Origin of the sequence: Variovorax sp. CAN15, assembly GCF_030462475.1 — a bacterium.
Taxonomy (GTDB): domain Bacteria; phylum Pseudomonadota; class Gammaproteobacteria; order Burkholderiales; family Burkholderiaceae_C; genus Variovorax.
Genome location: NZ_JASMRZ010000043.1, coordinates 1 through 43,231 on the forward strand (window position 1 = coordinate 1; position 43,231 = coordinate 43,231).

Genomic DNA, 43,231 nt, shown 5'->3' on the forward strand with positions numbered 1-43,231 from the left:
GGAGACCGAACGCACGATGACCCTGCTGGGGGCCTCGCGCGTCGACGAACTCGGACGCAGGCACGTCGAATTGCATGCACCGCGTTCGCACACCGAACAGACTGCCCCTGCACCTGTGCATGCGCACGGGAAAGCCTCCATTTACCCCGCGCACGCGGCTGCCTAGATTGCGTATTCGCTCGTAGAGACACACAACACAACGAAGGAGACCATGAAAGCCACTCGCCAATCCCGTCCGTCCCGCCGCACGCCCCTGGGCCTTGCAGCGGCCGCCGCAGCCATCGCGCTGGCCGTTCCCGCCGCCCAGGCGCAGGACAAGCCGGTGCAGCTCAAGCTGTCGAGCTGGGTGYCCGCGCAGCACCCGCTCAACCCCGCGCTGCAGGCGTGGGCCGACGACATCAAGAAGGAGTCGGGCGGCACCATCACCGCGATCCTCTTTCCGTCGGAGCAGCTCGGCAAGGCATTCGACCACTACGACATGGCACGCGACGGCATCGCCGATTTCTCGTACGTGAACCCCGGCTACCAGCCGGGTCGCTTCCCGGTGATGGCGGGTGCCTCGCTGCCTTTCCTCTTCGCCAACGGCAAGGAAGGCTCGGCCGCCATCGACGCCTGGTACCGCAACTACGCGGCCAAGGAAATGAAGGACGTGAAGTACTGCTTCGCCTTCGTGCACGACCCCGGCACCTTCCACTCGCGCAAGAAGATCACCGTGCCCGGCGACGTGAAGGGCATGAAGGTGCGTCCGGCCACCAGCACCGTGGGCCAGCTCATCACCTCGCTGGGCGGCACCAACGTGCAGGCCTCGGCGCCCGAGTCGCGCGACATGCTGGAGCGCGGCGTGGCCGACGCCATCACCTTCCCGTGGGGCTCCATCGGCCTGTTCGGCATCGACAAGGTCGTGAAGTACCACATGGACGTGCCGCTGTACGTCACGCCCTTCGTGTGGGTGATGAACAAGGGCAAGTACGACGCGATGTCCACCGCGCAGAAGAAGGTGATAGACGACCACTGCACCAGCGAGTGGGCGCAGAAGGTGGCCGGGCCGTGGGCCGACTTCGAGTTCGCGGGGCACGCCAAGATGGCGGCGCTGCCGGGCCACGAGATCTACAAGCTCACGCCCGAACAGCTCGATGCATGGCGCAAGGCGGCTGCGCCTTCGGAGGCGCAGTGGGCCGAGAGCGTGAAAAAGGTTGGCGAAGACCCGAAGGCAGTGATGGACGCGCTCAAGGCCAGCCTCGCCAAATACAAGTCCGCCCTGTAACTGTTGCTCGCCCCCAGGCTGCGCGCACTTCGTGTCGCTTCGCCCCCCTACCGGGGGCGGGCCGGCCGCCTCGGGCGGCCGTGCGCGGCGGCCCCTTGAAAAAGAATGGAGACAAATGGCTCAACGCTCAGCCAACCTCATGGACCGCGCGATCAACACGATTGAGTGGCTTGCCGCCATCTTTGTGGGAATCGTCGCGCTCAACATCTTCGTGGCCGTGGTGCTGCGCAAGTTCTTCGACACCTCGATCCCCGACGCCTACGACTTCGGCCGCATGCTGCTGGGCATCCTGATCTTCTGGGGCATCGCGGCCACCAGCTACCGGGGCGGCCACATCACGGTCGACCTGGTGTGGACGGCGGCAGGACCGCGCATGAAGCGCGCCATCGACGTGTTCGCCACGCTGGTGCTGCTCTTCGTGGTGGCGGTGCAGACCATCATGCTGTTCGACAAGGTGCGCGGCACCTACGTCGACAACGTGCAGACCTACGACCTCAACATCCCGACCTGGCCTTTCTATGCCGTGGCCTGGGCCGGCGACGTGTGCGCCGTGCTGCTGATCGCCATCCGCACCTACAGGCTCATCTTCCATCCCGAACAACTCGAAGAAGTTCACGCAGAACAGAAGGCCGACGAATGAGCCCCGATGCAGTCGCAGTGTTGGGCTTCGTCGCCCTTTTCGTATTGATGCTGTTGCGCGTGCCGGTGGGCATGGCGATGGGCCTGGTCGGCGTGGTGGGCTACAGCTACCTCGTGGGCCCCGGCCCCGCGCTGAAGCTGGTGGGCCAGACCTCCATGCGCACCGTGACCGACTACACCTTCGGCGTGATACCGATGTTCATGCTGATGGGCGCGCTGGTGTCGGTCTCGGGCGTGAGCCGCGAGCTCTTCAAGGCCGCCAACTCGATGATCGGCCACCTGCGCGGCGGCCTCGGCGTGGCCACCGTGGTGGCCTGCGGCGGCTTCGCGGCGATCTGCGGGTCTTCGGTGGCCACGGCCGCGACCTTCTCGGCGGTGGCGTACCCGGAGATGCGGCGCTTCAACTACCCGCAGTCGTTCTCCACCGGCGTGATCGCCGCGGGCGGCACGCTGGGCGCGATATTGCCGCCCTCGACCGTGCTCGCGGTGTACGCCATCCTCACGCAGCAGGACATCGGCAAGCTCTTCATGGCGGGCATCGTGCCCGGCATCCTCGCGATGGCCATGTACGTGCTGACCATCGCGGTCATCGTGAAGACGCGGCCCGGCTGGCTGCCCGGCGGCGAGGTCAAGCCCTGGTCGGAGCGCCTGAAGGACCTGAAGAACGTGTGGGCGCCGCTGGTGCTGTTCGTGTTCGTCATCGGCGGCCTGTACGGCGGCTTCTTCACGCCGACCGAGGCGGGCGGCGTGGGCGCGAGCGGCGCCTTCATTCTCGGGCTGGTGCGGCGCAAGCTCGACGGCCCGAAGATCCGCGAGGCGCTGCTGTCGGCCACGCGCACGGCGGCCGCGGTGTTCACGGTGCTGATCGGCGCGCTGCTGTTCGGCTACTTCCTCACCATCACCCAGAGCCCGCAGAAGCTCACCGAATTCCTCACCGGGCTGGGCATCGGGCGCTACGGCGTGCTCGCGCTCATCATGCTCATGTACCTGGTGCTGGGCTGCCTGATGGATGCGATGGCGATGATCATCCTGACAGTGCCCATCATCTACCCGGTGATCGTGCACCTGGGCTTCGACCCCATCTGGTTCGGCGTGATCATCGTGATGACGGTGGAACTGGGGCTGATCCATCCACCGGTGGGCATGAACGTCTTCGTCATCAAGAGCGTGGTGAAGGACGTGAGCTTCACCACCATCTTCAAGGGCGTGCTGCCGTTCATCTTGACCGACATCCTGCGGCTGGTGATCCTGATCGCCTTTCCCATCATCGCCTTGTGGCTGCCGACGAAAATGGGCTGATGAGCAATAGCAACATCAAGGAAATCGTCTACACCGTGCGCGTGGAGTTCGGCGACTGCGACCCCGCCGGCATCGTCTGGTTTCCGAACTTCTTCCGCTGGATCGACGCGGCCTCGCGCCACTTCTTCGCCGAATGCGGCGTGCCCCGCTGGGAGGAAACCACGCAGACGCTGGGCGTGATCGGCACGCCGCTGGTCGACACGCACACGCGATTCGTGAAGTCCGCGAGCTACGGCGACACGCTGAGCGTCGCCGTGCGCATCATCGAGTGGCGTGAGAAGAGCTTCGTGCAGATCTACCGCGTGACGCGCGGGGACGACCTGATCCTCGAGTGCGAGGAGGTACGCATCTTCGCGGCGAAGCGCGAGGGCGGCGGGATACGGGCCGTGGCGATTCCGCCTTCGATACGAGCGCTCTGCGAATAGGCTTCAGCGCGCCTCGGCCTGAAGCTTCGCGAGCAGGCCGTCGACGCCATGGTCGATCAGGTCGAAGACTTCGATGAAGTCCTTCTGCCCGCCGTACCACGGGTCGGGCACGTCGCCGTCGATGTCCTCGGCGTACTCGGTGAACAGGTGGATCTTGTCTTCTGTTCCAGCAGGAGCCAGCCTGCGCAGCGCGGCGCAATGCTGGGCGGCCATGCCGATGATCAGGTCGAAGCGATTGAAGTCGGATCTTTTCACCTGCCGCGCGACGTGCGCGTGCATCTCGATGCCGCGCCGCTTGGCCTCGGCCACCGAACGCCGGTCGGGCGGGTTGCCGCGCTCCTCGTCGGAGATGGCGGCGCTGTCGACTTCAACGGTGAAGCCCGTGGCGCGGGCCTTGTACATGAGCAGGGTGTGGGCCGTGGGCGAGCGGCAGATGTTGCCGGTGCAGATGAACAAAACTGACGGTGTCTTCATCGGAACGAATGCTGATTGAAAGGTTCGCTTCACATGCCCTGCTGCAATCGCAACACTGAGGCAACAAGCCCTCGAACCGCATCGTAGAACACCCTCTCGCGGGTTGACGCACCCGTGATGCGGTGCAACAATCCGGAAATCTTCATTTCGGAGCCCGTGCGTGGACAGTGCCAGTTGGATCAGTGACAAGACGCGTGCCTCGGCAGGCGTGACACATCCGGCCCTCTAGCGCAGGCTTCTCCCGCGCTGCGTGCCGGTCGTTGCACACAGCGTGACCCGTTTGCCATTCCGGCGAGCGGCTCCCCTCCTCCCGATTCCCGTCGTTCTCGTCACTGACTATTTCAGTCAGCTTGCGTGCGTCCGTGCGCGAGGCCCTTCTGTGCGAAGGAGCCTTGTCATGCGTCACTTTCATCTTCGTCGTCAGCCGCGCGAGCAGCAGCGTGCTCGCCCGTCGGCGCACGTGCCTGCGCACGCTGCCCCAGTGGCGGCGGAATCAGCACCGGCCGTGGATGCCACGCTCGACCAGGCCGCGGCCCTCTGGACCACGCGCCGCATCCGCAGCTATCTGCTGCTGCAGCCGATCTGCGTGCCCCGGCGCTGATCCGCGCTTCGAGCCTCTTCCTTTCGAGCAAATCTCAAGCAACCCAGGAGCACACCATGGACCCCGCCTCTTGTCGGCGCCATAGCGCGCCCCCTTCGCCAAGACCTATTCCAACAACGACGCGGCCCGCTGCCGCGCCTCGCAGAGGGTTGCGCCCGGCCGGCTGATCGGCGCCGGGGTTCTCCTTCGGCGGGCGCCAGTGGCGGCCGCTCCGAAGGAGAACATCATGAAGAACGTACTCAAGTCCTTTTTCGAAAGCTTCCTGCGCAGCCGCCACATGCTGCACCACTTCGAGCGCTGGCAGACGCTGCTGGGCTCGAAGCCTGTCGGAACCGGCTCCATCAGCATGCCGCCCGACATCGCGAAGGCCCTGAACGCGGCCTCGCGCACCGATGCCGGCGAGATGCTGGTCAAGCTCGGCAGCTCGCCGCGCGGCCTCAGCGAGGGCCACGCGCAGGTACTGCGCAAGCGCCTGGGCAGCAACGAGGTTCGTCACGAGCAGCCGCTGCGCTGGTGGCAGCACCTGTGGCAGTGCTACCGCAACCCGTTCAACCTGCTGCTGACGGTGCTGGCGCTGGTCTCCTACGTCACCGAGGACATGAAGGCCACGCTGGTGATCGGCAGCATGGTGGTGCTGTCGACGGTGCTGCGTTTCCTGCAGGAGTCGCGCTCCAACAAGGCCGCCGACCGGCTCAAGGCGATGGTGAGCAACACCTCCACCGTGCTGCGCCCCGCGCCGGGCCACAAGGAAGGCACGGCCGGCGACGAGGGCTTCGACACCACGCATGCCGGCACGGTGCGCGTCGAAGTGCCGATGCGCGACCTGGTACCGGGCGAAGTGATCGCACTGTCTGCCGGCGACATGATCCCGGCCGACTGCCGCCTGCTCACGGCCAAGGACCTGTTCATCAGCCAGTCCGCGCTGACGGGTGAGGCCATGCCGGTCGAGAAGTTCGTGGTCGACCGCGGCAACCACGCTGCTGGCGTCCTCGAACGCGAGAACCTGCTCTTCATGGGCACCAACGTGATCAGCGGCACCGCCACCGCGCTGATCGTGCACACCGGCGACCGCACCTTCTTCGGCGCGCTGGCCCAGCGCGTGACGGCCACCGACCGCGGCACCAGCGCCTTCGAGGCGGGCATCAACCGCGTGAGCTGGGTGCTGATCCGCTTCATGCTGGTGATGGCGCCGCTGGTGCTGGTGATCAACGGCGTGGCCAAGGGCGACTGGTGGGAGGCGGCGCTGTTCGCGCTATCGATCGCGGTCGGCCTCACGCCCGAGATGCTGCCGATGATCGTGACCGCCACGCTGGCCAAGGGAGCGGTCGTGATGTCGCGCCAGAAGGTGATCGTCAAAAGGCTCGAAGCCATCCACAACTTCGGCGCCATGGACGTGCTGTGCACCGACAAGACCGGCACGCTGACGCAGGACCGCATCGTGCTCGAGCGCCACACCAACGCATGGGGCGAGCAGTCCGACCACGTGCTGCAGCTGGCCTACCTCAACAGCTTCCACCAGACGGGGCTGAAGAACCTGCTCGACAAGGCCGTGCTGAGCCACGCCGAGATGCAGCTCGAGACCCGCCTGCAGACGGCCTACCGCAAGATCGACGAAGTGCCCTTCGACTTCTCGCGCCGCCGCATGTCGGTGGTGGTGGCCAACGGCGGCAGCGAGCACCTGCTGATCTGCAAGGGCGCACTCGAAGAGATCCTCTCGGTGTGCACCTCGGTCGAACGCGGTGCTGAAGTGCTGGCACTCGACGCCGACGTGCTCGCGCGCATCCACAGCGTGGCATCGGAGCTCAACGCCCAGGGCCTGCGCGTGGTGGCCGTGGCCAGCCGCTCGCTGAAGCTCGAGGAGCAGAAGCCGGCCTACGGCGTGGCCGACGAGTCGGGGCTCACGCTGCTCGGATACGTGGCCTTCCTCGATCCGCCGAAGGAATCGACCGCACCCGCGCTGCGAGCGCTGGCCGATCACGGCGTGGCGGTGAAGGTGCTGACGGGCGACAACGAGCTGGTCACGCGCAAGGTCTGCGCCGACGTGGGCCTCGAAGTCGGCCGCATCGTTCTCGGTGGCGAGATCGAGGAGATGGCCGACGCCGACCTGAAGCTGGTCGTCGAGGCGCACCAGGTCTTCGCCAAGCTCACGCCCGCGCACAAGGAGCGCATCGTGCACGCGCTGCATGCCAACGGGCACGTGGTGGGCTTCATGGGCGACGGCATCAACGATGCGCCCGCGCTGCGAGCCGCGGACATCGGCATCTCGGTGGACAGCGCGGTGGACGTGGCCAAGGAATCGGCCGACATCATCCTGCTGGAGAAGAGCCTGATGGTGCTGGAGCAAGGCGTCGTCCAGGGCCGCCGCACCTTCGCGAACATGCTCAAGTACATCAAGCTCACCGCGAGCTCGAACTTCGGCAACGTGTTCTCGGTGCTGGTGGCCAGCGCCTTCCTGCCCTTTTTGCCGATGCTGCCCCTGCACCTGCTGGTGCAGAACCTGCTGTACGACGTGTCGCAGATCGCGATCCCGTTCGACAACGTGGACGACGAGTTCCTCAAGAGCCCGCAGCGCTGGAACCCGGCCGACCTGGGCCGCTTCATGGTGTTCTTCGGCCCGCTGAGCTCGGTGTTCGACATCCTCACGTTCACCGTGATGTGGTTCGTCTTCGCGGCCAACTCGGTGGACCACCAGACGCTCTTCCAGTCGGGCTGGTTCGTCGAGGGCCTGCTGTCGCAGACGCTGATCGTGCACCTGATCCGCACCCGCAAGATCCCCTTCCTGCAAAGCCGCGCCGCATGGCCGCTGCTGATCATGGGCGCGGCCATCGCCGCCGTGGGCATCTGGCTGCCGATGGGGCCGCTGTCGCACTACTTCAAGCTCCAGGCCCTGCCGCTGGCGTACTTCCCCTGGCTGGTGGCGATGCTGCTGGGCTATGCGCTGCTGACGCAGGCTGTGAAGGGGTGGTATGCGCGCAGGTACGGGTGGCAGTGACCACTTGCGGCCGCGCGGTTTCGTGACATGTTCATGACACCCGGCGGCTGCAAACTGCGGCATCAACAAGACAAGAAGAAGGATTCCATCGATGCAAGCCATCCAGAACATCAACCTGAGCTCGCTGCTCGACACCCTGGTCAGCGTGGCCGCCGCCTTCATCCTCGGCTCGGTGATCGGCCTGGAGCGCCAGATACGGCAGCGCACGGCCGGCTTGCGCACCAACACGCTGGTGGCCATGGGAGCAGCAGTGTTCGTCGACATGGCCTACCGGCTCGACGGCAGCGGCGGTGCCGTGCGCGTGGTGGCCTATGTGGTGTCGGGCATCGGCTTCCTGGGCGCGGGCGCGATCATGAAGGAAGGTGCCAACGTCACGGGGCTGAACACGGCGGCGACGCTGTGGGGGTCGGCGGCGGTGGGCGCCTGCGCGGGCGCGGACCTGCTTGGCGAAGCGCTGATCGCGGCGCTGTTCGTGCTGGCCAGCAACACGCTGCTGCGGCCGGTGGTGAACCGCATCAACCGCCAGCCGATCAGCGAGGAGAGCAGCGAAGCGACGTACGTGGTGCGGGTGATCTGTTCGCGCGCGGCGCGGCCCGACGTGCTCGACCAGTTGCTGGTGCTGCTGGAGGCCGCGAACTACCCGGTGCGCGATGTCGACCAGCACCCGTTCGGGCCGGCCGATACCGAGATCGGTGCAACGCTCTATGCGACGGCGGTCGAGCCCGAGGAACTCGACCGTGTCATCGAGGAACTGGAAGCACTCGACGGCGTGCAGCAGGCCTTCTGGAATGCCACCGCCGAGGAGTGAGGCCCGAGTGAGCCTTAGACGCCCAGGATCGAAACAGCCTTGGTGTTCAGGTAGGCCTCGAGCGCCTCGGGGCCGCCTTCCGAGCCGTAGCCCGAATCCTTCACTCCGCCGAACGGCATTTCCGGCGAGGGCGTTGCGGGCTGGTTGATCCACAGCATGCCCAGCTCGAGCTTCTGGCTCAGCAGGTGGGCGTTCTTGATCGACTGGGTGAAGGCGTAGCCGGCCAGGCCGAAAGGCAGGCGGTTCGCTTCGGCGATCGCTTCTTCGAGCGTGTCGAAGCCGCGGATGGCGGCGATGGGGCCGAAGGGCTCGTTGTTGAACACGTCGGCGTCCAGCGGCACGTCGGTCAGCACGGTGGGGGCGAAGAAGTTGCCGGCATCGCCGACGCGTTCGCCGCCGGTCGCGACCGTGGCGCCCTTCTTGYGGGCGTCTTCCAGCACGTGGGCCATGGCCGTGAGGCGGCGCGCATTGGCCAGCGGGCCGAGGTTGGTGCCTTCGGCGAGGCCGTCGCCGAGCTTCAGGCCTTCGGCGTGCTTGACCAGCAGGCTGGCGAACTCGTTGCGCAGGCTGTTGTGCACCAGGAAGCGGGTCGGCGAGATGCAGACCTGGCCCGCATTGCGGAACTTGGCGGCACCGGCGGCCTTCACGGCCAGCGCCACGTCGGCGTCTTCGGCGACGATGACCGGGGCATGGCCGCCGAGCTCCATCGTCACGCGCTTCATGTGCTGGCCGGCCAGCGCGGCCAGTTGCTTGCCGACCGGGGTCGAGCCAGTGAAGGTGACCTTGCGGATGATCGGGTGGGCGATCAGGTAGTTCGAGATTTCGGCGGGGTTGCCGAACACCAGGCCCACCACGCCGGGCGGGATGCCCGCGTCGACGAAGGCGCGCAGCAGCGCGGCGGGCGAAGCCGGGGTTTCCTCGGGCGCCTTCACCAGGAACGAGCAGCCGGTGGCCAGCGCGGCACCGAGCTTGCGCACGATCTGGTTGATCGGGAAGTTCCAGGGCGTGAAGGCGGCGACGGGGCCCAGGGGCTCCTTGAGCACCAGCTGCTGCGCGGCCAGGTTGCGCGAGGGCACGATGCGGCCGTAGACGCGGCGGCCTTCGTCGGCGAACCATTCGATGATGTCGGCGGCAGCCATGGTCTCGACCTTGGCCTCGCCCAGCGGCTTGCCCTGCTCCTGCGTGAGCAGCTGGGCGATTTCGAGGGAGCGTTCGCGGATCAGGCCCGCGGCGCGGCGCATGACGGCAGCGCGCTCGTTGGCGGGGGTGTTGCGCCAGGTTTCGAAGCCGCGCTGCGCGGCGGCCAGGGCGCGGTCGAGGTCGGCGATGCTGGCATGCGCCACCTTGCCGATGGCCTTGCCGGTGGCGGGGTTCACGACGTCCAGCGTCTTGCCGCCGGTAGCGTCGACCCACTCGTTGTCGATCAGCAGGCGGGTGTCGGTGTAGGTGACGGTCATGGCGAGCTATTCCTTCAGAACTGGATGATGAAAAGAAGAATGGGGAATTCTGGGTGTGCGGCGCGGCCCGGAGGGAGGCGACAGCGGCGGCGGCCATGGGCCGCCGGGGGCATAGATTAACCCGAGTTCACAAACCTCGCCGGCCAGCGGCCACCGGCGTGGGCTCGGAACGGTCATGCGCGCCGAACATAATCGCCGCCCAACCAACACGAAGAGGGATCAGAGGAACCATGCACGCGACACTGCGCAACAACCTGTTTTTCATCAAGGAACACGTCGGCATCTTCAAGGCGGCCAACAACTACGACATCTTCGACCCGCACTCGCAGCAGAAGATTCTGGAATGCCGCGAGCCCGACCTGGGCTTCTTCAGCAAGCTGCTGCGCTTCACCGACTACAAGCGCTTCACGCCCTTCAACGTGGTGGTATCGACGCCCGAGGGGCGGAAGGTGCTGTCGGTCAGGCGAGGCGTTTCCATCTTCCTGTCGAAGGTGGAGGTGCTGGACGAGAACGACCGGCTGGTCGGCTCGTTCAAGCAGAAGCTCTTTTCCATCGGCGGCAAGTTCGACGTGCTCGACGCGCAGGAGCAGGTCGTCTGCACGCTCAGGGGCAAGTGGACCAGCTGGGACTTCCGCTTCGTGCAAGGCAGCACCGAGCTCGCCGCCGTGTCCAAGAAGTGGGCGGGGCTGGGCAAGGAGCTCTTCACCACCGCCGACAACTACATGCTGTCGATCGACCCGGGCGTGCCGGCCAACGACGCCCGCCGCCTGCTGATCATGGCGGCGGTGATGTGCATCGACATGGTGCTGAAGGAGTAGCGGGCGCTTTCCCTCCTCCTTCAGAGAACCAGCAGCGCGCGGAAATCGTTGACGTTGGTGTTCGTGGGGCCCGTCACGAACAGGTCGCCGATGGCGTCGAAGTAGCCATAGGCGTCGTTGCGGTCGAGGTGGTCGGACAGCTTCTTTCCGGCGGCCGCGGCGCGCGCCAGCGTGTCGGGCGTGACGAAGGCACCGGCGTTGTCTTCCACGCCGTCGATGCCGTCGGTGTCGGCGGCCAGCGCCCACACCCGCGACTGGCCCATCAGCGCGCCGGCCAGTCCCATGCTGAACTCGCCGGCCCGCCCGCCCCGGCCCTTGGCCTGGCCCGGCTGGCGCGGGCGGATCGTGACGGTGGTCTCGCCGCCCGAAAGAATCACGCAGGGCCGCGCGAAGGGCTCGCCACGGTGCGCCACGGCACGCGCCAGTGCAGCGTGCACCTTGCCGACCTCGCGCGATTCGCCTTCCATTTCGTCGCTGAGGATGTGCGCCTCGATGCCGACCTCGCGCGCTGCCCGCGCCGCCGCTTCGAGCGACTGCTGGGGCGTGGCGATCATGTGCGTCTCGTGGCCCTTGAAGACGGCGTCGTCCGGCTTGGGCGTTTCGAGTTCGCCGCTTTCGAGCCGGGCACGCACCGGCGCGGGCACCTCGATGCCGTAGCGGTCGAGGATGGCCRGCGCGTCGGCGCAGCTGGTGGCGTCGGGCACCGTCGGGCCGCTGGCGATGACGGCCGGGTCGTCGCCGGGCACGTCGCTGATGGTCAGCGTCACCACGCGGGCCGGGGCGCATGCCGCCGCCAGCCGGCCGCCCTTGATGCGCGACAGGTGCTTGCGCACGCAGTTCATCTCGCCGATGCCGGCGCCGCTTTCGAGCAGTTGCTTGTTGATGCGCTGCTTGTCGGCCAGCGTCAGCCCCTCGGCCGGCAGCACCAGCAGCGACGAGCCGCCGCCGGAGATGAGGCACAGCACGAGGTCGTCGGCCGTGAGGCCCCGCGTCAGCGCAAGGATACGCTCGGCCGCCTGCTGGCCCGCCGCGTCGGGCACGGGGTGCGCGGCCTCGACGATCTCGATGCGCCGCGGCAGCCCCTCGGGGCGCGGCGGAATGTGGTCATAGCGCGTGACGACCAGTCCCGACAGCGGTGCATCAGCCGGCCACAGGGCCTCGAGCGCCTGCACCATCGAACCGCCGGCCTTGCCCGCGCCCAGCACAAGCGTGCGGCCCTTGGGTGGCGGCGGCAGGTGGGCGCCGAGGGTGGACAACGGCAGCGCGCGGTCCACCGCCACGCGGTAGAGATGCTCGAGGAAGGCGCGCGGAGCTTCGCGCGGATCGGGGGCGGGGCCGAAGGCTGGGGTCGATGCGGTCGTCATTGCTGCTTTGTCTCCAATCCGGCGATTGTGCTGCGGACCGCGACCGGTCCCGCTTGCCGCCGGTCAACTTTCCGTCTGATTAGTTGGTCTTCGCGCCGCCCTGGAACCAGCGGCCGATGAGGGCCCGCTCTTCGTCGGTGATGCCCGTGGCGTTGTTCATCGGCATGATCTTGGTGACCACCACCTGCTGGTAGATGGCCTGCGCATGGGCCGCCACCTGCTCGGGCGAATCGACCCGCACGTTCTTCATCTGCACGGCGGGGCCGTGGCACATGAAGCAGCGCTGCTCGAGCACCTTCTGCACGTCCTTGAACGGCACGGCGGGCGCTGCGGCGGCAGCCACGGCGGGCGCCGCCACGGGTTCGGGCTTCATCCAGACGATGGTCAGGCCCAGCACCACGATGCCGACCAACGCATACGGCAGCGGATTGCCCGCGTTGCCCAGCTTGAAGCGGTGCCGCACCACGAAGAACTGCCGGATGGCCGCGCCGCCGAGCATGATCAGCAGCAGCACGATCCAGTTGTACTTGTGCGTGTAGGTGAAGCTGTAGTGGTTGCTCAGCATCGCGAACAGCACCGGCAGCGTGAAGTAGGTGTTGTGCACGCTGCGCTGCTTGCCGCGCTGGCCGTGCACCGGGTCGACCGGCTTGCCTTCGCGCAGCGCCGCCACGTTCTTGCGCTGGCCGGGGATGATCCAGAAGAACACGTTGCCGCTCATGGTCGTGGCCATCATGGCGCCCACCAGCAGGAAGGCCGCGCGGCCCGCGAACCAGTGGCAGGCCAGCCAGGTGGCGAAGGCGATGAAGATGGCAATCAGCACACCGACGATGGTGTCGCCGTGCTTGCGGCGCCCGAAGATCTGGCAGATGCCGTCGTAGACCATCCAGAACACCACGAAGAAGGCCAGCGCCACGGCAATGGCGGCGCCGGGCTGCCAGTCCATCTTCGACTTGTCGATGAGATAGGTGCTCGCGTTCCACAGGTACGACATCGTGAAGAGCGAGAAACCCGTGATCCAGGTGGAGTAGCTCTCCCAGTACGACCAGTGCAGGTGGTCCGGCAGCTTCTTGGGCGCCAGCGCGTACTTCTGCATGTTGTAGAAGCCGCCGCCGTGCACGGCCCACTGCTCGCCGCCCACGCCCTTGTCGAGCGATTCCTGGTCCTGCGGCTTCTCGAGGCTGTTGTCCAGCATCACGAAGTAGAAGGAGGCGCCGATCCAGGCGATGGCGGTGATGACGTGGACCCAGCGCAGCAGCAGGTTGGCCCAGTCGAGGTAGTAGCTTTCCATGTGCTCTCTCTCATCAGACGTGAATGAACCTACTGCGCGTCCCGATCTCGCATCTGCGGTCCTCACCGTACCTGGGTACGGTTCCGGTCCTCGACGCGACCTCGGGCCGCTCGCTACGGTTCCTTCACATCTGCGTAACCCAGCTGGCGCGAGGGGACGCCGGCGAGGGGTTTCAGCCTGCTCACCACCGCGGGCGCTGTAAGCAGAGAAAGTGCCGCGAACGCAGGCTCCATGAAGAAATGGGCCTCGCTCCGCTGCGGCTTGTTGTGGACCGAAAGTGTATACAGTTTTGGCAAGGGGCGGGGTGCTTTTTTGGGGCGCGACCGCCGGGAAAACCCTGTTCAGCCCAGCGATTGCAACAACTGTGCCGCCACCGCCACTGCGATCACCTCGGGCTCCTTGCCCGTGATGCCGGGCACGCCGATCGGGCAGGTGATGCGGGCCAGTTCGTCCGCCGTGAAGCCGCGCGCCGCCAGCCGGTGGCTGAAGGTGGCCCACTTGGTCTTGCTGCCGATCAGGCCGATGTAGGGCAGGTCGCCGCGCTCGCGCAGGCGCTTCAGGCAGGCGATGACGATGTCGAGGTCTTCGGCATGGCTGAAGCTCATGATGAGCACGCGGCTGCCTGGCGCGAGCGCGGCCACGGCGTCCTGCACCGGCTCGGAATGCTCGGTGTCGATCTGCGCCGGCAGCTCTTCGGGGAAGACGCCGTCGCGGCTGTCGATCCAGCGTACCGAGAACGGCAGCGTCGACAGAAGGCGTGCCAGCGCCGCGCCCACGTGGCCGCCGCCGAAGAGGGCCACGGGCTCGAGTTGCGCGAGCAGATCCTGCTGCAGCCTCGGTGCATCGGCGGCCGTGATGCGTTCATAAGAGAGGACCATCACCCCGCCGCAGCACTGCCCCAGGCTGGGCCCGAGCGGATAGCGCTGGATGCCGTCGAAGGGCCTGCGCGTGCCGGCCAGCAGCTCGCGCGCTTCCCTGGTCGCCTGGAACTCCAGTTGCCCGCCGCCGATGGTGGCGGTGAGGCCGTCGGCCCACACGGCCATCCAGGTGCCGGCCTCGCGCGGTGCCGAGCCCTGCGTGGACTCGACGCGCACCAGCACCGCGTCTTCGTGGCGCAGGCGCGCCAGCAATTGATCGACCGCACCGCTCATCGTCATCGATACCTTCGGTTGCCGGGCGCGCGACGACTCACGGTATAAACCCGGCCATGAATCGCCAGCTTACGCCTCGCCGCCTCGCACTTGCAGCTTCTGTTGTTTCGGCCCTGTGGCTCGCAGGCTGCGGTTCCACCGGGTCGGTTCCCGGCCAACTGAGCGGAGCCAGCGCCGATGTCGGGGCCGGGCCGGTACCGCTCGCCTCCAGCGCTTCTTCCCCACGCGCCTATCGCCGCGACGCCGCGCGCCATATCTACGACGCCAACCGCTCGCGCATCTACAAGGGCCAGCTGCCGCCGGTGCTGTACGCGGTCGGCACGCTCGAAGTGAACATCGACGCGGGCGGCAAGGTGCGCTCGATGCACTGGCTGCGCGCGCCCAGGCATGCACCCGAAGTGATCGCCGAGATCGAGCGCACGGTGCTGAAGGCATCGCCCTTTCCTCCGGCAACGCGCCTGGGCTCCGTCACCTGGACGGACACCTGGCTGTGGGACGAAAGCGGCCGCTTCCAACTCGACACCTTGACCGAAGGCCAGCAACAAGGCGACTGAAGCCCCGGCTCAGGAGCCTCGGTACGTGGAATAGCTCCACGGGCTCACGAGCAGCGGCACGTGGTAGTGCTGGTCGGTGTGGGCCACGCCGAAGTCCAGCGACACCTTGTTCAGGAAGTTCGGCTCCGGCAGCTTGACGCCGAGGGCCCTGAAGTAGCCGGCCACGTCGAACACCAGGCGGTAGGTGCCGACCTTCAGCGAGTTGTTGTCGTACAGCGGGCCATCGCTGCGGCCGTCCGAATTCAGCTTGAAGCGCTTCACCAGCGTGGCGGCGTCGCCGTCGGTGGTGTACAGCGCGACCTCCATGCCGGCCGCGGGGCCGCCGTGCATCGTGTCCAGTACGTGAGTGCTCAGGCCCATGGGGCGCTCCTTGAAAGTCCGAAAAGCTCGGATCGGTGGGTGCGGGAAATTCCGGTGGACAAAAGTGTATACAGTTACTGGCTTTGGGTCTATCATGAAAAACATGGAGTCCTCCACCACCCGTTCGATCGTCGATGCCCTCACGAAGGCCATCGTCGAGCACCGGCTTCAGCCCGGCACCAAGCTGGCCGAGCAGAAGCTGGCCGATCACTTCGGCGTCTCGCGCACGCTGGTGCGCCAGGCGCTGTTCCAGCTCTCGCAGAACAAGCTCATCCGCCTGGAACCCGCGCGCGGCGCCTTCGTGGCCGCGCCGGCGGTCGACGAGGCCAAGCAGGTGTTCGCGGTGCGCCGCATGCTTGAGGCCGAGATGACGCGCGAGTTCGTGCGCACCGTCACCCCGGCCAAGATCAAGGCGCTGAAGGAGCACGTGGCGCTCGAGAAGTCCGCCGTGTCGGGCGAGGACATCTCCGGGCGCACCGAGCTGCTGGGCGACTTCCACGTGCGCATGGCCGAGCTCATGGGCAACCAGGTGCTGGCGCAGATCCTCGGCGAGCTCATCTCGCGCTGCGCCCTCATCACGCTGATGTACCAGAGCGCCAGCGCGGCCGAGCACTCCAACGACGAGCACGCCGACATCGTGAAGGCGCTCGCCGCACGCGACGAGGAGCGCGCCGTTCGCCTCATGACCGAACACCTCGAGCACGTCGAGGCCAACCTCACCTTCGACCGCAAGGTCCCGACCAACGACATCTCGCTGGCGCTGTCCTGATCCACACAATGACCGTCTACGACTCCACCCTGCCCTACCCGCGCGACCTGATCGGCTACGGCCGCAACCCGCCCCACGCGCAATGGCCCGGCGGCGCGCGCGTTGCCGTGCAGTTCGTGCTGAACTACGAGGAAGGCGGCGAGAACGCCACGCTGCATGGCGACGCGGGCTCCGAGCAGTTCCTCTCCGAGATGTTCAACCCGGCGAGCTTTCCCGACCGACACATCAGCATGGAAGGCATCTACGAATACGGCTCGCGCGCCGGCGTGTGGCGCATCCTGCGCGAGTTCGAGAAGCGCGGCCTGCCGCTCACCGTGTTCGGCGTGGGCATGGCGCTGCAGCGCTACCCCGAGCTGACCACCGCCTTCAAGGAACTGGGCCACGAGATTGCCTGCCACGGCTGGCGCTGGATCCACTACCAGAACCTCGACGAAGCCACCGAGCGCGAGCACATGCGCCTGGGCATGGAAGCCATCGAGAAGCTCACCGGCGAGCGCGCCGTGGGCTGGTACACCGGCCGCGACAGCCCCCGCACCCGCCGCCTCGTGGCCGACTACGGCGGCTTCGAGTACGACAGCGACTACTACGGCGACGACCTCCCCTTCTGGATGAAGGTTCAGAAGACCGACGGCACCGTGGTGCCGCAGCTCATCGTGCCCTACACGCTCGACTGCAACGACATGCGCTTCGCGCTGCCTCAGGGCTACTCGCACGCCGACCCGTTCTTCCAGTACATGAAGGACACCTTCGACGCCCTCTATGCCGAAGGCGACCCGAACGGCGACGACAGCCCGAAGATGATGAGCATCGGCATGCACTGCCGCCTGCTCGGTCGCCCCGGTCGCATCACCGCGCTGCAGCGCTTCCTCGATCACATCGCCACGCACGACAAGGTGTGGGTCTGCCGCCGCGTCGACATCGCGCGCCATTGGAAGCAAGCGCACCCCTTCGAAGCCGGAGCCGCATCATGAGCCTCACCATCGCCCAACTCAACACCGCGGCGCCGGCCGAAGCCGTCGCGCTGCTCGACGGCATCTACGAGCACTCGCCCTGGATCGCCGAACGCGCGCTCGCCGCACGCCCCTTCCGCTCGCTCGCGCACCTCAAGCACGCGCTGGTGCAGGCACTGGCCGGCTCGTCGGCCGACGAACAGATCGGCCTGATCCGCGCCCACCCGGAGCTGGCGGGCAAGGCGATGGTCAGCAAGACGCTGACGGCCGAGTCCACCAACGAGCAGAGCAAGGCCGGCCTGACCGACTGCACGCCCGATGAGTTCGCGAAGATCCAGCAGCTCAACGCCGACTACAACACCAAGTTCGGCTTTCCGTTCATCCTCGCGGTGCGCGGCCCGCGCGGCACCGGGCTGGCCAAGCGCGAGATCATCGAGACCTTCGCGCGCCGGCTGCACAACCACCCCGACTTCGAACTCGGCGAGGCGCTGCGCAACATCCATCGCATCGCCGAGATCCGCCTGGACGACAAGTTCGCCGCCGACATCACGCTCGGCAACGACGTGTGGGACTGGCACGAGCAGCTCTCGGTGCACACCGACCCCGGCTATGCCGAGAAGGGCCAGCTCACCGTCACCTACCTGACCGATGCGCACCGCGCCTGCGCCGCGCAGATCGGCGCGCTGATGCGCGACGTCGGCTTCGACTCGGTGCACATCGACGCGGTGGGCAACGTGGTGGGCCGCTACGAGGGTACGACGCCCGACGCAAAGACGCTGCTCACCGGCTCCCACTACGACACCGTGCGCAACGGCGGCAAGTACGACGGCCGCCTCGGCATCTTCGTGCCGATGGCCTGCGTGCGCGAACTCAAGCGCCGGAACAGGCGCCTGCCCTTCGCCTTCGAGGTGGTGGGCTTCGCCGAAGAGGAAGGCCAGCGATACAAGGCGACCTTCCTGGGCTCGGGCGCGCTCATCGGCCACTTCGACCAGCGCTGGCTCGACCAGAAGGACGTCGACGGCATCACCATGCGCGAGGCCATGCAGCACGCCGGCCTGAACCTGGAAGACGTTCCGAAGATCCAGCGCGACCCGGCACGCTACCTGGGCTTCGTCGAGGTGCACATCGAGCAGGGCCCGGTGCTCACCGAGCTCGACCTGCCGCTGGGCATCGTCACATCCATCAACGGCAGCGTGCGCTACGTGGGCGAGGTGATCGGCATGGCCAGCCACGCCGGCACCACGCCGATGGACCGCCGCCGCGACGCGGCAGCGGCCGTGGCCGAGCTGATCCTCTACACCGAGCAGCGCGCCGCCAAGGATGGCGACTCGGTCGGCACCGTCGGCATGCTCGAAGTGCCCAGCGGCTCGATCAACGTGGTGCCAGGGCGCTGCAAGTTCAGCCTCGACCTGCGCGCGCCCAACGACGCGCAGCGCGACGCGCTGGCCAACGACGTGGTTGCAGCGCTGAAGGACATCTGCGAGCGCCGCGGCGTGCGCTACGAGCTCGAGGAAACCATGCGCGCGGCCGCCGCTCCGAGCGCCCCCGCCTGGCAGCAGCGCTGGGAGAAGGCCGTCGATGCGCTGGGCATTCCGCTCTTTCGCATGCCCAGCGGCGCCGGCCATGACGCCATGAAGCTGCACGAGGTGATGCCGCAGGCGATGCTGTTCGTGCGCGGCATCAACTCGGGCATCAGCCACAACCCGCTCGAATCGAGCACCAACGACGACATCCAGCTCGCCGTGCAGGCCTTCCAGCTCCTGCTGGACAACCTCGCCGCCGAACAAGCCCACTGAAACACAGAAGAAAAGCCATGACCGACTACGCCAAGCTCGACGCCTGGATCGACGCCCACTTCGACGAGGAAGTGAAGTTCCTGCAGCAACTGGTGCAGGTGCCCACCGACACGCCGCCGGGCAACAACGCGCCGCATGCCGAGCGCACCGCCGAGCTGCTGAACGACTTCGGCTTCACGGCCGAAAAGCACGCCGTGCCCGCGCAGGAAGTGAAGGACTACGGCCTCGAATCGATCACCAACCTCATCGTGCGCCGCAAGTACGGCGACGGCGGCAGGACCGTCGCCCTCAACGCCCACGGCGACGTGGTGCCGCCCGGCGAAGGCTGGACGCACGACCCGTACGGCGGAGAGATCTCGGGCGGCAGCCTCTACGGCCGCGCCGCCGCAGTGAGCAAGAGCGACTTCGCCAGCTTCACCTTCGCGCTGCGCGCGCTCGAGGCGGTGGCCAAGCCGGCCAAGGGCTGCATCGAGCTGCACTTCACCTACGACGAGGAATTCGGCGGCATCCTGGGCCCGGGCTGGCTGCTCGAGAAAGGCCTGACCAAGCCCGACCTGATGATCGCGGCCGGCTTCAGCTACGAAGTGGTCACGGCCCACAACGGCTGCCTGCAGATGGAAGTGACGGTGCACGGCAAGATGGCCCACGCCGCCGTGCCGGCCACCGGCATCGACGCGCTGCAGGGCGCGACGAAGATCCTGAACGCGCTGTACGCGCAGAACGCGCTCTACAAGCAGGTCACGTCGAAGGTCGAGGGCATTACGCACCCGTACCTCAACGTCGGCCGCATCGAGGGCGGCACCAACACCAACGTGGTTCCGGGCAAGGTGGTGTTCAAGCTCGACCGCCGCATGATCCCCGAGGAGAACCCGGCGGAGGTGGAAGCCGCCATCCGCAAGGTGATCGCCGACGCGGCCGCCGAGAGCGAAGGCATCACGGTGGAGATCAAGCGCCTGCTGCTGGCCAATTCGATGAAGCCGCTGGCGGGCAACAAGCCGCTGGTCGACGCGATCCAGAAGCACGGCGGCGAGCTGTTCGGCGAACCGGTCAAGGCCATGGGCACGCCGCTGTACACCGACGTGCGCCTGTATGTGGAAGCCGGCATTCCCGGCGTGATCTACGGCGCCGGCCCGCGTACCGTGCTCGAATCGCACGCCAAGCGCAGCGATGAACGCGTGGTGCTGGAAGACCTGCGCCGCGCCACCAAGGTGATCGCGCGCACGCTCAGCGACCTGCTGGCCTGACCGGGACCGCCCGGGCCGCTCAGCCCGCCTTGGCGGCAGCCGACGCAGAACGCGCGGCATCCCACGCCATCACCTCGGCCAGCGGCGCGGGCCGCGCGAGGTGGTAGCCCTGGACCAGCCCGCAACCCAGGTTGCGCAGCACATCGAGTTCGGCCTGCGTCTCCACGCCCTCGGCGACCACCTGGACGCCCAGCGAGTGGCCGAGCTGCACGATGGCATCCACCAGCACCTCGTTGCCGGGCGAGGACGACAGGTCGAGGATGAAGCTGCGGTCGATCTTGACCTGCCGCACGTACTCGCTGCGCAGCGAAGCCAGCGACGAGAAGCCCACGCCGAAGTCGTCGACCACGATAGCCACGCCTGCAGCCGAGAGCGCATTCAAACGGCCTCGCGTGGCGTGGGTGTCCAGCGCCACCTCTTCAGTGATCTCGATCTGCAGCCGCCGTGGCGCGATGCCGCGCAGTTTCAGCATGCCGAGCACGATGTCGTCCACCGCCAGCTGCGCCATCTCGCGTGGCGAGATATTGATGGCCACCGGCACAGTCGCGAGACTGGAGCCTGCGGCCTCCAGCTTGCGCATGCCCCGGCAGACCTCGTCGACCAGGTGCCGCAGCAGCGGCTCGGCCACGCCGGTGCTCGCCGCCGCATAGATCACGTCTTCCGGCGGGATATGGCCATGGCGCGGATGGTTCCAGCGCATCAGCGCCTCCAGGCTGTGGACCTCGCTGCCGTCGCTGCTCATGATCGGCTGGTACCAGACACCGATGCTGCGCGACTCGATGGCCTGGAGCAGATCGCGCTCCACATCCCGGCGCGTGGCCAGGCGCTGGTTGAGTGCGCCGTCGAAGACCTGGTAGCGGTTGCGCCCGGTGCGCTTGGCCTCGTGCAGGGCTTCGTCGGCGAAGCTGATCATGTCGGCCACCTCGGCGTCGCCCGAGACGGAGATGCCTATGCTCACCCCGAGGTGGCCGCCGTAGTGCGCCGTGGCGAAGGAGATGGAGCGGATCAGCGCCTGCGCGATCTCCGGAGGCGCCTGGCGCTCGTCGCGCAGGCGGTAGAGCAGCGCGAACTCGTCGCCGCCCCAACGGCCCAGAACGGCCTGCATCTCGGCGGTTTCTCGCTGCAGCCAATGGGCCACGTCCTGCAGGACGCGGTCGCCAACCTTGTGGCCGAAGGCGTCGTTCACCGCCTTGAAACCGTCGAGGTCCAGCAGCAGCAGGGCGTGCCGCTGGCCGTCGGGCGCGGCGAGGTGCAGCGTGGCCGCGTCGGTGAAACCTTCGCGGTTGAGAAGGCCTGTGAGCGAATCGTGCGAGGCGCGAAAGGCCAGTTGCTGGGTTGCGTCGATCGACTGCGCGTGAGCCTTGCGCAACTGCACCGCCATGGCGGTGGCTTCGTTGCGGATGCGACTTCCCTCCCGGAAACTCCTGTCGCCGTGCACGGCGCCGCGCACCAGCGCCGCGAGGTACAGCAGCACCATCGCCGCCAGGCTCAGGTTGTCGAAACCACCCGCATACACCAGGCAGCCCGCCACCGACAGCAGCGCCGGCACGATGAAGGCGATAGGCACGAATGCATAAGGGATGCCGTAAGTGACGGCTCCCGCGCAGATACCGCACACCACCGTCAGGTAGAACACCGCCTGCGGCGAGGAATAGCCGTCGCACAACAGCGGGATGAGCGCCCAGACGCAGCCCGACACCGCCGCCATGGTCGCCGCGACGCGCAAATGCCATCCGACCGGGCGCGCATCGGGCGAAGTCGCGATGCCGTTCTCGGGAACGATGCCCGGCCACGGCGCGAAAGGCCAGCGGCAGATGTAGCTGCGCACCCCGTTCACCATGAGCGACAGCGACAGCCAGCACAGCCCTTCGAACGCGCGGCCCGCGTTGAGGGCGACCAGCGCCGCGACGCAGCTCAGCACCACGTTGATCGGAATGGCCGAGAGCACGCTGCGGCGCACCGCCACCATCTGGTCGGTGCGCACCATGCGCGACAGTACCTCATCGTCGACGGACGCGGTGAGCTGTGAGGAAGACGCGCTGGGAATCATGGAAAGCGCACAGTTTATAGAGCGCGGGCCGCATCGGTGCTCGAATGGTGCTTGGCGACAACGAACTTTCGTTCGCCTTTCATCGGAACGTCATCGCGCCAATCCAGACTCGCGGCTTTTCCAGAGACGCGCACTCCAGGTGCGCGTCGTTTTTCAAGCCTGCCATGTCCAATCTTCCTGCTGCCCTCCCCATCCCCTACCTCCCGCGCGTTCTTCCGCGCGTCCTTCCGTTGCGCCGCACCCTGTTCTCCACGCTCGCCATCGGCACCCTCATGCTCGCCGGCTGCGGTGGAGGAGGCGGCTCCAGCACCCCGGCTCTCTTCCCCACCAGCGCCGGCACGCCCACCGCGGTCGCGCCCGCACCGGCGCCGGCCGCGGCGCCCCCGGCGGCACCCGCCCCGGCCGGCCGCTGGACCGTCGGCGACCTGCACGTCCACACGATGCAGTCGGACGACACCCAGCAGGTCAACACGCTCGACCAGGTGCTGGCCAAGGCCTTCGACAAGTTCGGGCTCGACTGGGCGGCAATTTCCGACCACCTGCGCCTGTCGTCCTACGACAACGACGGCAACAAGCTTGCCGCGCAGATCCCCTTCTCGGAAGGCATGGCCAAGTACCAGGTGCCGCGCATCAAGGCGCTGCAGGCCAGCGGCAAGTACGCCGACAAGACCATCTTCGCGGCCTTCGAATGGGACATGCCCTCGCACGACCACGGCAACGTGGGCATCCTGACCGACAACCCGATGTCGGACTCCGCCCTCAAGGCCGTGAGCCAGTTCGAGTACCTCTTCACCAACCGCGATCCGGCGCTCTTCCCGGCCGCCGACGTGGCCGCCTGGGGCTCCAAGGCCGGCACCGGCTACAACACGCACGCCGAGACGATGGCCGCGATCGCCTGGCTCAAGAAGAACTACCCCGACACCAGCTACCTGCAGGTCAACCACCCGTCGCGCAACCCCGGCAAATACACGATCGCTCAGCTGCGCGAGATGAACGACCTGGCGCCGAACATCGTCTTCTCGCTCGAAGGCATGGTCGGCAACCAGATGGAGCCGAACCGCGGCGGCTACGAGAGTGCCTACACCGACGCCAACCTGCCTTCGCGCACCTACGGCGGCGTGGACTACCTCGTCGCCAAGCTCGGCGGCACCTGGGACGCGCTGCTCTCCGAAGGCCGCCACATCTGGAACGTGGCCGACTCCGACTACCACTTCACCATCTCGAAGGGCCTGTACAGCAGCGGCTACGCGCCCGGCGAGTACGCCAAGAACCACCTGTTCGGCGACGTCAAGGACCCGAAGTCGCTGCTCGCCGCCATGCGCTCGGGCAAGCTCTTCGCGGTGAACGGCGGCCTGATCGATGCGCTCGACTTCAAGGTGCAGAGCGCCAAGGGCACGGGCGAGATGGGTTCGGAGCTGGGCGCGAAGCCGGGTGAAGACCTGAAGATCACCATCCGCTTCAAGAGCCCCGAGCGCAACAACTTCGAGTACCAGCTCGGCAGCGGCATCTTCGCCAACGTGAAGCCGGCGGTAGACCACATCGACCTGATCGCGGGCGACGTGACCGGCCCCGAGCTGCCGGGCACGCCGGGCTACTCGCGCGACACCAACCCGTCGACGCGCGTGCTCAAGCGCTTCACGCGCGCCGACTGGAAGCTCGACGCCGACGGCTACTTCGCGGTGAGCTACACGGTGAAGGCCGGCAACAACCAGTACTTCCGCCTGCGCGGCACCAACCTGGGCACCGACGTGCCCAACGAGACCGCCGGCGGCGAGCCGCTGTTCGACGCGCAGACCACGGGCACCGACAACGTGGCCCGCTTCAACGCGATCAACGCGCGCAACTACAGCGACCTCTGGTTCTATTCGAACCCGGTGTTCGTGAAGGTCGCCGCGCAGTAGTCAGGCGGGCGAACGCCGCGCGGCCCGCAGTTCAATCGCCGGGCATGCGCGGCGGGTTCAGCTCGACGCGTCGGGCGGCCTTGGTGCGCATGCGGATGTTGAGCATTTCCACGATCAGCGAGAACGCCATCGCGAAGTACACATAGCCCTTGGGCACATGATGGTCGAAGCCCTCGGCCACGAGCACAACGCCCACCACCACCAGGAAGGACAGCGCCAGCATCTTGATGGTCGGATGGGCCGAGACGAAACGGCCGATGGGGCCGGCGAACAGCATCATCAGCAGCACCGAGGCGATCACCGCGGCGATCATCACGCGCACGTCGTCCACCATGCCGACGGCGGTGATGATGGAGTCGAGCGAGAACACCAGGTCGATGATCATGATCTGCAGGATCACCGAGGCGAAGGTCGCCTTGACGGCGCTCTGCTTGTGCTCCTGCTCGCCTTCGAGCGACTGGTGGACCTCGCTGGTGCTCTTCCAGATCAGGAAAAGCCCGCCCAGGATGAGGATCAGGTCGCGCCCCGAGATCTCCTGGTTGAACACGGTGAAGAGCGGCGCCACCAGGCCGACGATCCAGGCGAGCACCAGAAGCAGCCCGATGCGCATGAACATGGCCATGAAAAGGCCGATGCGCCGCGCGAACTCCCGCCGGGCCAGGGGCAGCTTGTCGACGAGGATCGAGATGAAGATGATGTTGTCGATCCCGAGGACCAGCTCCAGCGCGGTCAGGGTGGCGAAGGCGATCCAGACCTGAGGATCGGCAAGAAGTTCGAGCATGGAACGACGCGGTTGCAGCACGTGCGGCCGGCGGCCGCTGCGGGCGAACGCATCTTACGGGTCCCCGCGCGCCGGGCGCCAGCGCCCCCTCGCCGCATGGGCCATTGCGTGCCGGAGGGCTGCCGTGCCGGCCGATGCCGCAGGCGATCCCCGTCACCCGCAAAGACATTGCCGGCCACCCCGGCCCGGACACCAGCCGATTGCACGCAAAAATGAGGTTCTCAATCTCATTTCGACGGCTAGTGGCAGCAGGGCGAATCAGCGAGCATCCGTCCCCGGAAGCCCCGGACGGCGCATCCAACTTCCGGCATAGCCCCAAGCAGCAACGATGTGGATCGGTGCGGAAACTCAAACCATCGTTGTCGGCCCCTGATGCCGTTTTGCCCCGCGATCCGAACATGCACGAGGAACCGGCCAGCCATCGGCCCGGAAGGCGGCCGTTCGTTCAGGCCCGCGCCCTGCCCGGGCGAAAGAGCCTTGCAGCCGCGAAGTACCTCTGCCACCCCAGGTTGCGCGGGCGTTGACGCATGAAGGCATCGTTCAACGGCGCGCGCAGCGTTCGCGCAGCATGCCTGGGCTTGCTGCTCTGCGGCGCACTGGGTTTGGCCCATGCGCAGAACACCATCAAGGCGGTGTCGGGCTACGTGCAGCATGGCACCGCGGTCGTCCAGATCGACCTGGCGCAGCCGCTCGATGAGCTGCCCGGCGGATTCGCCATACAGAACCCTGCGCGAATCGCGCTCGACTTTCCCGGCGTCGCCAGCGAAGTCGGCCGCGCGGCCGTCGAAGTGAACCAGGCCAACCTGCGTTCGATCAATGTCGTGCAGGCGGGAGAGCGCAGCCGGGTCGTGCTGAATCTGTGGCAGCCCGCTTCGTACAAGACCGAGATCCAGGGCAGTACGCTCAAGGTCACGCTGCAGTCCGTCGGCGCCGCGGTTTCCTCGGCACAGGCTCGCACGCCCGCCAGCGCCAAGGGGGTACCCGCCGTAGGCGAGCCCGTCACGCTGAATTTCTTCAACGCGGACATCGAGGCCGTGGCCCGCACCATGGCGGTGGTCACCGGGCGCAACGTAGTGGTCGACCCGCGGGTGAAGGGTGTGATGGACCTCGTCACCGAACGCGCGATCCCTCCTGCAGCGGCCTTCGACCAGTTCGCCCTCGCGCTGCGCCTGCGCGGCTTCGCCCTGGTGGAAGCCGAGGGGCTCTACAAGGTGGTGCCTGAAGCCAGCGCCAAGCTGCACAGCGGTACCGTCAATACCTCCATCGGCGCCATCCCGACGAACGCCGGCAACCAGGTCGTCACGCAGATCTTCAGGCTCAACTACGAGTCGCCGAACAACCTGCTGCCTGTGCTGCGCCCGCTGATCGCGCCGAACAACAGCATCAACGTGAACCCGGGCACCAACTCGCTCGTGATCACCGACTACGCGAACAACATGCGCCGGCTTGCGCGCGTCATCGCGTCGCTGGACGTTGCGAACGCGTCCGACGTCGAGATCATCCAGCTGCGGTACGCGCTCGCCACCGACATCGTGCCGATGCTGCAGCGGCTGATCGACGGCGGCAGCTCAGGTGCATCGACCCTGTCGGCCGCTTCGGGCATGTCGAACACGACAGGGGTACCGGATGCGGCGCCCATCGTGAACGCAGCGGACACGTCGTTCCGCACCACCTTGATGGCCGACCCGCGCAGCAATTCCGTGCTCATGCGGGCGGCCAACCCGGCGCGCATGCAGCTCGTGCGCGCGCTGGTCGAAAAACTCGACCGCCCGCCGGCGGACACCGGCAACGGCGCCGCCGGCAACATCTACGTGGTCTACCTGAAGAATGCGGACGCGGTGCGGCTCGCCGTCACGCTGCGTGCCGCGATGGCGGCGGGCCAGCAGAACGCGGCCCAGGCTGCGGGCGGCGGCGTGTCCCAGCAGGGGCAGCAGCAAGCCTCGCAGGCGGGCCCGAACGGCGGAGGCCAGGGCGGCGCCTCGAGCGCGGCCGACGCGCCCCTGAACAACGCGAACCAGCCCTCCACCGGTGGCCAGATCCAGGCCGACCCGTCGACCAATTCGCTGATCATCACCGCGCCGGAGCCGCAATACCGGCAGATGCGCGCGGTGATCGACAGGCTCGACGGCCGTCGGGCCCAGGTCATGATCGAGGCACTGATCGTCGAGGTGAACGCCAGCAAGGCCGCGAGCTTCGGCGTGCAGTGGCAAAGCGCGTTGGGCGGCAATGCCGTCATCGGCACCAATTCCAGCCTCAACAGGAACAACATCCTGGCACTGACGCAGGCGCTCGCCACGCGCAATGCGGCCGGCACGGCAAGCCAGATCGCGCCGGGGCTGAACATCGGCATCGGCGGCAGGATCGGCGGCCAGTACGTGCTGGGCGCCATCGCCAATTTCTTCAGCAGCGACGGCGACGCCAACATCCTCTCCACGCCCAACCTGCTGACGCTGGACAACGAGGAAGCCCGCATCGTGATCGGCCAGAACGTGCCCTTCGTCACGGGCCAGTATGCGAGCGCCGCCGGTTCGGCCGGCGTCAATCCGTTCACCACCGTGGAACGCAAGGACGTGGGCCTCACGCTGCGCGTGCGCCCGACCATCAACGAGAACGGCACGGTCAAGCTGACCATCTTCCAGGAGGCCTCGACGGTCGACCAGAACACGGTCAACAACCAGAACGGGCCGACCACCAACAAGCGCTCGATCGAGTCGAACGTGCTGGTGGAAGACGGCGGCCTGGTCATGCTCGGCGGACTGCTGTCCGACACCTACAACAACACCGTCGAGAAGGTGCCGCTGGCTGGAGATGTGCCGGTGGTGGGCAACCTCTTCAAGAGCGAAAGCCGCACGCGCGCCAAAAGCAACCTGATGATGTTCCTGCGCCCCGCCGTGATGCGCGATGCGGATTCCATCGAGTCCTTCTCCTACGGCCGCTACGACGAGATCCGCGGCATGCAGCAGCGCACGCAACCGGGCACCGGCAACCTCATGCTGCGCGCGGTGGATGCTGCGCCGCTGCTGCCCGATGCGCCGCTCATGCGCGCACCGAGCCGAACCGGCAGCACGCGCATGGAAGGCACCGAACTCATCCCGCCACCGCGACTTGCTCCCGATGGTCACAAGCTCGCGCCGAGCCCATTGCGCGGCGCGTTGCCGCCGACGGCAGACCCTGTGAGCGCGCGCGAACTGCCCTAGCACGAACGAAGGTCGCCGGCTGCCAGCGGCCCCTCAGGACTGTGTTCGCTGCTCGAGCACGTAGCCCTCGCCTCGCACCGTGTGCAGCAGCTTCACGTCGAACGGTGCGTCGAGCTTGTTGCGCAGGCGCAGTATGGCCACATTGATGGCATTGGTGGCGGGATCGAACTCCGTGCCCCAGACTTGGCGCGCAAGCGTCTCGCGCGACAGCACCTGGCCTTGATTGCGAAGCAGCACCAGCAACAGCACGAACTCCATCCTGGTCAGGTCGAGGTCCCTGCCGTCGCGGCAGCACGTCGCGTCGCGCTCGTTGATTTCCAGATCGCCCAGCCACAGTATCGGCTGCGAGCGTGCGGCGCAGTTGCGCGCCAATGCCCTGATGCGTGCCAGCAGTTGAGGCATCGTGAAAGGCTTGACCAGGTAGTCGCTCGCTCCGAGTTCCAGGCCCGCGAGGCGCACGGCAACGCTGTCGCGCTCGGTCAGAACGAGCAGAGGCGCATTCGTCTTGCGCCGGATCGATCGCACGGCGTTGAGGCCGGCGAGGCCGGGCTGCATGGAATTCAACAGAACCAACGAGTAACCCCTCGCAAGGGCCGGTGTCGCAGCCGCAAGGGTGCCGCGAGCGACATCGATGAGCAAACCCCGCTTCTGCAGCGCGTCGTTCATCGATTGGCAAAAGCTCGATCGATGATCGACCAGAAGTATTCGCGTGGCGTCGATATCTTCATCGATCCTCTCGAATCGAATTTCGTCGATTCCGAGGAGTGAGTTACTCAACTTGGTTTCGAATGAAAGCTGAGAATCAAGCAGCCGCACGGCTTCTCCTTCCAATGCTCCGGGGTGGAGCGGCCATGCCGTTATATGTTTGCTCCAGATCATTGATCTAATTCATCACTCAGAAGAACGGCGGGTCTTTGGAACCTCCGCATGAAAGGCATCCGCGCGCCCTCTTCCACCAGCGGGAAGCAGGCTGATTGCAGCCTGACAAGGCTCGACTTAACGAACGAAATATCGTTACTGCATGAAATTCACCCTCGCGCTGTCATCGACTGCTTTCGAGGTCCGTTAGGTCGTTCCCTGTGCCATTCGTGCACGTCCTCGGGAATATCGAATGAGAAAGACATCTTCTCTCCCCGCCTTTCAAATCGCAGGAGTTCTGGTGGTGAGCCTGACTGCAGGCTGTGTCGTTCAGCCGACGGCGCCGGTGGTCCGCACCGTCGTGCAGCCCGCGCACGTTGCTGCCGCCACACCGCCTGTCGTGAGCGTGTACGTCGATCCGCCGCTGTATCAGCCTCCTCCGGTCGCGGTGGCATGGGCTCCGCCGCCGATGCTCGTCGAAGTGCCGCCGCCCTCGCCTTTCGCGGGTGCGGTATGGACCGGCGGCTATTGGACATGGCAAGGCAACTGGGTGTGGGCCGCTGGTCGATGGTCCGCGCCTCCACAGCCGGGCTATGGATGGGTGCAACCCTATTACGAGCATCGCGACGACGTGGTGGTCTTCGTCGCCGGCCACTGGTCGCCACCGGGCGTCGCATTCGTGCCGCCGCCGCTTGGGTTGAGCCTCGCGGTGTCGGCGGCGGCGGCCGGCGTGGTGGCAGGGATCGCCCCGATCGGGCCTCCTGGCGTGTTCGTTCCCGCGCCTCCCGGTTCACGGCTCGGCCTGATCGTGCCTGCCCCGATCGGTACGCCACCGGCAGTGGTCGTCAGTGCGCCGCCAGTCACCAACGTCGGCATGCGTGTGCAGAACACCACGATCAACAACATCACCAACGTCACGAACATCAACAACAACCAGACAGTGAAAGTGGTGGCGCCCGCCAGCGCGACCGCGAGCGGAAGGCCGTTCGAAGCCGCGATACCGGCAAGCGCCCACCTTGCGGCTGCACTGCCGCCCGTCGTGCGCGCGACGGCGCCCGTTCCGGCGAGCGCGAAGCCGGTCGCCGCGCTGCCCTCCGAGCGCCAGCCGCCGCCCGCGGCACGGTCGGCGGAGGCTGTCCGCCCCACGGCGCACGGCGAGCCCGCTGCGTACCCTGCACCGCAGTCGCGTCCAGAGCCGCTCATGTCCGAGGCGCCCGCCAGGAGGCCCGAGCCTGCGACGGCCTCGCCGACGCCGGTGCAGGCTCGCGCCGAGATGCCCCAGCGACCGAAGCCGCCCGCCGTGGAGCCGCAGGCCCGCATGGCGCCCCCGGAATATCCTCGAATGGCGCATGAAGGGCGCCCGGTGATTGCAGCGCGCGAGGGAGGCGAGCAGAAGTTCCAGCGTCCGCCAAGGCCGGCACCGGCACCCGCCCCGAGGCCGCACCCGCCCGCGCCTTCGCATGGGCACCCCGGCCATCCCCCTGCTCCCCACGAACACGCCGCTCCTGCGCACAAGAAAGAGCACGGCCAGTAGGGCCGTCACGCACTGCACGCCGCCGCATCAGGCGGGCACCCGGCCGCGTAGCGGTGCACCTCAGGGGTGCACCGCTACGCGGCCGCGCCCCATCCCGAGGCATCGGCCTCCCGCCCCCCTCGTTCCGTGCCCGCCCACGGCGGGCACCGCAGAGATCGCACGTGCCCGCGAGGCGGCACACACCCGACGCCAGCGCGAAACCTCAGGGATTACACCGATATATGAGTTCTCAAATGATCTTGATTGCGTTCGTTTTTTGTATACAAATAACGCACCCAATAATCCGGCGCGAAATTTGCGTCAAAACCGGTTCTGATCCACCCACCCGCAAGAGGTAAGACCATGAGCACAGTCGTCAGCCAGGCCCCCACGGGGGCGAGCGAAGCCGGCATTGCGCCGCACACGGAATCGAACGCCCTCATCAAGCCCGGCTACCACCCGCGCCTGACCAACGAAGACCTGGCTCCGCTGAAGAAGCAGACCTGGGGGCAATACAACATCTTCGCTTTCTGGATGTCCGACGTGCACAGCGTGGGCGGCTACATCACGGCGGGCAGCCTCTTCGCGCTGGGCCTGTCGAGCTGGCAGGTGCTGGTGTCGCTGCTGGTGGGCATCGTGATCGTGCAGATCTTCTGCAACCTGGTGGCCAAACCCAGCCAGATGACGGGCGTGCCCTACCCCGTGGTGTGCCGCGCGTCCTTCGGCGTGCTGGGCGCGAACATCCCGGCCATCATCCGCGGGCTGATCGCGGTGGCCTGGTACGGCGTTCAGACGTATCTCGCCTCGGCTGCCTTCATGGTGCTGGCGCTGCACATGGCGCCGGGCCTGGCGCCGTATGCCGAGGTCACGCAGTACGGCTTCGCGGGCCTGTCCGCGCTAGGCTGGGTCGCGTTCATGGTCATGTGGGTGCTGCAGGCCTTCGTGTTCTGGCACGGCATGGACGCGATCCGCAAGTTCATCGACTGGGCCGGTCCCGCCGTGTACGTGGTCATGGCCATCCTGTGCGGCTGGCTGGTGTGGAAGGCCGGCTGGAGCAGGATCGACCTGAACCTCGGCGGCATCAAGTTCCAGGGCTGGGACGCGCTGCCCGTGATGCTCTCGGCCATTGCGCTGGTGGTGAGCTACTTCAGCGGCCCGATGCTCAACTTCGGCGACTTCTCGCGCTACGGCAAGAGTTTCGACGCCGTGAAGAAGGGCAACTTCTGGGGCCTGCCGGTGAACTTCGTGTTCTTCTCGCTGCTGACGGTCATCACCACCGCCGCCACGCTGCCGGTGTTCGGCGAACTCATCACCGACCCCGTGCACACCGTGGGCAAGATCGACAGCACCACCGCCGTCGTGCTGGGCGCGCTGACCTTCATGATCGCCACCATCGGCATCAACATCGTTGCCAACTTCGTCTCGCCGGCCTTCGACTTCTCGAACGTGGCGCCGCAGCACATCAGCTGGCGCACGGGCGGCATGATCGCCGCCGTCGGCTCGGTGTTCCTCACGCCGTGGAACCTCTACAACAGCCCCGAAGTCATCCACTACACGCTCGACGTGCTCGGCTCGTTCATCGGCCCGCTGTTCGGCATCCTCATTGCCGACTACTACATCGTGCGCAGGCAGCGCATCGACGTGGATTCGCTCTACAGCATGAGCACCAAGGGCGAATACTGGTACAGCGGCGGCTACAACCCGAAGGCGATCCAGGCGCTGGTGCCGGCGGCCATCGTGCCGATCCTGTGCGTGATGGTGCCGACCCTGCGCGGCGCCGCCAACTACGCCTGGTTCATCGGCATGGGGCTGGGCTTCATCATCTATGCCATGCTGAACCGCAGCAACAAGACTTGAATCGTCAGTTAGTCGGATCGACAGAAAGAGAAAGGGACCGCGCCGTGCGCATCAAGATCATCAACCCGAACACCACCTGGAGCATGACCGAGAAGATCGGTGCCTGCGCCCGCGCGGTGGCGCAGGCCGGCACCGAGATCGTCGCGGTGAGTCCGGCCATGGGGCCGGTCTCCATCGAGAGCCACTACGACGAGGCGCTGGCCGTTCCGGGCCTGCTGCAGGAAATCGCCGCGGGCGAGCGCGACGGCATCGACGGCTACGTGATCGCCTGCTTCGGCGATCCGGGCCTGAAGGCCGCGCGCGAACTGGCGCGCGGCCCGGTGGTGGGCATCGCCGAGGCGGCGATGCACCTGGCCAGCATGATCGGCAGCCGCTTCAGCGTGGTGACCACGCTGGGCCGCACCATCGGGCAGGCCTGGCATCTGGCCGAGATCTACGGCATGGAGCGCTTCTGCGCCAACGTGCGCGCCTGCGAGCTCCCGGTGCTCGAACTGGAGGAGCCCGGCTCGCGCGCCCGCGAGCGCATCGTCGACGAGTGCCGCCGCGCGCTGGAGGAAGACGGCACCGACTGCATCGTGCTCGGCTGCGCCGGCATGACCGACCTGTGCGAGCACATCGAGGGCGTGCTGGGCGTGCCGGTGATCGACGGCGTGGCGGCCGGCACCAAGCTCATCGAGTCGCTGGTGACGCTGAAGCTGCGCACCAGCAAGCGCGGGGAGCTTGCAAAGCCCCTGCCCAAGCCCATCATCGGGACGCTCGAGGGCTTCACCCTCACCCGGTAGGCCACAATCCGCGCATGCCCCGCGCCAGTTCCCCCCGATCCCCAGTGCCCCCTGCCGCTGCCGCCGTTCCAGACGAGAACGGCACGGCCGCGGCCGACAAGAACAGTTCCATCGAGAGCATCGCCAACGACATCGCCACCGCGATCGTCGAAAAGCGCCTGCCGCCCGGCACCTGGCTGCGCGAGGAGGCGCTGGGCCGGGTGTATTCGGTAAGCCGCACCAAGGTGCGCGCTGCCCTGCTGATGCTGTCGAAGGACAAGCTCATCGAGATGATTCCCGACAAGGGAGCCTTCGTGAGCCAGCCTTCGGTGGAAGAGGCCCGCGAGGTCTTCGCCGTGCGCCGCATCCTCGAGAGCGAGGTGGTTCGCCTCTTCATCGCCGGCGCAAAGGCGCGCGACTACCAGGCACTGGAGCAGCACATCAAGTTCGAGCGCACCGCGCTGCGCCAGAGCACCACCATGGGCACGGTGCGCGAGAAGCTGCTGGGCGATTTCCACGTGACGCTGGCCGAGGCCACCGGCAACCGCACGCTGGCCGAGCTGGTGCGCGAACTGGTGGCGCGCAGCTCCCTGATCGCGATGCTCTACCACTCGTCGAACGACCCGCACTGCTCATCGGACGAGCACGCCGAATTCCTGCGCCTGTGCCGCAAGGGCGACGTGGAAGCCGCCGTGAAGAGCATGACCGAGCACCTGGAGCGCATCGAGGCCAGCCTGGAGCTGGGCACCGACAAGCCCGACCGGCAGCTCGACCTGGTCAAGGCGCTGCTGGCCTGATCTGACATGCGGAAGAACCTCGGCCTCGCGCTGCGCCAGATGCGGCTGCTGCGCGGCATCAAGCAGACGCACTTCGCGCAGCTGATGGGCGTGAACCAGGCGACGGTGTCGCGCTGGGAGCGCGGGCAGCTCGCGCTCTCGCCGGCGCAGCAGGCCATGGCCCACCGGCTGCTCGCGGCAGCGTGCGACCCGGCGCAGGACGCCGCGCTCAGGCGGCTGGTCGAATCGTCCACGCGCAAGGTGCACCTGGTCTGCGACCGCACGCACCGGCTGCTGGCCGCATCGCCTTCGCGGCAGGCCGAATGGCGCGCCGACGCCAGCGAATTCATGGGCCGCTCGCTGATCGGCTACGCCTCCAGGGAAATCCTGGAAGCCGAAGCCACCCTCGAGGGCCTGGGCTGGCACGCGGGCGAGCTGTCGTCGCTCGAAATCGCGACCGGGCCGAACACCGACCGCATCGTCCCGATCCTGCCCGGGCGCGTGCTGTGGGAGCGCATCGCGCTCGCCGACGGGAGCGCGGGGCGCATCGTCACCACCATCGCCTGATCACTTCGCCGGCAGGGCGGCCGGTGCTCCTGTCACACAAATGAGGCATGCTGTAGCCCGAAAGGGCTACTCGCTTTTCTTCCGCGCGAGGGCCGCCGACGAACAACCTCCCACAGCATGCTCCGGCCCTCCCTGCCCAGCGCCAAGCCGCATCCTGCGATCGCGGCGTTCTTCCAGCCGATCGTGGATCTGCGCCAGGGGACGATCTTCGGTCACGAGGCCCTGATCCGCGGCGGCACCGGCATCGCGCTCCCCAACCCCGAGGCAATGCTCGCGCAGGCCGCCGCCGAGTCGCGGCTTACCGGCTTCGAGCTGCACTGCGTGGAAGCAGTGCTCGCCCAATGGGGCCGCCTGAGCAGGCCGGGCCGGCTCTTCGTGAACATGAGCGCCGATACGCTGATCGAGGCCATGGACGCTTCCGACGGAATATGCTGGCTGGAACGCATGCTGACGAACCACGAGATCTCGGTGCGCGACGTGACGGTGGAGCTCACCGAGCAGTGCGCGGCGAGCGATGCCGAGGCGCTGCGGCAGGCGGTGAAAACGCTGCACGCGCTCGGCGCCCGCATCGCGCTCGACGATTTCGGTCAAGGCCATTCCAATCTGCGGCGCTGGAAAGACCTTCAACCCGACTACGTCAAGATCGACAAGCTGCTCACCCAGGGCATCGCCGACTCCCCGCAGAACGTGGCGATGGTGCGCGCCATCGTCGGCCTCGGCACCGCGATGGGCAGCGAGCTCATCGCCGAGGGCGTGGAGAACGCCAAGGACCTGCGCGTGCTGCGCGACCTCGGCATCGCCCATGGCCAGGGCTACCTGTTCGGCCCGCCCGCGCCTGAACTGCTGCCGATCCTGCCCGAGCCCGTGGCGGCCACCATCGGTGATACACGCATCGCGGTGATGCCGCATGCGTCGCAGACATCGCAGCCCAACGTGCTGCGCAGCCTCTCGGTCATCCAGGCGCCCGCGCTGAGCCCGCAGACGCCGGTCGACGAGGTCGCGGCGGTCTTCCAGAAGCATCCGGCGCTGCATGCGCTGGCCGTAGTCGACAACGCAACGCCCGTGGCGCTGATCAACCGCCAGTCGTTCATGAACGACTACGCGCGGCTGTACTTCCGCGAGGTGCACGGCCGTCGCCCCTGCCTGGCCTACGGCAGCAACACGCCCCTCGTCGTGGAGCGCGAGGAGAACGTCGAGAGCCTGCTGGGCATCCTGATGTCGGAAGACCAGCGCTACCTGAGCGAAGGCTTCATCGTGACGGAAAAGAAGCGCTACGCCGGCCTGGGCACGGGCGACCAGCTGGTGCGCGCCGTCACCGAGGCGCGCATCGAGGCGGCGCGGCACGCCAACCCGCTGACCTCCCTGCCGGGCAACATCCCCATCAACATCCACATCGCGCGGCTGCTCGACAGCGGCGCCGACTTCGCCGCCTGCTACGCGGACCTGAACAGCTTCAAGGTGTTCAACGACCACTACGGCTACTGGCGCGGCGACGAGATGATCCTGCTGCTCGCGCGGCTGGCGACGCAGCATGCCGACGCGCATCGCGACTTCGTCGGCCACATCGGCGGCGACGATTTCCTCATGCTGTTCCAGAGCCCCGACTGGCACCGGCGCTGCGCCGGGCTGATCGACGAGTTCAACCGGCAGGCGCCCGGCCTCTACGACGATGCCGACCGGCAGTCCGGCGGCATCGAGGGCGAGGACCGGCATGGCGTGGTCCGCTTCACGCCCTTCGCCACGCTGGCGATCGGCGCGGTGCGCATTCCGCCGGGCATGTTCAGGCATGCCGAGGATGTGGCCAGCGAGGCCGCCATCGCGAAGCACGACGCCAAGCAGGCAGCCTCCGGGCTCACTGTGCGGGAGGCGCGGCCGCGCGCCTGAATCACGCATAACTTATGCGTGGACGGTCCATGCGGCCGAGGCTAGTCTTGCGGCCATGACCATCCTCATCACCGGCAGCGCCGGCCACCTCGGCGAGGCCCTGATGCGCACATTGCGCGCAAGCTCGCAGGCCGCACGCGGCATCGACATCGCTTCTTCCGGGTTCACCGACCGCACCGGCTCCATCGCCGACCGCGCCTTCGTGCGCGACTGCATGAAGGGCGTGCGCACCGTCATCCACGCGGCCACGCTGCACAAGCCGCATGTGGCGACGCACAGCCTGCAGGAGTTCGTCGACACCAACATCACGGGCACGCTGGTTCTGCTAGAGGAGGCGGTGGAGGCCGGCGTCCAATCCTTCGTGTTCACGAGCACGACCAGCACCTTCGGCTCCGCGCTGACGCCCGCCGAAGGCATGCCGGCCGCCTGGATCACCGAAGACGTAACGCCCGTTCCGAAGAACATCTACGGCGTGACCAAGACATCTGCCGAGAGCCTGTGCGAGCTGTTTCATCGCAAGCAGCGCCTGCCTGTGGTCGTGCTGAAGACTTCGCGCTTCTTTCCCGAGGAAGACGACGATGCCGCCGCGCGCAGCCTCCACTCGCTGGACAACGCGCAGGCCAACGAGCTGCTGCATCGCCGCGCCGACATCGAGGACGTGGTGCAGGCGCACCTTCTCGCGGCCCGGCACGCGGGGCGCATCGGCTTCGGCCGCTACATCGTCTCGGCCACCACGCCCTTCACGCGCGGCGACCTGCCGATGCTGCGGGAGAACGCGGCCACGGTGCTGCGCCGCCTCTTCCCGGACGCGGACGCGCTCTATGCGAAGCAGGGATGGACGCTGCCAAGGCAGCTCGACCGCGTCTACGTGAACGAGCTCGCGCGGCGCGACCTCGGATGGCAGCCGCGCCATGACTTCACGCACGTGCTGCGCTGCCTGCGCGAAGGCCGCGATTTCCGCAGCCAGCTCGCGCGCGACGTGGGCAGCAAGGGCTACCACGCCGAGGCCTTCGACGAAGGCCCATACCCCGTCGGCTAGCCGCGGACAGCCGGACAAGGCCCCGGGCCGGATACGGGTTTACCTGAATCCGGATTGTTGCATAAGTTGTATACAGTTTGGCGTACACAACGGGGTGTGCGCATGCAAAGCCTTGCTGCCCGCCTCTCTTCGATCAATCTCTCTCTCGCCGCAGCAGGAGACACACGATGACGGCCGACAGCTCCCCCACCACAGTCCACCCCGTGGACCAGCGCTTGCCCACCGGCAAGCTCGCCGCCCTCGGCCTTCAGCACGTGCTGGTGATGTATGCGGGGGCCGTCGCGGTGCCGCTGATCGTCGGGCGCGCGCTCAAGCTAAGCCCCGACGAGGTCGCGCTGCTGATCTCCGCCGACCTGTTCTGCTGCGGCATCGCCACGCTGATCCAGGCACTGGGCGCCACGCAGTTCTTCGGCATCAAGCTGCCGGTGATGATGGGCGTGACCTTCGCCTCCGTCGCGCCGATGGTGGCCATCGCCAACGCCAACCCCGGCCAGAACGGAGCGCAGCTTCTCTTCGGCGCCATCATCGGCGCGGGCGTGGTGTCGATACTGATCGCGCCGCTGGTCAGCCGCATGCTGCGCTTCTTCCCGCCGGTGGTCACCGGCACCATCATCGCGGTCATCGGCATCAGCCTGATGCGCGTGGGCATCAACTGGATCTTCGGCAACCCCGTGGGCCCGACCGCCCCCGCGCTGGTCGACCCGGTCTATGCGAAATGGCTCGCCGAAGTGACCTCGCCCGGCAGTTCCATTCCCGCCGTGCCCAAGGGCTTCGCGATCATGCCCACGGTGCCCAACCCCAAGTACGCCGACCTTTCCGGCTTCGGCGTGGCCGCGCTGGTGCTGGTGTCGATCCTGCTGATCGTGAAGTACGCCAAGGGCTTCGTCGCCAACATCTCGGTGCTGCTGGGCATCGTCATCGGCGCCGTCGTCGCCTCGGTCACCGGCCTCATGACCTACGAGAAGGTGGGCAAGGCCGCATGGATAGACATCGTGCTGCCCTTCCACTTCGGCATGCCGCAGTTCGACCCGATCCTGATCCTGACGATGACGCTCATCATGATCGTGGTGATGATCGAATCGACCGGCATGTTCCTCGCGCTCGGCGAAATGACCGAGCGCAAGATCAGCCAGAAGGACCTGGCGCGAGGCCTGCGCACCGACGGCCTGGGCACGCTGATCGGCGGCATCTTCAACACCTTCCCGTACACCAGCTTCTCGCAGAACGTGGGCCTGGTGGCCGTCACCGGCATCAAGAGCCGCTACGTGTGCGTGGCCGGCGGCATCATCCTGATCGTGCTGGGCCTGCTGCCGAAGATGGCGGCGCTGGTCGAGTCGCTGCCCACGGTGGTGCTGGGCGGGGCAGGCCTCGTGATGTTCGGCATGGTGGCCGCCACCGGCATCCGCATTCTCTCGGGCGTGGACTTCAGGAACAACCGCCACAACGCGATGATCGTGGCGGTCTCGCTGGGCATCGGCATGATTCCGCTGATCGCGCCCAACTTCAAGCAATGGATGCCGCATGCCATCCACTCGCTGATCGAGTCGGGCATCCTGCTGGCATCGATCGCAGCGGTGCTGCTGAACCTGTTCCTCAACGGCGCGAAGCACGATGAGAGTGCAGTGATCGCCGCGGCGAAGCAGGCCGAAGCCCACTGATCGCCGCGGCGCTCAGATCATCGCAAGCGGCGTCTTGCGCTTCGGCGGTGGATGCAGGCGATCCAGTTCTGCCAGGGTCGCCGCATCGAGCTTCAAATCGGCAGCAGCCAGGTTCTCTTTCAGGTGCGCGCTGCGCACCGCCTTCGGAATCGCGGCCACACCGGGCCGCGCGATCACGGCGGCCAACGCGAGTTGGGCTGCGGTCACGCCCAGCCGGTCAGCCAGTTCCGCCAGCCCGTCGTCTTCGGCCAGCGCGCCCTGGTCGATGGGGCTGTAGGCCATCAAGGGCATGCCGCGCTCGCGCTGCCAGGGCAGCAAACTGAACTCAGGGCCGCGCTCGCCCAGCGAAAGATAAACCTGGTTGGCCGCGCAGACCGGTCCGTCGCCACCGGTTGCCTCCTCCAGTTCCTTCAAGTCGTCGGTGTCGAAGTTGCTCACGCCCCAGTGCGCGATGCGGCCATCGTCGATCAGCGAATGCATCCCCGCCACGGTCTCTCGCAGCGGATGGTTGCCGCGCCAGTGCAGCAGATAGAGATCGATGGCGTCGAGCCCGAGCCGCTTCAGGCTGCGCTCGCAGGCATCGCGCGTGCCGCGCCGGCTGGCGTTGTGCGGATAGACCTTGCTGACGATGAAGAGCTCTTCGCGCCGCACGTCGTTCGCGCGCAGGGCCTCGGCGATGGCCAGGCCCAGCACGGTCTCGGCGCCGCCCTCTCCGTACATCTCCGCGGTGTCGATCAGTCGATAGCCGAGCACGATGGCTTCGCGCACGGCCTTGACCTCGTCGGCCCGGCGCTTCGCGTCTTCGCCCATGCGCCATGTGCCCAGGCCCAGTACAGGCATCTCGCCGCCGGAGGGGAGTTGAAGTGTTCGCATCGGCCCATCCTAAGAGGGATGCGCCCGCTTGTCAGCCAGCCGACAGCGGCAGCCACACAGTCGCGCACAGTCCGCGCCCGCCGTCCCCGTCGGACAGGGCGATGCGGCCGCCATGCTTCTCCAGCACCGACCTGACGATGGCCAGCCCCAGTCCGCTGCCCGACTGCGTCTGGTCCGGATTGCGGAAGAAGCGGTCGAACACCCGCTCGCGCAGCGCGGGCGGAATGCCCGGCCCCTGGTCCGTCACGCGCAGCACGGCATCCGGGGCTTCGCGCCCGACCCGCACCGTGACCGTGCCGCCGTCAGGGCTGTACTTGATGGCGTTCTCCACCAGGTTGCTCACCATCGAGATCAGGCTCTCGCGCTCGCCGTGCACCAGCACCGGCGCGGCCTCCTCGTCGGCCACGAACTCCAGCGCGATGCCACGCGCCCGTGCGAGCGCCTCGACGAGCGGAATGCGGTCGCGCACCAGCGCATCGAAGGCCAGCGTCGCGGGCAAGGCGTCCTGCGGCATCTTGTCGCTGCGCATCAGCTGCTGCAACTGGCCCACCAGCCGGGCCGCGCGGTCGTTGCTTCGCAGCAGGTTGGCCATGAGCTCGCGCTGGCCGGGGTCCGCGGTCTGCGCCTTCAGCGCCTCGACGTTCACCCGCATCGCATCGAGCGGGATGCGCAGTTCGTTCGCCGCATCGGCGATCAGCCCACGCTCGCGCGATGCCCGGTCGCGCACGCTACGCAGCAAACCGTTGATGCCGTTCACCAGCGGCCGCAGCTCCTTGTGCGATGGCTCGAAGGTCAGCGGCGACAGGTCGGCCGGGCCGCGCTCGGAGGTTTCCTTCGTCACCTGCCGCCACGGCCTCAGCGCGAGCATCACCGAAAGCCATGCCGGGAAGACGATGAACGGCAGGCTGATGGCCAGCGGCAGCAGGTAGTAGCTGCGGTGCTCGATGGTGAAGTTCAGGCGCAGCGCGTCCGGCTCCGCCAGCAGCACGCGCGTGTCCAGCAGCGGCGAGATCACGGTGCGGGCCTGCCAAACGCGCGCGCCGGCACGCACGTTCTCCACCCTGCCCGGCACCGCGGTGTACATGACCGGCGCGGTCGCCGACGAGTTGTAGATGAGCCGGCCGCGTTGCCATACCTGCAGGACGGGCGCCCTGTCCGCCTCCGACTTGAAGTCGTTCGAGGTTTCGAGCAGCGCCATGTCGAAAGCGCGCAGGGTCTGCTGCTGGCGGTCCGGGTCGGCGGCGAGGTTCTGGGCGCAGGCGATGATGCTTTCGAAGACCTTGTCGTAGCGCACCAGCTCCGGCAGCCGGTTGGAGTCATAGAAGAAGAACGCCAGCGTGGCGCCCCACAGCAGCCCGACCACCATGACCTGCGCCAGCAGCAGGCGCCGCACCAGCGAGGGCTGAAGCCACCGCCTGATACGCCCTGTGATCGCCTTCGCGGTAACGGACAAGAAATTCATGAGCCTCCTGGCGAGCGGTCTCTGCGGAGCGCCTCGCAAGCGCGCGGAGTATCCGGCACGGCCGTGCGGCGCGCTTCAGAAAGCCTTCATGAAAGAGGTTCAAGGGCTTTCCGGACCAGCCTCACCGCAGCGTCAGTCTTCTAATTTTTAGAACTCAAAGTCAGTTCCATGACAAGAAATTCTTCACCTTTCGAGGGAAGGATATCGGCGCTGCCTTCTGATTTTGTCAAGACGAACTGGGTGCCAACCCCCTCGTCGGGCCCGGTTCTCGCTTCTAGAATTTTTTCGAAAGCCCGCGTCACGAGCGCCGGCGCCCTCCGAACGAAACAAACTTTGAACAGGTTGAGTCAATGCAGAAAAAGCACAGGATTGCCGTCATTCCCGGAGACGGCATCGGCGTCGAGGTCATGCCCGAAGGGCTGCGCGTTCTCGATGCGGTCGGTCGCCGCTTCGGCATCGATTTCTCCTACGACCATTTCGACTGGGGCTCCGACCACTACGTTCGCACCGGCCTGATGATGCCGGCCGACTGGGCCGACAAGATCCAGGGCCACGACGCCATCTACTTCGGCGCCGTGGGCGCGCCCGACAAGGTGCCCGACCACATCGCCGTGTGGGGCCTTCTGATCAAGATCCGCCGCGACTTCGACCAGTACGTCAACCTGCGCCCGGTGCGCCTGATGCCCGGCGTGCCCGGCCCGCTGGCGCACCGCAAGCCCGGCGACATCGACTTCCTGGTGGTTCGCGAGAACACCGAGGGCGAATACACCTCCGTGGGCGGCCGCCTGTTCGAGGGCACGCCGCGCGAAATGGCGATCCAGGAAGCGGTGTTCACCCGCACCGGCGTGGACCGCATCATCGACTACGCTTTCACACTCGCCAACCGCCGCAAGCGCAAGAGCCTGACGGCCGCGACCAAGTCGAACGGCATCTCCATCACCATGCCCTACTGGGACGAGCGCCTGGCCGAGATCGCCAAGCGCTACCCCGACGTGGCAACGAACAAGTTCCACATCGACATCCTGTGCGCTCACTTCGTGCAGCACCCCGACTGGTTCGACGTGGTCGTGGCTTCCAACCTCTTCGGCGACATCCTGTCCGACCTGGGCCCGGCATGCACCGGCACCATCGGCATCGCGCCCAGCGCCAACCTCAACCCCGAGCGCAAGTTCCCCTCGCTCTTCGAGCCGGTGCACGGCTCGGCGCCCGACATCGCGGGCAAGGGCATCGCCAACCCCATCGGCCAGATCTGGTCGGCCGCGCTGATGCTCGACCACCTCGGCGGCGACGACCCCGTCTACGCACAGGCTTCGGCCGCCGTGCTCTCCGCCATCGAGACCGTGCTGAGCGAAGGCCCGCGCACCCGCGACATGGGCGGCACCGCGAACACCGTGGACGTGGGCCGCGCCATCGCCGAATACATCTCGGCAGCATGACGCCCTGCCACCCCTGTAGCGACCTGAGAGGCTGAGATGGGACTGTTCTCGCGGGCAACCTGAGCCACGGCCAGAAGCAGTGGCTCGAAATCGGCATGCTGCTGATGCAGGACCCGAAGCTGCTGCTGCTCGACGAGCCCGTGGCCGGCATGACCGACGAGGAAACCGCGCGCACCGCCGAGCTCTTCCTGTCGCTCAAGGGCAAGCACTCGCTGATGGTGGTGGAGCGCCCGGTGCGTATTCGCGGCAGCGCCAGCGACGTGACCGACGTGTCGCCGAAATCGGTTTCGCGCGGCTGAGCCTGCGCTATTCCACGCGCGACAACCCGTCGCGCGGTTCGCCGTCAGAATCGTCCTCCTGCAGCC

At 67.1% G+C, this 43,231-nt stretch carries 35 protein-coding genes and 1 pseudogene; 25 read left to right on the forward strand and 11 right to left on the reverse strand.

The genetic code is table 11. The features are described 5' to 3' along the window. The first annotated feature begins 211 nt into the window (after positions 1 to 211). From QMO14_RS21955 to QMO14_RS21970, 4 genes are all read left to right on the forward strand, one after another. Positions 212 to 1,264, forward strand: coding sequence for a TRAP transporter substrate-binding protein (locus QMO14_RS21955; RefSeq protein WP_301509760.1), 1,053 nt, complete (start codon positions 212 to 214; stop codon positions 1,262 to 1,264). Positions 1,265 to 1,379: 115 nt separating this feature from the next. After that, complete coding sequence (locus QMO14_RS21960; RefSeq protein WP_301509762.1) at positions 1,380 to 1,904, forward strand: TRAP transporter small permease; 525 nt, start codon at positions 1,380 to 1,382, stop codon at positions 1,902 to 1,904. Beyond that, positions 1,901 to 3,202, forward strand: a complete 1,302-nt coding sequence (locus QMO14_RS21965) for a TRAP transporter large permease (protein ID WP_301509764.1) — start codon at positions 1,901 to 1,903, stop codon at positions 3,200 to 3,202. The genes QMO14_RS21960 and QMO14_RS21965 overlap by 4 nt, the downstream gene beginning before the upstream one ends. Further along, complete coding sequence (locus tag QMO14_RS21970) at positions 3,202 to 3,627, forward strand: thioesterase family protein (protein ID WP_301509766.1); 426 nt, start codon at positions 3,202 to 3,204, stop codon at positions 3,625 to 3,627. Before QMO14_RS21965 ends, QMO14_RS21970 begins: the two co-directional genes overlap by 1 nt. A gap of 3 nt (positions 3,628 to 3,630) precedes the next feature. On the opposite strand, the gene QMO14_RS21975 is transcribed toward QMO14_RS21970, so the two are convergent. Next, on the reverse strand, positions 3,631 to 4,101 hold the full coding sequence (locus tag QMO14_RS21975) for a low molecular weight protein-tyrosine-phosphatase (protein ID WP_301509767.1): 471 nt from the start codon (positions 4,099 to 4,101) through the stop codon (positions 3,631 to 3,633). A 397-nt stretch (positions 4,102 to 4,498) separates the two neighbouring features. On the opposite strand from QMO14_RS21975, the gene QMO14_RS21980 reads away from it, so the two are divergent. From QMO14_RS21980 to QMO14_RS21990, 3 genes are all read left to right on the forward strand, one after another. Beyond that, positions 4,499 to 4,702: a hypothetical protein gene (locus tag QMO14_RS21980; protein WP_301509768.1), complete on the forward strand. Its 204-nt coding sequence runs from the start codon at positions 4,499 to 4,501 to the stop codon at positions 4,700 to 4,702. Positions 4,703 to 4,928: 226 nt separating this feature from the next. Continuing rightward, positions 4,929 to 7,694, forward strand: coding sequence for a magnesium-translocating P-type ATPase (gene mgtA / locus QMO14_RS21985; RefSeq protein ID WP_301509770.1), 2,766 nt, complete (start codon positions 4,929 to 4,931; stop codon positions 7,692 to 7,694). Positions 7,695 to 7,785: 91 nt separating this feature from the next. Then, the gene (locus QMO14_RS21990) at positions 7,786 to 8,502 is read left to right on the forward strand and encodes an MgtC/SapB family protein (RefSeq protein WP_301509772.1); all 717 of its coding nucleotides are present in this window, start codon (positions 7,786 to 7,788) and stop codon (positions 8,500 to 8,502) included. A gap of 14 nt (positions 8,503 to 8,516) precedes the next feature. On the opposite strand, the gene QMO14_RS21995 is transcribed toward QMO14_RS21990, so the two are convergent. Next, entirely contained in the window at positions 8,517 to 9,959 is a 1,443-nt protein-coding gene (locus tag QMO14_RS21995; protein WP_301509773.1) for an NAD-dependent succinate-semialdehyde dehydrogenase, read from the reverse strand. A gap of 230 nt (positions 9,960 to 10,189) precedes the next feature. Here QMO14_RS21995 and QMO14_RS22000 point away from each other — a divergent pair, with 230 nt between their 5' ends. Then, positions 10,190 to 10,777, forward strand: coding sequence for a phospholipid scramblase-related protein (locus QMO14_RS22000; RefSeq protein WP_301509774.1), 588 nt, complete (start codon positions 10,190 to 10,192; stop codon positions 10,775 to 10,777). 20 nt (positions 10,778 to 10,797) lie between these two features. Here the strand turns inward: QMO14_RS22000 and QMO14_RS22005 are convergent, their stop codons facing one another. The 3 genes from QMO14_RS22005 to xdhC form a co-directional block, all read right to left on the reverse strand. After that, the gene (locus tag QMO14_RS22005; RefSeq protein ID WP_301509776.1) at positions 10,798 to 12,141 is read right to left on the reverse strand and encodes a glycerate kinase; all 1,344 of its coding nucleotides are present in this window, start codon (positions 12,139 to 12,141) and stop codon (positions 10,798 to 10,800) included. A gap of 79 nt (positions 12,142 to 12,220) precedes the next feature. Further along, positions 12,221 to 13,429: a urate hydroxylase PuuD gene (locus QMO14_RS22010; RefSeq protein WP_301509778.1), complete on the reverse strand. Its 1,209-nt coding sequence runs from the start codon at positions 13,427 to 13,429 to the stop codon at positions 12,221 to 12,223. Positions 13,430 to 13,770: 341 nt separating this feature from the next. Beyond that, positions 13,771 to 14,580: a xanthine dehydrogenase accessory protein XdhC gene (gene xdhC, locus QMO14_RS22015; protein WP_301509810.1), complete on the reverse strand. Its 810-nt coding sequence runs from the start codon at positions 14,578 to 14,580 to the stop codon at positions 13,771 to 13,773. Between the two features lie 56 nt (positions 14,581 to 14,636). Here xdhC and QMO14_RS22020 point away from each other — a divergent pair, with 56 nt between their 5' ends. Then, on the forward strand, positions 14,637 to 15,134 hold the full coding sequence (locus QMO14_RS22020; RefSeq protein WP_301509780.1) for a hypothetical protein: 498 nt from the start codon (positions 14,637 to 14,639) through the stop codon (positions 15,132 to 15,134). A 9-nt stretch (positions 15,135 to 15,143) separates the two neighbouring features. On the opposite strand, the gene uraH is transcribed toward QMO14_RS22020, so the two are convergent. Continuing rightward, positions 15,144 to 15,494, reverse strand: coding sequence for a hydroxyisourate hydrolase (gene uraH, locus QMO14_RS22025; RefSeq protein WP_301509782.1), 351 nt, complete (start codon positions 15,492 to 15,494; stop codon positions 15,144 to 15,146). 94 nt (positions 15,495 to 15,588) lie between these two features. Here uraH and QMO14_RS22030 point away from each other — a divergent pair, with 94 nt between their 5' ends. Genes QMO14_RS22030 through QMO14_RS22045 form a run of 4 tightly spaced genes read left to right on the forward strand, consistent with a single transcriptional unit; the run spans position 15,589 to position 20,253 of the window. Further along, positions 15,589 to 16,263, forward strand: coding sequence for a GntR family transcriptional regulator (locus tag QMO14_RS22030; RefSeq protein ID WP_093058863.1), 675 nt, complete (start codon positions 15,589 to 15,591; stop codon positions 16,261 to 16,263). Positions 16,264 to 16,271: 8 nt separating this feature from the next. Next, positions 16,272 to 17,234, forward strand: a complete 963-nt coding sequence (gene puuE, locus QMO14_RS22035; protein WP_301509788.1) for an allantoinase PuuE — start codon at positions 16,272 to 16,274, stop codon at positions 17,232 to 17,234. Continuing rightward, positions 17,231 to 19,009 carry a 2-oxo-4-hydroxy-4-carboxy-5-ureidoimidazoline decarboxylase gene (gene uraD, locus QMO14_RS22040; protein ID WP_301509790.1) on the forward strand — a complete coding sequence of 593 codons (1,779 nt, stop codon included), beginning with the start codon at positions 17,231 to 17,233 and terminating at the stop codon, positions 19,007 to 19,009. Before puuE ends, uraD begins: the two co-directional genes overlap by 4 nt. Positions 19,010 to 19,026: 17 nt before the next feature. Further along, the gene (locus QMO14_RS22045; RefSeq protein ID WP_301509792.1) at positions 19,027 to 20,253 is read left to right on the forward strand and encodes an ArgE/DapE family deacylase; all 1,227 of its coding nucleotides are present in this window, start codon (positions 19,027 to 19,029) and stop codon (positions 20,251 to 20,253) included. 19 nt (positions 20,254 to 20,272) lie between these two features. On the opposite strand, the gene QMO14_RS22050 is transcribed toward QMO14_RS22045, so the two are convergent. After that, entirely contained in the window at positions 20,273 to 22,303 is a 2,031-nt protein-coding gene (locus QMO14_RS22050; protein WP_301509794.1) for a bifunctional diguanylate cyclase/phosphodiesterase, read from the reverse strand. A 272-nt stretch (positions 22,304 to 22,575) separates the two neighbouring features. Here QMO14_RS22050 and QMO14_RS22055 point away from each other — a divergent pair, with 272 nt between their 5' ends. Further along, complete coding sequence (locus QMO14_RS22055) at positions 22,576 to 24,204, forward strand: S-layer protein (RefSeq protein ID WP_301509811.1); 1,629 nt, start codon at positions 22,576 to 22,578, stop codon at positions 24,202 to 24,204. Between the two features lie 31 nt (positions 24,205 to 24,235). Here the strand turns inward: QMO14_RS22055 and QMO14_RS22060 are convergent, their stop codons facing one another. Beyond that, positions 24,236 to 24,985 carry a TerC family protein gene (locus tag QMO14_RS22060; RefSeq protein WP_301509796.1) on the reverse strand — a complete coding sequence of 250 codons (750 nt, stop codon included), beginning with the start codon at positions 24,983 to 24,985 and terminating at the stop codon, positions 24,236 to 24,238. Positions 24,986 to 25,512: 527 nt separating this feature from the next. On the opposite strand from QMO14_RS22060, the gene gspD reads away from it, so the two are divergent. Beyond that, complete coding sequence (gene gspD, locus QMO14_RS22065) at positions 25,513 to 28,182, forward strand: type II secretion system secretin GspD (protein ID WP_301509797.1); 2,670 nt, start codon at positions 25,513 to 25,515, stop codon at positions 28,180 to 28,182. A 33-nt stretch (positions 28,183 to 28,215) separates the two neighbouring features. Here the strand turns inward: gspD and QMO14_RS22070 are convergent, their stop codons facing one another. After that, positions 28,216 to 29,061: a winged helix-turn-helix domain-containing protein gene (locus tag QMO14_RS22070; protein WP_301509798.1), complete on the reverse strand. Its 846-nt coding sequence runs from the start codon at positions 29,059 to 29,061 to the stop codon at positions 28,216 to 28,218. Positions 29,062 to 29,344: 283 nt separating this feature from the next. On the opposite strand from QMO14_RS22070, the gene QMO14_RS22075 reads away from it, so the two are divergent. The 8 genes from QMO14_RS22075 to QMO14_RS22110 all read left to right on the forward strand — a co-directional run bounded on the left by QMO14_RS22075 (position 29,345) and on the right by QMO14_RS22110 (position 39,095). Then, the gene (locus tag QMO14_RS22075) at positions 29,345 to 30,574 is read left to right on the forward strand and encodes a hypothetical protein (RefSeq protein ID WP_301509799.1); all 1,230 of its coding nucleotides are present in this window, start codon (positions 29,345 to 29,347) and stop codon (positions 30,572 to 30,574) included. Positions 30,575 to 30,916: 342 nt separating this feature from the next. Further along, a complete protein-coding gene (locus QMO14_RS22080; RefSeq protein WP_301509800.1) occupies positions 30,917 to 32,410 on the forward strand; it encodes an NCS1 family nucleobase:cation symporter-1 in 1,494 nt (497 codons plus the stop codon). A gap of 44 nt (positions 32,411 to 32,454) precedes the next feature. Continuing rightward, a complete protein-coding gene (locus tag QMO14_RS22085; protein ID WP_301509801.1) occupies positions 32,455 to 33,192 on the forward strand; it encodes an aspartate/glutamate racemase family protein in 738 nt (245 codons plus the stop codon). A gap of 14 nt (positions 33,193 to 33,206) precedes the next feature. After that, on the forward strand, positions 33,207 to 33,968 hold the full coding sequence (locus tag QMO14_RS22090; protein WP_301509802.1) for a GntR family transcriptional regulator: 762 nt from the start codon (positions 33,207 to 33,209) through the stop codon (positions 33,966 to 33,968). A gap of 6 nt (positions 33,969 to 33,974) precedes the next feature. Beyond that, positions 33,975 to 34,514 carry a helix-turn-helix transcriptional regulator gene (locus tag QMO14_RS22095; protein WP_301509803.1) on the forward strand — a complete coding sequence of 180 codons (540 nt, stop codon included), beginning with the start codon at positions 33,975 to 33,977 and terminating at the stop codon, positions 34,512 to 34,514. Between the two features lie 117 nt (positions 34,515 to 34,631). Further along, positions 34,632 to 36,398: a phosphodiesterase gene (locus QMO14_RS22100; protein WP_301509804.1), complete on the forward strand. Its 1,767-nt coding sequence runs from the start codon at positions 34,632 to 34,634 to the stop codon at positions 36,396 to 36,398. Between the two features lie 55 nt (positions 36,399 to 36,453). Beyond that, the gene (locus QMO14_RS22105; RefSeq protein WP_301509805.1) at positions 36,454 to 37,437 is read left to right on the forward strand and encodes an NAD(P)-dependent oxidoreductase; all 984 of its coding nucleotides are present in this window, start codon (positions 36,454 to 36,456) and stop codon (positions 37,435 to 37,437) included. A gap of 167 nt (positions 37,438 to 37,604) precedes the next feature. Next, the gene (locus tag QMO14_RS22110) at positions 37,605 to 39,095 is read left to right on the forward strand and encodes a nucleobase:cation symporter-2 family protein (RefSeq protein ID WP_301509806.1); all 1,491 of its coding nucleotides are present in this window, start codon (positions 37,605 to 37,607) and stop codon (positions 39,093 to 39,095) included. 12 nt (positions 39,096 to 39,107) lie between these two features. Here QMO14_RS22110 and QMO14_RS22115 read toward each other — a convergent pair whose 3' ends face one another. Continuing rightward, on the reverse strand, positions 39,108 to 39,968 hold the full coding sequence (locus QMO14_RS22115; protein WP_301509807.1) for an aldo/keto reductase: 861 nt from the start codon (positions 39,966 to 39,968) through the stop codon (positions 39,108 to 39,110). Between the two features lie 31 nt (positions 39,969 to 39,999). Further along, positions 40,000 to 41,430, reverse strand: a complete 1,431-nt coding sequence (locus tag QMO14_RS22120; protein WP_301509808.1) for a HAMP domain-containing sensor histidine kinase — start codon at positions 41,428 to 41,430, stop codon at positions 40,000 to 40,002. A 350-nt stretch (positions 41,431 to 41,780) separates the two neighbouring features. On the opposite strand from QMO14_RS22120, the gene QMO14_RS22125 reads away from it, so the two are divergent. Continuing rightward, positions 41,781 to 42,866, forward strand: coding sequence for a tartrate dehydrogenase (locus QMO14_RS22125; protein ID WP_301509809.1), 1,086 nt, complete (start codon positions 41,781 to 41,783; stop codon positions 42,864 to 42,866). A gap of 50 nt (positions 42,867 to 42,916) precedes the next feature. Then, positions 42,917 to 43,093, forward strand: a pseudogene (locus QMO14_RS22130) (ATP-binding cassette domain-containing protein); the annotation flags it as partial. Positions 43,094 to 43,231 lie beyond the last annotated feature (138 nt).

Coding starts and splice junctions, on each gene's coding strand:
- QMO14_RS22070 (WP_301509798.1), bottom strand. CDS start 29,061: ATGATCTGGAGCAAACATATAACGGCATGGCCGCTCCACCCCGGAGCA.
- QMO14_RS22020 (WP_301509780.1), top strand. CDS start 14,637: ATGAATCGCCAGCTTACGCCTCGCCGCCTCGCACTTGCAGCTTCTGTT.
- QMO14_RS21965 (WP_301509764.1), top strand. CDS start 1,901: ATGAGCCCCGATGCAGTCGCAGTGTTGGGCTTCGTCGCCCTTTTCGTA.
- QMO14_RS21970 (WP_301509766.1), top strand. CDS start 3,202: ATGAGCAATAGCAACATCAAGGAAATCGTCTACACCGTGCGCGTGGAG.
- QMO14_RS22095 (WP_301509803.1), top strand. CDS start 33,975: ATGCGGAAGAACCTCGGCCTCGCGCTGCGCCAGATGCGGCTGCTGCGC.
- QMO14_RS22010 (WP_301509778.1), bottom strand. CDS start 13,429: ATGGAAAGCTACTACCTCGACTGGGCCAACCTGCTGCTGCGCTGGGTC.
- QMO14_RS22125 (WP_301509809.1), top strand. CDS start 41,781: ATGCAGAAAAAGCACAGGATTGCCGTCATTCCCGGAGACGGCATCGGC.
- uraH (WP_301509782.1), bottom strand. CDS start 15,494: ATGGGCCTGAGCACTCACGTACTGGACACGATGCACGGCGGCCCCGCG.
- gspD (WP_301509797.1), top strand. CDS start 25,513: ATGAAGGCATCGTTCAACGGCGCGCGCAGCGTTCGCGCAGCATGCCTG.
- mgtA (WP_301509770.1), top strand. CDS start 4,929: ATGAAGAACGTACTCAAGTCCTTTTTCGAAAGCTTCCTGCGCAGCCGC.
- QMO14_RS22090 (WP_301509802.1), top strand. CDS start 33,207: ATGCCCCGCGCCAGTTCCCCCCGATCCCCAGTGCCCCCTGCCGCTGCC.
- uraD (WP_301509790.1), top strand. CDS start 17,231: ATGAGCCTCACCATCGCCCAACTCAACACCGCGGCGCCGGCCGAAGCC.
- QMO14_RS22120 (WP_301509808.1), bottom strand. CDS start 41,430: ATGAATTTCTTGTCCGTTACCGCGAAGGCGATCACAGGGCGTATCAGG.
- QMO14_RS22045 (WP_301509792.1), top strand. CDS start 19,027: ATGACCGACTACGCCAAGCTCGACGCCTGGATCGACGCCCACTTCGAC.
- QMO14_RS21990 (WP_301509772.1), top strand. CDS start 7,786: ATGCAAGCCATCCAGAACATCAACCTGAGCTCGCTGCTCGACACCCTG.
- QMO14_RS21980 (WP_301509768.1), top strand. CDS start 4,499: ATGCGTCACTTTCATCTTCGTCGTCAGCCGCGCGAGCAGCAGCGTGCT.
- QMO14_RS22030 (WP_093058863.1), top strand. CDS start 15,589: ATGAAAAACATGGAGTCCTCCACCACCCGTTCGATCGTCGATGCCCTC.
- QMO14_RS22050 (WP_301509794.1), bottom strand. CDS start 22,303: ATGATTCCCAGCGCGTCTTCCTCACAGCTCACCGCGTCCGTCGACGAT.
- QMO14_RS22055 (WP_301509811.1), top strand. CDS start 22,576: ATGCTCGCCGGCTGCGGTGGAGGAGGCGGCTCCAGCACCCCGGCTCTC.
- QMO14_RS22100 (WP_301509804.1), top strand. CDS start 34,632: ATGCTCCGGCCCTCCCTGCCCAGCGCCAAGCCGCATCCTGCGATCGCG.
- QMO14_RS22115 (WP_301509807.1), bottom strand. CDS start 39,968: ATGCGAACACTTCAACTCCCCTCCGGCGGCGAGATGCCTGTACTGGGC.
- QMO14_RS22080 (WP_301509800.1), top strand. CDS start 30,917: ATGAGCACAGTCGTCAGCCAGGCCCCCACGGGGGCGAGCGAAGCCGGC.
- QMO14_RS21975 (WP_301509767.1), bottom strand. CDS start 4,101: ATGAAGACACCGTCAGTTTTGTTCATCTGCACCGGCAACATCTGCCGC.
- QMO14_RS21960 (WP_301509762.1), top strand. CDS start 1,380: ATGGCTCAACGCTCAGCCAACCTCATGGACCGCGCGATCAACACGATT.
- xdhC (WP_301509810.1), bottom strand. CDS start 14,580: ATGAGCGGTGCGGTCGATCAATTGCTGGCGCGCCTGCGCCACGAAGAC.
- QMO14_RS22110 (WP_301509806.1), top strand. CDS start 37,605: ATGACGGCCGACAGCTCCCCCACCACAGTCCACCCCGTGGACCAGCGC.
- QMO14_RS22105 (WP_301509805.1), top strand. CDS start 36,454: ATGACCATCCTCATCACCGGCAGCGCCGGCCACCTCGGCGAGGCCCTG.
- QMO14_RS22060 (WP_301509796.1), bottom strand. CDS start 24,985: ATGCTCGAACTTCTTGCCGATCCTCAGGTCTGGATCGCCTTCGCCACC.
- puuE (WP_301509788.1), top strand. CDS start 16,272: ATGACCGTCTACGACTCCACCCTGCCCTACCCGCGCGACCTGATCGGC.
- QMO14_RS22000 (WP_301509774.1), top strand. CDS start 10,190: ATGCACGCGACACTGCGCAACAACCTGTTTTTCATCAAGGAACACGTC.